The organism is Pseudomonas sp. microsymbiont 2 (assembly GCF_054788395.1).
This window is the reverse complement of the sequence record NZ_CM139112.1, coordinates 3509697-3564858: the sequence shown is the minus strand read 5'-3', so window position 1 is coordinate 3564858 and position 55162 is coordinate 3509697. Positions and strand designations below refer to the sequence as shown.

The 55162-nt window shown below is 64.8% G+C and carries 54 protein-coding genes (2 of these 54 only partly in view); 20 read left to right on the top strand and 34 right to left on the bottom strand.

All coding sequences use genetic code 11. From position 1 onward, the window contains the following. A protein-coding gene (locus tag ACYUME_RS15885; RefSeq protein WP_279881045.1) for an SPOR domain-containing protein crosses the window boundary here: on the top strand, window positions 1-532 show its 3' portion. 38 nt of this gene lie to the left of the window's left edge; only the last 532 of its 570 coding nucleotides appear in the window; its start codon lies beyond the left edge, outside the window; its stop codon occupies window positions 530-532. A gap of 92 nt (window positions 533-624) precedes the next feature. Further along, entirely contained in the window at window positions 625-1050 is a 426-nt protein-coding gene (locus tag ACYUME_RS15880) for a GTP pyrophosphokinase (RefSeq protein ID WP_460415685.1), read from the top strand. 6 nt (window positions 1051-1056) lie between these two features. Here ACYUME_RS15880 and ACYUME_RS15875 read toward each other — a convergent pair whose 3' ends face one another. The 5 genes from ACYUME_RS15875 to ACYUME_RS15855 form a co-directional block, all read right to left on the bottom strand. Continuing rightward, entirely contained in the window at window positions 1057-1749 is a 693-nt protein-coding gene (locus ACYUME_RS15875; RefSeq protein ID WP_279881041.1) for an endonuclease I family protein, read from the bottom strand. 6 nt (window positions 1750-1755) lie between these two features. Beyond that, a complete protein-coding gene (locus tag ACYUME_RS15870) occupies window positions 1756-1998 on the bottom strand; it encodes a DUF1654 domain-containing protein (RefSeq protein ID WP_279881039.1) in 243 nt (80 codons plus the stop codon). Between the two features lie 106 nt (window positions 1999-2104). Then, window positions 2105-2737 carry a LysE family translocator gene (locus ACYUME_RS15865; protein ID WP_460415683.1) on the bottom strand — a complete coding sequence of 211 codons (633 nt, stop codon included), beginning with the start codon at window positions 2735-2737 and terminating at the stop codon, window positions 2105-2107. A 120-nt stretch (window positions 2738-2857) separates the two neighbouring features. Then, the gene (locus ACYUME_RS15860; protein ID WP_460415682.1) at window positions 2858-4012 is read right to left on the bottom strand and encodes a cysteine desulfurase family protein; all 1155 of its coding nucleotides are present in this window, start codon (window positions 4010-4012) and stop codon (window positions 2858-2860) included. A 164-nt stretch (window positions 4013-4176) separates the two neighbouring features. After that, window positions 4177-5103: a LysR family transcriptional regulator gene (locus ACYUME_RS15855; protein WP_279881033.1), complete on the bottom strand. Its 927-nt coding sequence runs from the start codon at window positions 5101-5103 to the stop codon at window positions 4177-4179. Between the two features lie 140 nt (window positions 5104-5243). Between ACYUME_RS15855 and ACYUME_RS15850 the strand changes: the two genes are divergently transcribed. Together ACYUME_RS15850 and ACYUME_RS15845 are read left to right on the top strand one after the other, a co-directional pair. Continuing rightward, the gene (locus ACYUME_RS15850) at window positions 5244-6473 is read left to right on the top strand and encodes an acyl-CoA dehydrogenase (RefSeq protein ID WP_460415679.1); all 1230 of its coding nucleotides are present in this window, start codon (window positions 5244-5246) and stop codon (window positions 6471-6473) included. Between the two features lie 178 nt (window positions 6474-6651). After that, window positions 6652-8049 carry a PAAR domain-containing protein gene (locus ACYUME_RS15845; protein WP_460415677.1) on the top strand — a complete coding sequence of 466 codons (1398 nt, stop codon included), beginning with the start codon at window positions 6652-6654 and terminating at the stop codon, window positions 8047-8049. A gap of 796 nt (window positions 8050-8845) precedes the next feature. Here the strand turns inward: ACYUME_RS15845 and ACYUME_RS15840 are convergent. From ACYUME_RS15840 to ACYUME_RS15830, 3 genes are all read right to left on the bottom strand, one after another. After that, window positions 8846-10198 (bottom strand): SPFH domain-containing protein, encoded by a 1353-nt coding sequence (locus ACYUME_RS15840; RefSeq protein ID WP_279881024.1) that lies wholly within the window; start codon window positions 10196-10198, stop codon window positions 8846-8848. A gap of 154 nt (window positions 10199-10352) precedes the next feature. After that, window positions 10353-11765, bottom strand: coding sequence for a purine-cytosine permease family protein (locus ACYUME_RS15835; protein ID WP_279881022.1), 1413 nt, complete (start codon window positions 11763-11765; stop codon window positions 10353-10355). A gap of 578 nt (window positions 11766-12343) precedes the next feature. Beyond that, the gene (locus ACYUME_RS15830; RefSeq protein ID WP_279881020.1) at window positions 12344-12781 is read right to left on the bottom strand and encodes a carboxymuconolactone decarboxylase family protein; all 438 of its coding nucleotides are present in this window, start codon (window positions 12779-12781) and stop codon (window positions 12344-12346) included. 193 nt (window positions 12782-12974) lie between these two features. On the opposite strand from ACYUME_RS15830, the gene ACYUME_RS15825 reads away from it, so the two are divergent. Continuing rightward, the gene (locus ACYUME_RS15825; protein WP_279881016.1) at window positions 12975-13433 is read left to right on the top strand and encodes a nucleoside deaminase; all 459 of its coding nucleotides are present in this window, start codon (window positions 12975-12977) and stop codon (window positions 13431-13433) included. Continuing rightward, complete coding sequence (locus ACYUME_RS15820; RefSeq protein WP_460415674.1) at window positions 13430-14623, top strand: cyanate transporter; 1194 nt, start codon at window positions 13430-13432, stop codon at window positions 14621-14623. The genes ACYUME_RS15825 and ACYUME_RS15820 overlap by 4 nt, the downstream gene beginning before the upstream one ends. Here the strand turns inward: ACYUME_RS15820 and pdxR are convergent. After that, on the bottom strand, window positions 14616-16049 hold the full coding sequence (gene pdxR, locus ACYUME_RS15815) for a MocR-like pyridoxine biosynthesis transcription factor PdxR (protein WP_460415672.1): 1434 nt from the start codon (window positions 16047-16049) through the stop codon (window positions 14616-14618). The two genes, ACYUME_RS15820 and pdxR, sit on opposite strands and share 8 nt — an antisense overlap. A gap of 121 nt (window positions 16050-16170) precedes the next feature. After that, window positions 16171-16494, bottom strand: coding sequence for a hypothetical protein (locus ACYUME_RS15810; protein WP_279881009.1), 324 nt, complete (start codon window positions 16492-16494; stop codon window positions 16171-16173). Window positions 16495-16737: 243 nt separating this feature from the next. Between ACYUME_RS15810 and ACYUME_RS15805 the strand changes: the two genes are divergently transcribed. Beyond that, window positions 16738-17319 carry a flavin reductase family protein gene (locus ACYUME_RS15805; protein ID WP_460415670.1) on the top strand — a complete coding sequence of 194 codons (582 nt, stop codon included), beginning with the start codon at window positions 16738-16740 and terminating at the stop codon, window positions 17317-17319. On the opposite strand, the gene ACYUME_RS15800 is transcribed toward ACYUME_RS15805, so the two are convergent. Genes ACYUME_RS15800 through glcD form a run of 4 tightly spaced genes read right to left on the bottom strand, consistent with a single transcriptional unit; the run spans window position 17320 to window position 21501 of the window. Next, on the bottom strand, window positions 17320-17718 hold the full coding sequence (locus ACYUME_RS15800) for a heme-binding protein (protein ID WP_460415668.1): 399 nt from the start codon (window positions 17716-17718) through the stop codon (window positions 17320-17322). Continuing rightward, window positions 17711-18946, bottom strand: coding sequence for a glycolate oxidase subunit GlcF (glcF, locus tag ACYUME_RS15795; RefSeq protein ID WP_460415666.1), 1236 nt, complete (start codon window positions 18944-18946; stop codon window positions 17711-17713). Before glcF ends, ACYUME_RS15800 begins: the two co-directional genes overlap by 8 nt. 9 nt (window positions 18947-18955) lie before the next feature. Next, on the bottom strand, window positions 18956-20002 hold the full coding sequence (glcE, locus tag ACYUME_RS15790; protein ID WP_460415664.1) for a glycolate oxidase subunit GlcE: 1047 nt from the start codon (window positions 20000-20002) through the stop codon (window positions 18956-18958). Further along, window positions 20002-21501, bottom strand: coding sequence for a glycolate oxidase subunit GlcD (glcD, locus tag ACYUME_RS15785; RefSeq protein ID WP_460415662.1), 1500 nt, complete (start codon window positions 21499-21501; stop codon window positions 20002-20004). The genes glcE and glcD overlap by 1 nt, the downstream gene beginning before the upstream one ends. Before the next feature lie 177 nt (window positions 21502-21678). On the opposite strand from glcD, the gene glcC reads away from it, so the two are divergent. Further along, on the top strand, window positions 21679-22437 hold the full coding sequence (gene glcC, locus ACYUME_RS15780) for a transcriptional regulator GlcC (RefSeq protein WP_460415660.1): 759 nt from the start codon (window positions 21679-21681) through the stop codon (window positions 22435-22437). Between the two features lie 11 nt (window positions 22438-22448). On the opposite strand, the gene ACYUME_RS15775 is transcribed toward glcC, so the two are convergent. The 9 genes from ACYUME_RS15775 to ACYUME_RS15735 all read right to left on the bottom strand — a co-directional run bounded on the left by ACYUME_RS15775 (window position 22449) and on the right by ACYUME_RS15735 (window position 29809). Next, on the bottom strand, window positions 22449-23012 hold the full coding sequence (locus ACYUME_RS15775; protein WP_279880994.1) for an NUDIX hydrolase: 564 nt from the start codon (window positions 23010-23012) through the stop codon (window positions 22449-22451). Window positions 23013-23014: 2 nt separating this feature from the next. Continuing rightward, window positions 23015-23767: a GntR family transcriptional regulator gene (locus tag ACYUME_RS15770; protein ID WP_279880992.1), complete on the bottom strand. Its 753-nt coding sequence runs from the start codon at window positions 23765-23767 to the stop codon at window positions 23015-23017. A gap of 89 nt (window positions 23768-23856) precedes the next feature. Further along, window positions 23857-24246, bottom strand: a complete 390-nt coding sequence (locus tag ACYUME_RS15765) for a carboxymuconolactone decarboxylase family protein (RefSeq protein WP_460415657.1) — start codon at window positions 24244-24246, stop codon at window positions 23857-23859. Between the two features lie 159 nt (window positions 24247-24405). Continuing rightward, complete coding sequence (locus tag ACYUME_RS15760; RefSeq protein ID WP_460415655.1) at window positions 24406-24891, bottom strand: flavin reductase family protein; 486 nt, start codon at window positions 24889-24891, stop codon at window positions 24406-24408. 12 nt (window positions 24892-24903) lie between these two features. Further along, window positions 24904-26385 carry an aldehyde dehydrogenase gene (locus ACYUME_RS15755; RefSeq protein ID WP_460415653.1) on the bottom strand — a complete coding sequence of 494 codons (1482 nt, stop codon included), beginning with the start codon at window positions 26383-26385 and terminating at the stop codon, window positions 24904-24906. Continuing rightward, complete coding sequence (locus tag ACYUME_RS15750; RefSeq protein ID WP_460415651.1) at window positions 26382-27215, bottom strand: alpha/beta fold hydrolase; 834 nt, start codon at window positions 27213-27215, stop codon at window positions 26382-26384. Before ACYUME_RS15750 ends, ACYUME_RS15755 begins: the two co-directional genes overlap by 4 nt. 68 nt (window positions 27216-27283) lie before the next feature. Continuing rightward, complete coding sequence (locus ACYUME_RS15745) at window positions 27284-27880, bottom strand: amino acid synthesis family protein (protein ID WP_460415649.1); 597 nt, start codon at window positions 27878-27880, stop codon at window positions 27284-27286. A 311-nt stretch (window positions 27881-28191) separates the two neighbouring features. Further along, the gene (locus tag ACYUME_RS15740; RefSeq protein ID WP_460415648.1) at window positions 28192-29232 is read right to left on the bottom strand and encodes an LLM class flavin-dependent oxidoreductase; all 1041 of its coding nucleotides are present in this window, start codon (window positions 29230-29232) and stop codon (window positions 28192-28194) included. Between the two features lie 91 nt (window positions 29233-29323). Then, window positions 29324-29809, bottom strand: coding sequence for a flavin reductase family protein (locus tag ACYUME_RS15735; RefSeq protein WP_460415646.1), 486 nt, complete (start codon window positions 29807-29809; stop codon window positions 29324-29326). A 318-nt stretch (window positions 29810-30127) separates the two neighbouring features. On the opposite strand from ACYUME_RS15735, the gene ACYUME_RS15730 reads away from it, so the two are divergent. Further along, window positions 30128-31531, top strand: coding sequence for a purine-cytosine permease family protein (locus ACYUME_RS15730; protein WP_460415644.1), 1404 nt, complete (start codon window positions 30128-30130; stop codon window positions 31529-31531). A gap of 193 nt (window positions 31532-31724) precedes the next feature. Continuing rightward, a complete protein-coding gene (locus ACYUME_RS15725) occupies window positions 31725-31892 on the top strand; it encodes a hypothetical protein (protein WP_460415642.1) in 168 nt (55 codons plus the stop codon). A 137-nt stretch (window positions 31893-32029) separates the two neighbouring features. Here ACYUME_RS15725 and ACYUME_RS15720 read toward each other — a convergent pair whose 3' ends face one another. Further along, window positions 32030-33454, bottom strand: a complete 1425-nt coding sequence (locus ACYUME_RS15720) for an aminotransferase-like domain-containing protein (RefSeq protein ID WP_460415641.1) — start codon at window positions 33452-33454, stop codon at window positions 32030-32032. A gap of 438 nt (window positions 33455-33892) precedes the next feature. Between ACYUME_RS15720 and ACYUME_RS15715 the strand changes: the two genes are divergently transcribed. Next, window positions 33893-35302 (top strand): amino acid permease, encoded by a 1410-nt coding sequence (locus ACYUME_RS15715; protein ID WP_460415640.1) that lies wholly within the window; start codon window positions 33893-33895, stop codon window positions 35300-35302. A gap of 114 nt (window positions 35303-35416) precedes the next feature. On the opposite strand, the gene ACYUME_RS15710 is transcribed toward ACYUME_RS15715, so the two are convergent. Beyond that, a complete protein-coding gene (locus ACYUME_RS15710; protein WP_460415638.1) occupies window positions 35417-35869 on the bottom strand; it encodes a FecR domain-containing protein in 453 nt (150 codons plus the stop codon). A gap of 87 nt (window positions 35870-35956) precedes the next feature. On the opposite strand from ACYUME_RS15710, the gene tam reads away from it, so the two are divergent. Next, window positions 35957-36733 (top strand): trans-aconitate 2-methyltransferase, encoded by a 777-nt coding sequence (tam, locus tag ACYUME_RS15705; protein WP_460415636.1) that lies wholly within the window; start codon window positions 35957-35959, stop codon window positions 36731-36733. On the opposite strand, the gene ACYUME_RS15700 is transcribed toward tam, so the two are convergent. Continuing rightward, window positions 36710-37084 carry a DUF2784 domain-containing protein gene (locus tag ACYUME_RS15700; RefSeq protein ID WP_460415634.1) on the bottom strand — a complete coding sequence of 125 codons (375 nt, stop codon included), beginning with the start codon at window positions 37082-37084 and terminating at the stop codon, window positions 36710-36712. The genes tam and ACYUME_RS15700 overlap by 24 nt on opposite strands. A gap of 175 nt (window positions 37085-37259) precedes the next feature. On the opposite strand from ACYUME_RS15700, the gene ACYUME_RS15695 reads away from it, so the two are divergent. Genes ACYUME_RS15695 through ACYUME_RS15680 form a run of 4 tightly spaced genes read left to right on the top strand, consistent with a single transcriptional unit; the run spans window position 37260 to window position 41294 of the window. Continuing rightward, a complete protein-coding gene (locus ACYUME_RS15695) occupies window positions 37260-37733 on the top strand; it encodes a MarR family winged helix-turn-helix transcriptional regulator (protein ID WP_460415632.1) in 474 nt (157 codons plus the stop codon). 30 nt (window positions 37734-37763) lie between these two features. Next, window positions 37764-38957: an HlyD family secretion protein gene (locus tag ACYUME_RS15690; RefSeq protein WP_460415630.1), complete on the top strand. Its 1194-nt coding sequence runs from the start codon at window positions 37764-37766 to the stop codon at window positions 38955-38957. Beyond that, the gene (locus ACYUME_RS15685; protein ID WP_279880959.1) at window positions 38954-40489 is read left to right on the top strand and encodes a DHA2 family efflux MFS transporter permease subunit; all 1536 of its coding nucleotides are present in this window, start codon (window positions 38954-38956) and stop codon (window positions 40487-40489) included. The genes ACYUME_RS15690 and ACYUME_RS15685 overlap by 4 nt, the downstream gene beginning before the upstream one ends. Window positions 40490-40547: 58 nt before the next feature. Next, window positions 40548-41294 (top strand): SDR family oxidoreductase, encoded by a 747-nt coding sequence (locus ACYUME_RS15680; RefSeq protein WP_460415628.1) that lies wholly within the window; start codon window positions 40548-40550, stop codon window positions 41292-41294. Between the two features lie 91 nt (window positions 41295-41385). On the opposite strand, the gene ACYUME_RS15675 is transcribed toward ACYUME_RS15680, so the two are convergent. The 3 genes from ACYUME_RS15675 to ccoG all read right to left on the bottom strand — a co-directional run bounded on the left by ACYUME_RS15675 (window position 41386) and on the right by ccoG (window position 46364). Further along, entirely contained in the window at window positions 41386-42963 is a 1578-nt protein-coding gene (locus ACYUME_RS15675) for a PAS domain-containing protein (protein WP_460419374.1), read from the bottom strand. 542 nt (window positions 42964-43505) lie between these two features. After that, entirely contained in the window at window positions 43506-44915 is a 1410-nt protein-coding gene (mapR, locus tag ACYUME_RS15670) for a GntR family transcriptional regulator MpaR (protein WP_279880954.1), read from the bottom strand. Between the two features lie 39 nt (window positions 44916-44954). Continuing rightward, entirely contained in the window at window positions 44955-46364 is a 1410-nt protein-coding gene (gene ccoG, locus ACYUME_RS15665) for a cytochrome c oxidase accessory protein CcoG (RefSeq protein ID WP_460415626.1), read from the bottom strand. A 444-nt stretch (window positions 46365-46808) separates the two neighbouring features. Between ccoG and ACYUME_RS15660 the strand changes: the two genes are divergently transcribed. Beyond that, window positions 46809-47339: an MgtC/SapB family protein gene (locus tag ACYUME_RS15660; protein WP_279880951.1), complete on the top strand. Its 531-nt coding sequence runs from the start codon at window positions 46809-46811 to the stop codon at window positions 47337-47339. 535 nt (window positions 47340-47874) lie between these two features. Here the strand turns inward: ACYUME_RS15660 and ACYUME_RS15655 are convergent. From ACYUME_RS15655 to ACYUME_RS15645, 3 genes are all read right to left on the bottom strand, one after another. Next, a complete protein-coding gene (locus ACYUME_RS15655) occupies window positions 47875-48774 on the bottom strand; it encodes a hydroxymethylglutaryl-CoA lyase (RefSeq protein ID WP_460415624.1) in 900 nt (299 codons plus the stop codon). 20 nt (window positions 48775-48794) lie between these two features. Continuing rightward, window positions 48795-49196 (bottom strand): MerR family transcriptional regulator, encoded by a 402-nt coding sequence (locus ACYUME_RS15650; protein WP_279880945.1) that lies wholly within the window; start codon window positions 49194-49196, stop codon window positions 48795-48797. A 93-nt stretch (window positions 49197-49289) separates the two neighbouring features. Continuing rightward, window positions 49290-50165, bottom strand: coding sequence for a helix-turn-helix domain-containing protein (locus ACYUME_RS15645; protein WP_460415622.1), 876 nt, complete (start codon window positions 50163-50165; stop codon window positions 49290-49292). 169 nt (window positions 50166-50334) lie between these two features. On the opposite strand from ACYUME_RS15645, the gene pobA reads away from it, so the two are divergent. Continuing rightward, a complete protein-coding gene (pobA, locus tag ACYUME_RS15640) occupies window positions 50335-51519 on the top strand; it encodes a 4-hydroxybenzoate 3-monooxygenase (protein WP_460415620.1) in 1185 nt (394 codons plus the stop codon). A gap of 57 nt (window positions 51520-51576) precedes the next feature. Here pobA and ACYUME_RS15635 read toward each other — a convergent pair whose 3' ends face one another. Further along, a complete protein-coding gene (locus ACYUME_RS15635; RefSeq protein WP_460415618.1) occupies window positions 51577-52233 on the bottom strand; it encodes an ankyrin repeat domain-containing protein in 657 nt (218 codons plus the stop codon). Between the two features lie 158 nt (window positions 52234-52391). Here ACYUME_RS15635 and ACYUME_RS15630 point away from each other — a divergent pair, with 158 nt between their 5' ends. Further along, window positions 52392-53273, top strand: a complete 882-nt coding sequence (locus ACYUME_RS15630; protein ID WP_279880939.1) for a LysR substrate-binding domain-containing protein — start codon at window positions 52392-52394, stop codon at window positions 53271-53273. Window positions 53274-53282: 9 nt separating this feature from the next. On the opposite strand, the gene ACYUME_RS15625 is transcribed toward ACYUME_RS15630, so the two are convergent. Continuing rightward, window positions 53283-54011 (bottom strand): DUF899 domain-containing protein, encoded by a 729-nt coding sequence (locus tag ACYUME_RS15625; protein WP_460415616.1) that lies wholly within the window; start codon window positions 54009-54011, stop codon window positions 53283-53285. 473 nt (window positions 54012-54484) lie between these two features. On the opposite strand from ACYUME_RS15625, the gene ACYUME_RS15620 reads away from it, so the two are divergent. Beyond that, window positions 54485-55162 carry the 5' portion of a substrate-binding domain-containing protein gene (locus tag ACYUME_RS15620; RefSeq protein ID WP_460415614.1) on the top strand. 465 nt of this gene lie beyond the right edge of the window, so 678 of the gene's 1143 nt are visible here — the first part of the coding sequence; it begins with the start codon at window positions 54485-54487; the stop codon falls past the right edge of the window.

The window sequence follows — 55162 nt, the reverse complement described above, 5'->3', positions numbered from 1 at the left end:
GGCGGGCTGTGACAACGAGGTCGAAGGCGTGCACAAACAGGTGGCCGAACACCTGAACAACCCCAAGACGGCCAAGTTCGCCAACGTGCGGTTCGACACCCAGGGCTCCATCTGTGGCCAGGTACGTGGCAAGGACGATGCCGGGCAGTACGAGCCCTACCGCAGCTACGTGGCCATCAAGCATGACGGTCAGTACGAGATCCTCATCGATCAGACGGGCAACAACCTGCGTATCCGCGAACTCTGCGGCGGCGCCGACCTGCAGCGCCGCGCCGACGCGATCGCCGACCAGCCGGCACCCGAGGGCTGGGATGTGGAAGTGATCCAGGGCCCGAACATGGGGGCGCTGACCGACATGACCGCGCGTCTGATCGAAAAGGGCATTCCTTCCTGGGTCGAATACCGTGACAGCAAGCCAGTGGTCTTGATGGGGCCGTTCCCGACCAGGGACGAGGCCGATGCACGCAAGGCCGAAGTGATGGCCAAGCTGGGGACCGACTCGATCGTCATCCAGCACGGCGCCAAGCGCTGAGCCTGGGAGCAACGGATACCCCGGCGAAACTGTCACAGCCGCAAGGTCGCAGCTATGCTGCAAGTGGCAGGGTTTCAACGGGGGAGCGCCTCATGGCAACGCTGGAAAAGGCCATCGTCGTGGCCACCAGGGCACATGACGGACAGTTCGACAAGGGTGGGGCTGCCTACATACTCCACCCGTTGCGGGTGATGGCACGCATGGTCACGCCCGAGCAGCGGATTGTCGCGGTGCTTCACGATGTGCTCGAAGATACCCCCCTGACACTGTCCGACCTGGCTCGCGAAGGCTTCCCGCTCAAGATCCTCGCTGCGTTGCTGGCGCTCAGCCGGCGCGACGGGGAGAGCTATGAAACCTTCGTCGTGCGTCTGGGTGTCGACCCGCTGGCCCGCCAGGTCAAGCTGGCGGACCTGGCCGACAACAGCGATCTCTCGCGCATCCCCAGCCCTGGTCCCGCGGATCTCGCCCGGCTTTCTCGGTACCAGCAGGCCAGCGCCTACCTGCGCGCGCTGACCTGACCCGGCTCAGCCGCAGGCCTTCAGGTTGACCGGCCCGACGAAGTCGTTGCCACGTCCCATCACGCACGCCACCTGCTGGTTGCGCTGCAGCTCCCAGGCTTGCGGTGGGTAGGTCTTGTTCCAGGCTTCGAACAGCTGGCGGTCCTGTTTCGACAGGCGCAGGTCGTACTGCTTGCTCATGTAGAAATACGTGCGCGCGATCATGCCGCGGATCGAGGGGCGCGGCATCACCTTCTTGGCCTTGAAATCGACCTGGGTCAGGCAGGCACCGTACTGGCCCTGCTGCGCGGGCAGCCAGCCGAAGCTGTAGTTGCTGCGGTCGCCGTTGACCTCGCCGATGCTCGGCACCAGATTGTGCAGGTCGGCCTCGGCGCGCTGGTAGACCGTGTCGTGGCGCGAGCAGTTCTTGCGCCCGCCGCTCTGCCAGCACTGGCGTTGGTGGCCGATCTGCCAGGCCGGCACGATGTGTTCCCACTCGATGCGCGAGGCCCGTTGCAGGTTCTTGCGGGGTTCATAGCCACAGGAGGCCAGGTCGACCTTGTTGCCCTTGTACTTGCAGCCACAGTAGAACTCGGTGGACTGCGGCGCATACAGACGCCACGCGACCTTCTTGGCTTCCTGGAAGGTGCGTGGGGCGTCGGCATGGGCGAGGGTGGTGGTCAACAGCAGGCAGGCGGCAGCGAAAAGCGAAACTCTCATGTGCGGTCAGTCTTCCTTGGGCACGGTCCAGAAGATCTGCACGCCGCCGTCGTCGCGGTGGGCGAGGGTGACATTGTCGTTCTCGGCAATTTCCTCGAGCAGGTTGTGCCAGTCGTCGGGCGATTCGTGTTCCAGGCGGAAGATCAGCGCGGCGCGGCTGCGCTGGGCGGTGGGGCTGTTGATGATCTTCTGGATGCGCTGACCCAGTTGTTCGTAGCTGCTCGGTGTTGCGACGGCGGTACTGGCCACAGGGGGAGTCCTTGTTTTGCTGTATGCGCATACAGTATTTCACTGTAGGCCGTTTCGCAACAGCGAGTAGGCTAAAAGCCCGATCAAGGGACTCCCAACTGTAGCCTCACACCGCCTTGCTGTTCAGCAGGCGCAAGCCAAGGCCGATGAATAGCGCCCCGCAGGCACGCTTGAACCAGGCGGCGATGGGCGAAGCCTTCATGCGCTGGCCGAAGCGGTAGGCGGTGAAGCTGTAGAACGAATGCACCGCGCAGACGATCACCGCCATGCTCACGTACATCACCGTGAACTGAGCGAGGATCGGTCGACCGGGCTCGAGGAATTGGGGCAGGAACGCGACGAAGAACATCAGGCTCTTGGGATTGCTCGCCGAGACCAGGAACGCCTCCCCGGCAATGCGCCATCGCGACAGCGCGCTGACCGGCAGCGCAGCCGTGGCCGGTGGGCTGGCAGGGTTGCGCGAGAGCAATTGGCGTACCCCCAGGTAGATGAGGTAGCCGGCACCTGCCAGTTTTAGCGCCAGGAATGCCGTGGGCAGCGAGATCAGCAGCGCGCCTACGCCCATCGCCACGGCAGTAATCGCCAGCAGTTGCGCGGTGAGATTGCCCAGCATGCTCATGCCCATGCCCGAGGGACCATGGCGCAATGCGTTGCGCACGGTCAGCAGGACATTGGGGCCGGGAATGAGCGAGGTGAGCAGGTAGGCGAGGGAGAAGGTCAGCCAAAGGTGCAGGGCCATGGAGCGCGTCCTGTGCGCAGGGGGGAAACTGCACGATGCCAGCAATGCCGTCGGACCGCCATGGGAATTTGCCGGCTGACGCTGGCCATGGCGGCAGTCGTCAGCCCGGGCGACGCATGTTTACCAGAGCGCCACCGCAGCGGCCCCGACCACTCGCGTGAAAGTGGCGATCGCGCTGTCCACTTCGGCCTCGCTGGTGTAGCGCCCGATGCTCAGGCGCACGCTGTTGCGCGCCTGGCGCTCATCGAGCCCCAGCGCCAGCAGCACGTGGGAGGCGGCATTGCTCGCCGAGTTGCACGCCGACGTGCTGGACAGCGCCAGCTCGCCCGCCAGGGCCAGGCTGTTGAACCCTTTGGCATCGATGCACAGGTTGAGGGTATGGGGAATGCGCTGTTGCGCACAGCCATTGAGCGTGACCCCCGGCAACGCCAGCAAGCCATCGCGCAGGCGCTGGGCGAGTCGCTCGAGGTGCTGGTACTCTGCCTCGCCCGGCTGGCCGGCGAGGGCGAAGGCGCTGCCCATGCCGACGATCTGGTGGGTGGCCAGCGTGCCGGAGCGCAGTCCGCGTTCGTGGCCGCCGCCATGCATCTGCGCGCGCATCAGCGGGCGGGCGCGAGGGCCGACATAGAGGGCGCCGATGCCTTTCGGGCCGTAGACCTTGTGGGCCGAGAACGACATCAGATCGACTGCCTGGCATGCCAGGTCGATCACCACCTTGCCTACCGCCTGGGCCGCATCGACATGCAGCAGGGCCCCCTGCTGGCGAACCCGCGCGCCAATGCTGGCGAAGTCGGTGAGCGTGCCCAGTTCGTTGTTCACCGCCATCAGCGACACCAGGCGCGTGTCCGGGCGCAGCGCCGCCTGTACGGCGTCGGGCTGGATCAGGCCGTGGGCATCCGGCGCCAGGCGGGTCACTGCCCAGCCCTGGCGTTCCAGTTCCGCGGCGGTGTCGAGCACGGCCTTGTGCTCGAGCTGGCTGGTGATCAGGTGCCCCGGTTGGTCATAGCCCTGGGCGATGCCCTTGAGGGCGAGGTTGTTGGATTCGGTGGCGCCGGAGGTCCAGACCAGGTCGTCGACTTGCGCGCCGATCCGCCCTGCCACCTGGCGACGCGCCTGTTCGACCGCCTCGCGGGCCATCTGGCCGTGGAGGTGCCCAGTGGAGGCCGGGTTGCCGAAGTTGGCCGAACGGCCAAGGCAGCCAAGCATGGCTTCGATGACCCGGTCATCGACCGGGGTGGTGGCGGCATAGTCGAAGTAGAGCGGGGTACTGGACATGATCGTGTGCGGGTCCGTGCGGGGACGCCGCCTGCCGGCGTCCATGACCTGCATGTTAAGCAAGAATGGAGATGAAAATTTTTCCTTGATCTTGTGATTTAAAGACTTTGAAAATATTTTTTTCTACGAAATGACATGCATATGGAAAATTAATTTCCGAGGGCTCAGGCGCTTTCCAGTGCTTGCTGATCCTGCGCCACCACTCGCTCGCACAACTCGATGATCTGCTCACGCATCCAGCGGTTCGCCGGATCCTGGTCGGTGCTTTCGTGCCAGTAGAGGTGGGTTTCCAGCGCCGGCACCTCCACCGGCAGCGACTGATAGCGCAACTGGTGGCGGCGGGCGAAACGCTCGGGCACGGTCATGACCATGTCGGTCTGCTGCAGCACCTGCGAGGCCATCAGGTAGTGCTGCGAGCGCAGCGCGACACGCCGTTGCACGCCCATCTTGCCCAGGGCCAGATCGACATAGCCCAGGCCGTTGCGGCGGCTGGAGATATGGATATGGGTCATGCCCAGGTAGGTGTCGAGCGTGAGCTTGCTGTCGGCCAGCGGATGGCCGGGGCGCATGGCGCAGACATAGTGATCCTGCATCAGCTTGACGTGCCGCACCTGCGGATCGGTATTGAGTGGGGCATCGACGGCGAAATCCAGTCGCCCGGCCGCCAGTTCCTTGGTGGTTTCGCGGCGCTTGCACAGGAAACTCTCGATCACCAGCGCCGGAGCCAGGCGGCGCAGGCGCTGGAACAAGGGCGGCAGGATCACCGCCTCGGTCAGGTCGGTCATGCTGATGCGGAAGGTCTTGCTGGCCTGCAGCGGGTTGAAGATGCGGCTTTCCTGCACCGAGGTGCGCAGCAGCGTCAAAGCGTTGCGCACCGGGCCGATGATGTTCTGCGCCATGGGCGTGGGCACCATGCCCTGGGCGGTGCGCACGAACAGCGGGTCGTTGAAGGTCTCGCGCAGGCGCGACAGGGCGTTGGACACCGCCGGCTGGGTGATGCCGACGATCTGCCCGGCGCGGGTCAGGTTGGCTTCGGTGTAGATGGCGTCGAAGACGATGAACAGGTTGAGGTCGACCTTGCTGAGGTTCATGGGCGCCGCTCTTCGTTGGAGTTATCGGTCGATCATATATCGGTTATGAATGTTTATACACGTAGAAAATAGACTAGGTGGATGAAGGGTGGCTGTTCTAGGCTCAGGTCCATGTTCTTCATTGACTGAAGGTAGCCCCGATGGATTTCGCCTATTCGCCCAAGGTCCAGGCACTGCGCGAGCGCGTCGCCGCATTCATGGATGCATACGTCTATCCGGCCGAGCCGGTGTTCGAGCGCCAGGTCGCCGAGGGCGATCGCTGGCAGCCCACCGCGATCATGGAAGAGCTCAAGGCCAAGGCCCGTGCCGAAGGGCTGTGGAACCTGTTCCTGCCTGAGTCTGAGTATGGCGCGGGGCTGAGCAACCTCGAGTACGCGCCATTGGCCGAAATCATGGGTCGCTCGCTGCTGGGGCCCGAGCCGTTCAACTGCTCGGCGCCGGACACCGGCAACATGGAAGTGCTGGTGCGCTACGGCAGCGAGGCGCAGAAACAGCAGTGGCTGGAGCCGCTGCTGCGTGGCGAGATCCGTTCGGCTTTCGCCATGACCGAGCCGGACGTGGCCTCTTCGGACGCCACCAACATGGCGGCCAGCGCCGTGCGCGACGGTGACGAGTGGGTGATCAACGGTCGCAAGTGGTGGACCTCCGGCGCCTGCGACCCACGCTGCAAGGTGATGATCTTCATGGGTTTGTCCAATCCGGACGGCCCGCGCCACCAGCAGCACTCGATGATCCTGGTGCCGACCGACGCACCCGGGGTGAAGATCGTTCGCCCGCTGCCGGTGTTCGGCTACGACGACGCGCCCCACGGCCACGCCGAAGTGCTGTTCGAGAACGTGCGCGTGCCTTATGAAAACGTGCTTCTTGGCGAGGGCCGCGGCTTCGAGATCGCCCAGGGGCGCCTCGGCCCGGGCCGGATCCACCACTGCATGCGCTCGATCGGCATGGCCGAGCGCGCCCTGGAGCTGATGTGCAAGCGCTCGGTCGAGCGCACCGCTTTCGGCCGGCCCTTGGCGCGGCTGGGGGGCAACGTCGACAAGATCGCCGACTCGCGGATGGAGATCGACATGGCCCGCCTGCTGACCCTGAAGGCCGCCTACATGATGGACACCGTCGGCAACAAGGTGGCGCGCAGCGAGATCGCCCAGATCAAGGTGGTGGCGCCGAATGTCGCGCTGAAGGTGATCGACCGGGCCATCCAGATCCATGGCGGGGCGGGGGTGAGCGGTGATTTCCCGCTGGCGTACATGTATGCGATGCAGCGTACCCTGCGCCTGGCCGACGGGCCGGATGAAGTGCACCGGGCAGCGATCGGCAAGTATGAGATTGGCAAGTATGTGCCGAAGGAGATGTTGCGTAGCGGGCACTGAAGAGCATCGTGACCAGCCCGCTCAGGTTCGGCTGCACGCCTGAACAGGCTGGTTACAGGGTTGGTTTTAAGACTTTTCTCTAGGCAGAGTAGGAAAGGTCTCTTTCGCTTTTTCTCGGGTAACAGGGCGACCTTCACTTGTTAGGTTCTTGAGCTTTCAGCGCAAAAGGAACCTGCACATGTATCGCGTCAGTCTTGAAGGGAAAGGCCAGGCAGTAGATGGTGATGTGACCACCACGGGTGCAATCTGCATTGCCAGCGGTGAGGGTTACATCTGTGATGGGCGAAAGGTCCTGCGGGTCGGGGACTCGACTACCGAATGTCCGCTCTGCTGCCAACCTGGCGTCGTTGTAGAGGGCTACCTCGGGTGGATTTCCGACGGTCAGCCACTGGCGATGGATGGTTCCCTGGTTGCCTGTGGCTGCCCGAACGGCAGTAACAGGGTGGTTGCTCCTTTGGGTGGAATGGCGCCGTCCAGTCATCCCATGCATGGCCGGCTGACCAACGCAGCAACGGCCCCCAGCGCCCGCGCCCTCCATGCCCCAGCCAACGCACAGATGCCTGGTGCCATCGCCTCTGCGCAAGCCGGGTTGGAGCCCGGGTTTCATATCGTTCCCCGCAGCATGTCCGGCCCCCAGGTACTGGCGCAGTTGTTGGCGCAGGACAGCACACTGCCTATTGCACGCATCCAGCGCCTGAACCCTACCTTCGACCAAGGTTTCAAGGCCGGTGAAATCTTTGTCCTCGGTGACCCCGACAACCACCACGCCTGCACCCGCGAGGAGGCCGACCTGATGGCTGCGGCGCAGCGGGCTCGGGAGGCACTGGCTGTGCTCGACGAGCAGGAGGCCAACTTCATGATGCAGCACATTGGCGAGGTCGCCGGAGTGCTCAACGGCGCGAGTCAATCCATGGGCGTGGGCAAGGACATGCTGTCGCGCGGGCTGGGGCAAGTGGGAGATACGCTCAAGGGGCTAGAAAACCTGCATCAGCGCGAGTTCACCTTGCATGGTCATCTCAATAGCCCGCAATTCTTCGAATCACGTCGAGCGCTCTATCAGCAGCTGGATGCACAGCTGCGTAGTGCGTTTCTGGGTAAGTACCTGAACCTTGGTGGGCATGACAGCCTGCGCAAGAGCTTGAATATCTCTACTAAAAGCCTCGTGCATCACTGGTCAAAGGCAGGTGTACCGGGGGCGATACCGGGGTATGCGACGCATTTGGATGAAGTGGCGAAGATGTCGAAGTATTTGAAGTATGGGGGGCATGTGGCGGTGGGCTTGGGGGCGACGTCTTCTTACATGAAGATTTACGAGGCTTGCCGTGCAGGGGAGACCGAAGAGTGTAAAAAGGTCAGACTTACTGAAACTGGTAGCTTTACTGGAGCCCTTGGTGGAGGAGCCGCTGGAGCCTGGGGCGGACAAATGGCAAGTAAATACGTTTGTTTTTTCGGCCCGTTGGGGAGAGCAGCCTGTGGAGTCGCGATGGTCGGGGCCGGCTCTTTTGTGGGTAGTACTGTTTTGGGGGAAGTCGGAGAGAGGGTTGGAGAAGTAATTTACGAGGCTGCATATGATTGACTTGAGCCATTGGCCAGCTGGGCTGAGGATTGCGATATTATTAGTGCCATTCGTGAGTGTATTTGCCGGTATTGTACTAATTACGCATATGGCCTCCTCAAGGCAATTCGATGTTATTTGTGCGGCACTTCATCGGAGTCAGTGCCTGCGTGAGGAGCTGAAGAAGGGGGGAGGTTACACTTTGAAATTGCGATCTATGACGGTTAGTGCCATGGCGGGTGAACTATTGTGGCCGGCTTTGTCAATTCGGAGAGGTAGTCTGAATGCTGAAGACTATCGTGAGTTTCCGGTCTATCTCAAAAGGCGTATGAGGGTTGCAGCTTGTTGTATTTTTACTGGCTTGAGTGGATCGGCGTTTATTGTTTTTTTCGTTGATTTTACTCGGCCTTGAAACGCCGTGTGCACGCCTATGAAGCGAAAGTCTTCGCGAAGAACTGAAAAACGGTGGCGCGCTGACGCTAAAGTTTCGACTGATGACAGTGAATGCCATGACGGCCAGCATGTTCCGGCCTAAGTTAGGTATTCGTCAGGGGTGGCTGAGTCCGGAGGATAGTCGCGATTTTCCGGTCTACCTGAAAAGGCGCATGAAGCTAGGTATGCACTGCATTCTGATCGCTGTTGTCTGGATGGCTTTCGTTGCTCTCCTGGTGCAGTTCAAGCGTGTCTGATGTTTCCATTTGCATGGCCGGGTTGTGCGAACGATTGCCTATCGCAGCTGCTCATGTCGGTCCGACCAGCGCGCCTTGCATTGGTAGAGCTTCAGGTACCAATGCGGGGCGCGGTGGCAGGTGTTTACTCAGGGCGTCTTGAGGTCCAGCACCAGATCCTTCGCCGCCTTGGTCGCGAGCACGCTCATCAGTTTGGCCATTTCGTCCTGACGACCAAGCCCCGCGTCGGTACCTCCCATCATCACGCTGGGCACCGGTGCCTGGGCCGCCGCGTCGGCCCAGGCACGGTTGATCTGCACCAGGGCATCGAGCTTGGTCTGCAGGGCACCGTCGGCCTTGAGCGAGGCCTCTCGCGCATAGGCCTCCGCGTCGGCGGTGATCTTGGTGGCCTCGGCATTGACCTTGGCTTTGTCACGGAGCAGCTCGGCGGTTTGCTTGTCGATCTCGGCCTGGCGTTTTTCCCGTTCGGCATTGATCAGCGTGAGCTGCTTCTCGGTCTCGGCTTGCGTGGTGCGTTCGATCTGCTGGCGCAGACTTTCCTGGCGCTTGGCCTCGACGTCCTTGGCGCCGCGGGCCGAGACCAGCTCTTTCTCTTCCTCTTCCTTGAGCCGGTTCTGCCGGGCCACGGCCAGTTCGGCCAGGGCCTGCTGCACCCTTACCATGCGCTCCTGATACTGGGGGTTGGGGTCGATGTGCGTCACCCGGGCATCGACGACCTCGACGCCGAACAGGCGGAACTGCTGTTGCTTGCGCAGTTCCTGGCCGTCCTTGTCGAGCTTCTTCTCGATGACGAAGCGGGTCGCGGAGTTGTCGCCGAAGCTGCCCTGGTCGGTGCCCGACTGGAGTATGGCGGTCTGTGCCGGCAGGTTGTCGCGCTGCACGCGGATCTCCTTGCGACTGGTCAGGTACAGGCCGTTGCGCAGCTGGTTCTCGAACTCGGCGCCGAAATGACTGCGGTTGCCGGCGTAGTAGTCATCGGCGCTCATCAAGGAAGCCGTGGCCTGCAGGGTTTCCTTGACCGCGGGCAGCAGGGCGCGTTGCAGGAAGTTGTCGGGGGTGCGGTATTCCTGGGCAATCTTCAGGAAAGCATCGCCCGAGGGCAGGCGGAACTGGGTGCTGAATTCCGCCTTGGCGTCTACGTTGCCGAGGAACACGATCGGCAGGTTTTCCAGGACTACCGAGGGATGTCCGCTGCGGTTGTCTTCCTGATTGTCCACCCGCAGGGCCGACTGGACGCCAATGGTGCGTCGCCAGACCGTGCTGCGGCCGAACCATTGGGTCGCGTAGCCGACGTCCTCGACCACCTTCTCCTCGCCGAAGATCGTGCGCACGTGGGTCATCTGGCCCGCTTCGTTGTAGAAGAACACATGATTGAACAGCGTTGCGACGCCGCCCAGGACGACGACCGGGATAGCGATGCTGGCGATGAGCCTGCGACTGATGTGGGGGAGGGTGAAGCCAGGGATTGGCAGTTTTTGCATGGAAGCACTCCTTGTGCGAGAGCAGGCATGCTGGCGATGCAGAGGGCACATTCCAATCAGATCGGGTGGGTGTGGTCGTAGGATGAATCTCGATAGCCTGACAGCAGAAAACCCGCCGTAGCGGGTCTTCCGGGTTCGAGTCACTTGCTTGGCGTCAGATCCCGGCCGCCAGCTTCGCACCTGTCTGCCGACGACGATAGGCGCTGTCCCGGCTGGCCAGCCACCAGTACAGCGGCGAGGTGATCGCCAGCCCCACCAGCCACGACAGGTCGGCGCCGTTGATGTGCGCCGACACCGGCCCGACATACAACGGCGTGTTCATGAACGGAATCTGCACCGCGATGCCCACCGCGTAGGCGATCAGCGCCTGCGGGTTGTAGCGCCCGTAGATGCCGCCGTCGACCTTGAAGATCGACTCGATGTCGTAGTCGCCCTTGTGGATCACGTAGAAGTCGATCAGGTTGATCGCCGTCCACGGCACCAGCACCACCAGCAGCACCAGGACCATGTCGACGAAGTGGCCGATGAAGTCGGCCGAGGCGAACACCGCCACCACGCAGCAGGCGGCCAGCACGATCAGCGACAGCACGGCGCGGCTCTTGGCGGTGGGGATCCAGCGGTAGGCGAAGGTCTGCACCAGGGTGATGATCGACAGCACCGCGCCGTACAGGTTGAGCGCGTTGTGGCTGATCACGCTGAGCAGGAACAGCACCAGCATCAATGGGCCGAGGGTGCCGGTGGCGAGCTTGACCGCGTCCATGGTGTCCATGCCGGCCGGGATCGCCAGCACCGCGACCGCGCCGAAGATGAACGACAGGCTCGAGCCCAGGGCCGAGCCCAGGTAGGTGGTCCAGAAGGTCGAGCTTACCTTGACGTCGGCCGGCAGGTAGCGCGAGTAGTCCGACACATAAGGGGCGAAGGCGATCTGCCACAGCGCCGCCAGCGACACGGTGGCCAGCCAGCCGGCCAGGTTGAAGCCGCCGCGGGTGAGGAAGTCGTCGCTCTGCACGTGGCTGAAGATGTAGCCGAAGCCGACCACGATACCGATGCCCAGCACCCAGGTGCCGATGCGGTTGAGCACATGGATGAAGCGGTAGCCGATGATGCCGATGATGCCCGAGCCCAGCGCGCCGATGACGATGCCCACCGGTACCGGCACGGCCTCGACCACGCCATGCAGCGACTTGCCCGCCAGGACGATGTTGGAGGCGAAGAAGCCGATGTACATCACCCCGGCGATCACCACCACCAGCAATGCGCCGAGCGAGCCGAACTGGGCGCGGCTCTGGATCATCTGCGGGATGCCCATCTGCGGGCCCTGGGCCGAATGCAGCGCCATGAGCACGCCGCCGACCAGGTGGCCGACCAGGATGGCGACGATGCCCCACACCAGGTTGAGATGGAATAGCTGCACGCCCAGCGCGCCGGTGACGATGGGCAAGGGCGCGATGTTGCCGCCGAACCACAGTGTGAACAGATCCCTTACCTTTCCATGGCGGTCTTGCGGCGGCACGTAGCCGATCGTGTGTTTCTCGATGAGGGGGGCCGAATTGGCTGCGCTGGTCATGACTGACTCCAAGGCAAGGTGGGGCATCGGGTGTTGCCCGGGTGCGTGCCGGCAAGGGGCGACGCGTTCTTGTTGGAGCGATGATGCGGGGCGGGCCGGGATCGAGAAATTAGTAAATATGTGCTCATGAACCTTAAAAAAGCTAAGGCTGGCAACAGGCCGCATGGGGGCTGGCAGGTGCCGCTGACGGGCTTTGGGCGCGGACCTTTCAAGGTCTTGGGGGCGATTGACCGAGTGAGGGCCGCGAGGTGTTCGCCGTTAGCATTGCAGCGCCTATCAGATCGAGCGCCGCCCGCGCGGCGCATCGCGACGCAAGGCCGCTCCTACATTTGTTGCAACGTGCCGAACCTGTGAGGCCATGGTTGCCCGCCTTGGTGCATGCCTCAAGTCAGGCGAGGCGCCAGCAGTGCCCGCCTTGATACCGTGTCGTACCAACAAGGCGGACCAGGTAATGGCACAGGAGAGACTGGCCCGAAACAGATGTAGGAGCGGCCTTGCGTCGCGATGCGCCGCGCGGGCGGCGCTCGATCTGATAGGCGCTGCAAGGCCAACGGCGAACACCTTGAAAGGGATGGGCTTTAAGCGGGCACCATCGCAAAGCCGACGCCGAAGCGGTTCCAGGCATTGATGGTGGCGATGGCCAGGGTCAGGTTGGCGACCTCTGAGCTGGAGAAGTGCTCAAGCAGCGCCTGATATTCATCCTGCGGCGCGCCACGCTCGGGCAGGCGCGTCAGGCTTTCGACCCAGGCCAGGGCGGCGCGCTCGCGTGGGCTGAAATAACGCGTTTCGCGCCACACACTCAAAGTCTGCAGGCGGGCTTCGGTTTCCCCGGCCTTGCGCGCATCGTTGGCGTGCATGTTGACGCAATAGGCGCAGCCATTGATCTGCGAGGCGCGCAGGCGGATCAGCTCCAGCAGCGAGTGCTCCAGGCCCGAGGCGATCAGGGCCTGTTCGAGACCGACCATGGCTTTGTAGGCTTGCGGCGAGTGTTTGGCCCATTCGATACGGTCATGCATGGTGTGGCTCCAGATGGATAGGGAAGTGACGTCACCTTAGCGCCAGCCAAGCTCAGGTCGAATAGCCAATCGCGCGCTTTGCCAGGAGGCCAATCGCTCATTCAGCTGGCCACTGATGGGCATGCAATCTCTTCATTTCAGCCGTGGCCGCCGAGCCGGGATAATGGGCCGGTCTTTAGCGGAGAACCGATTCATGTCCGACGAACGCTACATGCGCGAAGCCCTCGACCTGGCCCGTGCCAACATCCACGCCGGCGGTCGCCCGTTCGGTGCCGTGCTGGTGTACCAGGGACAGGTCGTGGCCCGTGCCGTCAACGAGATCCACAGCACCCAGGATCCAACCAGCCATGCCGAGATGCAGGCGATTCGCCAAGCGGCCCGGACCTTGGGGCGGGCGCGTCTGGAAGGGGCGGAAATCTACGCCAGCGGCCATCCCTGCCCGATGTGCCTGGCAGCCATGCACCTGTGTGGCATCGAGCGGGCCTGGTTCGCCTATGACAATGACGAGGGCGAGCCCTACGGGCTGTCCACCGCCGCGGTCTATGCGCAGATGGCGCGTGCGCCGCAGCAGCAGAGCTTGCCGCTGCGTCCGCTCAAGCCGGCTGGCGAGGATGGCCTGTACCGCGAGTGGCAGCAGGCCGGCCAGGCATGAGGGCGACACTGAACCTGTTGCTGGTGGTGTTGCTGGCACTGAACCTGCGGCCGATCCTCACCAGCATCGGCCCGTTGCTCGAACCCATGCGCCAGAGCACCGGGCTGGGCTACCAGCAGGCCGCGTTGCTGACTGCGTTGCCGGTGCTTTGCATGGGCCTTGTGCCGCTGCTGCAGCCTTGGCTGCGGCGCTGGTTGAGCGAGCACGGTGGCATGCTCGCCGGTCTTGCGGCCATCGCCCTGGCTTGCGTGTGGCGTCTGCAACTGGACAGCGCCTGGGCGCTGATCGCCAGTGCGGTGGTCGCCGGCCTGGGCGTGGCAGTGGTGCAAGGCATGATGCCGGGGCTGGTCAACCGTTGGTTCCCCAGCCGTCTGGCGGCGACCATGGGGCTGTATTCGGCGGCGCTGATGAGCGGTGGCGGCTTGGCGGCTGTGCTCGGTCCGTCGCTTACCGCGCACTTCGGCCACTGGCAGGCCGGCCTCGGCCTGTGGGCGGTGCCTGCGCTGCTGGCGCTGCTGGCCTGGCTTGTCCTGCGCCCACGGCAGGACGTCCCCAGCCTGGCGGGAGGCGGCGGCGGGCACTGGTTCGGCAACCGTCGCGCCTGGCTGCTGGCCCTGTATTTCGGACTGATCAATGGCGGCTACACCAGCATGGTGGCCTGGCTTCCGGCGTACCACCTGGAGCATGGCGGCACGGCCCAGGGTGGCGGTGAGTTGGTCGGCCTGATGACGATCTTCCAGGTTACCGGTGCCCTGGGCCTGCCCTTGCTGCTGCGCCGCCTGGTCGACCGCCGTCCCGGCCTGTGGCTGGCCCTGCTGATACAACTGGCCGGTTTCCTCGGCCTGTTGCTGGCGCCGGCCAGCGCGATGGGCCTGTGGGTGGCGATGATCGGCCTGGGCCTGGGGGCCTGCTTCAGCCTGAGTCTCACCTTGACCCTCGAGCACCTGCGCGCACCGGGTGAGGCCGGAAGCCTGGCCGCATTCGTTCAGGGCGTGGGCTTCATCGTCACCGGGATCGTGCCGTACATCACCGGTTGGCTGCGTGATGTCAGCGGCGACTTCCAGGCCTCCTGGACCTTGCTGGCCTGCACGGTGCTGGCGATGCTGCTGGTGACCGCGCGTTTCGCCCCGCGCGGTTACGCCCAGGCGATCGCCCGTGCCGAGCCCCCATCGGTGACGTCACTCAGCTGAGCTGCTGCAGGGTGTCGCGCACGCGATCCAGGGCCGGGTCGATGTCCAGCAGCTCGATGGCGCCGAAGCCCAGCGCCAACCCCGGGCGTACCGGGGCCTCGCTGAAGAACGGTGCCAGTGAGTAAAGGCCCACCTCGACCTTGCGCGCCAGGCGGATCAGCAGTTCGACATCGACGCCGGGCGTGGCCAGCGCGCTCAGGTGAAAGCCGGCGCTGGCGGGCACGGCGTTGAACCAGGGCGCGAGATCGCCGCCGAGCCGGTTCAGGATCCGCTCGCGGCGTGCGCTGTACACCTCGTGGCAGCGACGGATGTGCTTGTTCAGGTAACCCTCGCTGATGAACCGCGCCAAGGCCCACTGATGCAGGCTCGGACTATGCCAGTCGCTCAGGTGCTTGGCCACGCAGGCGGCTTGCAGCACTGCCGGGGGGAGTACCGCATAGCCCAGGCGCAGCTCCGACAGCAGGGTCTTGGAGAAGGTCCCGACATAGGCCACCAGCCCGTGTCGGTCCAGGCGCTGCAGGGCCTCGGCGGCCGGGCCCTGGTAGCGGAACTCGCAGTCGTAGTCGTCCTCGATGATCAGCGCGCCGAGCTCGGCTGCCCGCGCGAGCAGCGCCTGGCGTCGCGGCTCGGCCATGGGCATGCCCAGTGGAAATTGATGCGACGGCGTCACGTAGATCAATCGCGTGCCGTCCTCGATGGGCTCCACGCACATGCCCTGGTCGTCCACCGGTACCGACTGCAGTCGTGCGCCCAAGGCCAGGAACAGTTGGCGCGCGGGTGGGTAGCCGGGGTCCTCCATGGCCACCTTGCAACCGGGCTCGACCAGCACCCGGGCGATCAGGTCCAGGGCCTGCTGGGCGCCGTTGCACACCAGCACATCGCCAGCCCCACACTGCACGCCTCGGGTGTAGGCGATGTGGTGGGCGATGGCTTCGCGCAGCTCCGGCAGGCCCTGGGCCGCGAACTGCCGTTCGCTGTGCCGCTGGCTGCGGCGCAGGGCGTAATTCATGCAACTGCGCCACTGGTCATAGGGGAACTGCGCCTTGCTCGAGGCGCCGCCGATGAAGTCGTAGCGCGAGGGCGCGTCCAGCGCGCCCCGGCCCAGCACCGTGGTGCGCTGGCGCCAGCGTTCGAGGGTATCGGCGGCGGCCAGCGGGACGGCCTCGCTGGCGTCGCAACGGATGGGTTGGCGCGGGGCGATGAAGGTCCCGCGGCCGACCACGCCATTGAGCAGGTTGTCGTAGGTCAGGCGTGAATAGGCCTCGGCCACCGTCTTGCGCGACACACCGAGCTGTTCGGCCAGCAGGCGGGTGGGGGGCAGTTGGGTGCCGGCGGCCAGGTGACCGCTGTCGATGCCGGCGCGTAGTTGCTGGTAGAGCTGGTCGGCGAGGCCTTTGCGGCCTTCGAGGCGGATGTGCAGTTCCATCGGGAGGACAGTCCGAAGCGCAGGGGATGTCAAAGCTTCGGGGTTTGCCGGCAAACCTGCAAGGGACGGCGTCACAAGCCCACACTCGCGCAACAGGGTCTCTCGCACGGGCGAGTGGGTTTCAGAGGCGGGCGGTGCTGATGGTGATGTAGCCCTTTTCCGGCAGGGCGATGCGGATCACCGTTTCGTCGTCGCAGTCCTTGCGCTTCTGCTTGATGCGCACGCCATCGATGGCGGCATCGCGCATGCGGGCGGGAATGGCATGCCCCTTGGCGTCGAAGAGCGCCTCGCTGGCGAGCAGTTCGACACGTTCGATCAGTTGGCGGGTGTGCTCATCGGTGGCGCAGAAGAAGCGTACGCCGGACAGGTGCGGGTTGTCGTCGGGGTTGCTGACCTCATGGGCCAGCAGTTGGCGTAGGGTGTGGCGCAATTCTCGGGTGGGCATGGCTTGGCCTCGTCTGGAAGGCGTTGACCGCGCAGGGCGGCCTTGAGGTTTCCAGGTCGGATGATGTTTTTGCCTTGAGTAGGCAGCAATCAGGAAGCGTCCGTGCTTTTGGTAGGAGGGTTCCGAAGTTACAGCCAGGGCCTGATCATCGCCTTGATCCGTATCAGCCTTGCTGCCGATGGTGCGATTCACGAGGCTGTTGCACAATCTGGCATCTATCCACTCGCATTGCCGAGGTCAGCCATGCACAGCCACTTCCAGCCCGTCGCCCTGGCCAAAGCCTATCGTCTGCTCAATCACGGACCGACCGTGCTGGTCTCGGCCAGTCACGACGGGGTCGACAACGTGATGGCCGCTGCCTGGGCCTGCGCGCTGGATTTCGACCCGCCCAAGGTGACGGTGGTGCTCGACAAGACGGCCCGCACCCGCCAACTGGTGGAGGGCAGTGGCTGGTTCGTGCTGCAGGTGCCCAATGCGGCGCAGGCCAGGTTGACCTACCAGGTCGGTAGCCAAAGTCTGTTCGACCAGCCCGACAAGCTGGCCAGCATCGGTGTCGCCCTGGCCAGGGTCGAGGGCTATCCGGCGCCGTTGGTCAACGGCTGCTCGGCCTGGCTGATGTGTCGGGTGATCGACGAGCCACACAATCAGCAGACCTACGACCTGTTCATCGGCGAAGTGGTCGCGGCCTGGGCCGACGACCGGGTGTTCCGTGACGGGCACTGGGCGTACGAGCACGCCGATCCGGCCTGGCGCAGCCTGCACTACGTGGCCGGTGGGCATTTCTATGCGATCGGCGAGCCGTTGGTGATCGAGCAGAACGGCTGATCACAGGCCCGTGGCCCCGGCCTTGGCCACCTGGGCATCCTGCTCAGGCCTGACCCCGGACACGCCGATCGCCCCGATCACCTGGCCGTCGACCCGCAATGGCACCCCCCCTTCGAGGCTGGTCAGCAGCGGCGCGGTGACGAACGCCGTGCGCCCACCGTTGACCATCTGCTCGTAGTCCCGCGTTTCGCGCCGGCCCAGGGCGGCGCTGCGGGCTTTCTCCAGGGCGATGTAGGCGCTGGCCGGCGCACAGCCGTCCATGCGCTCCAGGGCCAGCGGATGGCCGCCATCGTCGACCACCGCGATGGTCACCGCCCACTGTTCGGCCAGGGCTCGCTGGCGGGCGGCGTCGAGCAGCCGCGTGATGTCCTGCTGATCCAGCACGGATTTGCTATGCATGCGAGGCCTCCGTTTCGAGTGCCGTTTCGATGATTTCGACCCAGTGCCGCACGGGGGTGCGTCCGGCGCCGCCGAGGTGCAGTTGGCAGCCGATGTTGGCGGTGGCGATGACGTGCGGCTGATCGCTCTCCAGCGCCGCCAGGCGGTTGTCGCGCAACTGGCGCGACAGCACCGGTTGGGTCAGCGAGTAGGTGCCTGCCGAGCCGCAGCACAAGTGGCCATCGGGCACGGCGGTCAGGTGAAAGCCCAGCCGGGTCAGCAGCGCTTCGACCGCGCCGCCGAGCCCGAGCGCGTGCTGCAGCGTGCAAGGGCAGTGGAAGGCCAGGCGTTGTTCGGCGCACACCCCGAGCCGCTCGAGGGGTTCGGCCTGCAGCACCTGGACCAGGTCGCGGGACAGCGCACTGACGCGCGCGGCCTTGGCGGCATAGCGCGGGTCGTTTTCCAGCAGGTGGCCATAGTCGCGCACGAACGCGCCGCAGCCGCTGGCCGTCTGCACGATGGCCTCGGCGCCGGCCTCGATCGCTGGCCACCAGGCATCGATGTTGCGCCGGGCACGTTGCAGGCCTTGCTGCTGGGCGTCCAGGTGATAGTCGACGGCGCCACAGCAACCGGCTTCGCGGATTGGCTCGACGCTGATGCCCAGGCGGTCGAGCAGGCGCGTGGCGGCGGCATTGGTGTTTGGCGACAGTGCTTGCTGCACGCAGCCTTCGAGCAGCAGCACACGGCGGGCATGGCGCGGGATGGGGTGGTGGCCCGGCGCTGGCACCTGGGCAGGCAGCTTGTCCTTGAGGCCGGCCGGCAGCAGTGGGCGCAACGCCAGCCCGGCGTGGACCAGGGCCTTGAGTACGGCAGGGCGTGGTACCAAGGCGCGCAAGCCATTACGTAGCAACCGCTGGTTCAGCGGACGTCGCACTTGCTGGTCGACCACGGCGCGGCCAATGTCGAGCAGGTCGTGGTACTTGACCCCCGACGGACAGGTGGTTTCGCAGTTGCGGCAGCTCAGGCAGCGATCCAGATGCTGTTGCGTGCTGGCCGTGACCGGCTCGCCTTCGAGTACCTGCTTGATCAGGTAGATGCGCCCGCGTGGCCCGTCCAGCTCGTCGCCGAGCAACTGGTAGGTGGGGCAGGTGGCGGTACAGAAGCCGCAATGCACGCAGCTGCGCAGGATGCGCTCGGCTTCTTCACCGCGGGCAAGCCGGCGGGCGGATTCGCTGAGGTGGGTTTGCATGGACGAGCCTCACAGGTCGGCGTACAGGCGGCCAGGGTTGAAGATGCCCTGGGGATCGAGTTGGTGTTTCAGCGCCAGGTGATAGCGCAGCATGGCCGGGGCCAGTGGCGCCCAACTGTCGTCGCCGGGCGCGTAGGCGGTGGCATGGCCGCCGTAGCGGGCGATCTGCTCGCGAAGGGCCTGCGCTGGCACGTCGGATTTCAGCCAGCGTTGGGCGCCGCCCCAGTCGAGCAACTGCCGGCCCGGCAGGTCCAACACGTCTGTGGCATTGGGTAGCGACAGACGCCACAACGTCGCAGGGTCGCTGAAGAACACCAGGCGCTGCTCGCGCAGATCGCTCCAGAACCGACTGTCCAGCACGTCGCCTCCCAGCCGATCGGCGGCCGAGCGCACCGACCCTTCGCCGCCTTCGAGGCGCAGGTACAGGGCTTCGCCGTCGTGGCAGGCGGCGCTGATCGGCAGGGGTTGCTGGCCCCATTCGGCCAGTGTGGCCAAGGCTCGGTGGTGGTTCATCTCCAGGCGCAGGCTCTGACATTGACGTGGCCGTGGCAGCACTTTCAGCGATACCTCGGTCAGCAGGCCCAGGCAGCCGAAGCTGCCGGCCATCAACCGTGACACATCGTAGCCGGCGACGTTCTTCATCACCTCGCCGCCAAAGCGCAGCAGCTTGCCGTGGCCGGTGATCAGCCGGGTACCGAGCACATAGTCGCGCACCGCGCCGGCCCAGGGCCGGCGCGGCCCGGACAGGCCGGCGGCGACCATGCCGCCGAGCGTCGCCCCGGTCCCCAGGTGCGGAGGCTCGCAGGGCAGCATCTGGCCGGCCTGGTGCAGGGTCGCCTCGATGTCTGCCAGCGGTGTGCCGGCGCGCGCCGTCAGCACCAGTTCACTCGGTTCGTAGCTGACGATGCCGCGATGGCCTCGGGTGTCGACGATTTCGCCGGCCACCGGGCGCCCGAGCATGGCCTTGCTGTTGCCGCCCTGGATGCGCAGCGGCGTGCCCAGGTTCAGCGCCTGGTTGACCTGCTCGAGCAGGTCCTGACTGAGGTCGGCGTTCATCAGAAGCGCTCCAGGTCGGGGAACGGTAGTTGCCCGTGATGCACGTGCATCGCGCCGAATTCGGCGCAGCGCTGCAGGGTGGGAATGTTCTTGCCGGGGTTGAGCAGGCCCAGTGGGTCGAAGGCGGCCTTGATGGCGTGGAACAGGGTGATCTCGTCGCTGTTGAACTGGGCGCACATCTGATTGATCTTCTCCCGGCCCACGCCATGTTCGCCGGTGATGCTGCCGCCCACCGCCACGCACAGCTCGAGGATCTTGCCGCCGATGGCCTCGGCCCGCTCCAGTTCGCCGGGCAGGTTGGCGTCGAACAGGATCAGCGGATGCATGTTGCCGTCGCCGGCGTGAAACACGTTGGCCACGCGCAGGCCGTACTGCTCGGAAAGCGCGCCGATGCGCTTGAGCACCCGTGACAGTTCGCGACGCGGGATGGTGCCGTCCATGCAGTAGTAGTCCGGCGAGAGGCGCCCCACCGCCGGAAAGGCATTCTTGCGCCCGGCCCAGAAGCGCGCCCGCTCGGCCTCGTCGCAGGCCAGGCGCACGTCGCGCGCGCCGGCCTGGCGCAGCAGGGTGTCGACGCGCTGGCAGTCGTCCTCGACGTCGGCCTCGACGCCATCGAGTTCGCACAACAGGATCGCCGCTGCATCCACCGGGTAGCCGGCGTGGACGAAGTCCTCGGCGGCGCGGATCGCCAGGTTGTCCATCATCTCCAGCCCAGCGGGGATGATGCCGGCGGCGATGATCTCGGCCACCGCTCGTCCAGCGTGCTCGACGCTGTCGAAGCTGGCCAGCAGCACCCGCGCCACCTGCGGCCTGGGCAGCAGCTTGACGGTCACCTCGGTGACGATTCCGAGCATGCCTTCGGAGCCGGTGAACAGTGCCAGCAGGTCGAAGCCCGGGGTGTCCAGGGCGTCACTGCCAAGCACCAGGTGCTCGCCCTCGATGGTGAGGATGTCCACCTTGAGCAGGTTGTGCACGGTCAAGCCGTACTTGAGGCAATGCACGCCGCCGGCGTTCTCGGCGACATTGCCGCCGATCGAGCAGGCGATCTGCGAGGACGGGTCCGGCGCGTAGTACAAACCGTGGGGCGCCGCTGCCTGGGAGATCGCCAGGTTGCGCACGCCGGGCTGTACACGGGCGTAGCGACCTTGTGGGTTGATTTCGAGGATGCGCTTGAAGCGTGCCATCACCAGCAGGATGCCCTGGCTCAGCGGCAGGGCACCACCGGACAGGCCGGTGCCGGCCCCTCGCGCCACCACGGGCACGCCACGCTGGTGGCAGAGCCTGAGCAGCGCCTGCACCTGCTCCAGGCGCTCGGGCAGCACCACCAGCAGAGGCACCGTGCGGTAGGCCGAGAGGCCGTCGCATTCATAGGGCTTGAGGTCTTCGTCGCGGTGCAGGATGTCGAGGTCGGGGAGGGTGGCGCGCAGGGTCTTCAGCAGTTCGGTCTTGTCGACGGCAGGCAACGGGCCATCGATGCGTTCGTCGTGGAGGATGTTCATCGGGCTCACTCGGTGGATTCTTGTTGTTCCCGGCAGGCTGGGCGGCAATGGGCTGTTCGTCGAGCGCTTTGGCGGCTGGTCCTACCAGTTTGCTCGCGACGTACTACGCTAGCTGTGGTCTTGGCGTGTGGCGCGAGCGGAGCCACGCGCAGTGGTCCTACCAGTTGGAGGCAGTGGATGAGCGCAAGGGTCAAGGTGGCCGATCAGGTGGCCGGGCGGGTCGAGAGGCTGATCGTCGATGGCGTGCTCAAGGTCGGGCAGGCACTGCCTTCGGAGCGACGCCTGGTGGACAAGCTCGGTTGCTCGCGCTCGGCTTTGCGTGAGGGCCTGCGCATCCTGCGCGGGCGCGGCATCATCGATACCGAGCAGGGCCGTGGCTCGTTCGTCGCCGACCTCAGCGGCCAGGCCGATGCCAGCCCGCTGATGCACCTGTTCCGCTCGCAGCCACGCACCTTGTTCGACCTGCTGGAAGTGCGGGCGATGCTCGAGGGCGAGTCCGCGCGCCTGGCCGCGGTGCGCGCCACCGAAGTGGACCGTCTGCTGATCCGGCGGCGCTACGAGGACATGCTGGCCGCCCATGATGGTCGCGTGCCGGTGGATGCGCGCGAGCATGCCCGGCGGGATCACGCCTTCCACCGGGCGATCAGCGAGGCGTCGCACAATCCGGTACTGGTGCATACCCTGCAATCGCTCAGCGACCTGACCCTGAGCAGTGTGTTCGCCTCGGTCAACAACCTTTACTGCCGACCTGTGCAGAAGCGCCAGATCGACCGCCAGCACGCGCGCTTGTATCAGGCGGTCATGGAGCAGCTACCCGAGCAGGCCCAGCGGGCGGCGCGCGATCACATCCATGGTGTGCGCGACAGCCTGCGCGAGATCGAACAGGAACAACAGCGCCTGGTGCGGGCGACCATGCGCATGGACGGCTGGCAATAGCGCGATGCGGGTCAGCGGATGAAGTGCACCGTGCCGGTGTCGTCGTTGCCCATGTAGAGGCCATAGACGCCGGCCTGGCGCTCGAGGATATAGCGCTCGAGAATCTGCCTGATCGCCGGGTAGTAGATCTGCTCCCAGGGAATCTCATCCGCCGCGAAGAATCGGTAGGCCAGGGTTTCCGGGCCATGCTGCCCGGTCTCCTCGGTGGCGATGGCGCGAAAGACGATGTACACCTCGCTGATCGTCGGCACGCTGAAGATCGAATAGGGCGAGACGATCTGCGCGCGCACGCCGCTCTCTTCCCATACTTCGCGCAACGCCGCCTGCTCGGTGGTCTCGCCGGCCTCCATGAACCCGGCGGGCAGGGTCCAGGTGCCGGGGCGCGGCGGGATGGCGCGCTGGCACAAGAGGTACTTGCCGTCGCGCTCGATGATGCAGCCGGCGATGATCTTGGGATTGACGTAATGCACATAGCCACAGGCGGTGCAGTGCAGACGCTCGTGGGTATCGCCATCGGGCACGCCCCGGGCCAGTTGCGTGGTGCAGTATGGGCAGTAGCGCGGGGCGGTGGGCATGGTCAGCGGCCTACGCGAGGGTCCTTGAGGGGCAGGGGGGCGACGATTTCGCGGACCTTGGCGTTGTCGTCCTGTTTCTGGCGCAGGTAGTCCAGGGCGACCTTGGCGGCGGCGCGCACATGGTCGACCGAGGCCTGGTGGGCGGCCTGGGGATCACCACTCCTGATCGCCTCGACGATCTTTTCCATCTCGCGATTGCTGGCGCCGCGGCGGTTCTCCTGGGACACCGAGGTGGCGCGCAGGTAGCTGATGCGCGCCTGCAACTGGCGCAGCTGCTGGGCCGCGACCTGGTTGCCCGAGCCCTCGAGCAGCACGTCGTAGAAGCCTTGCACCGAGTCGAGCACCTGGGCCAGTTCGCCTTCCTCCAGCGCCTCGCGGTTGACCTCCAGGGCGCGCTCCAGGGCGCGGATGTCCTTGGCCTTGGCGTTGAGGGTGAACAGCTGCACGATCAGGCCTTCGAGCACGCAACGCAGCTCGTAGATGTCGCGGGCGTCTTCCAGGGTGATGATGGCCACGCGCGGGCCCTTGGCGTCGGCAAACTCCACCAGGCCTTCGGATTCAAGATGGCGCAGGGCCTCGCGCACCGAGGTGCGGCTCACGCCCAGGCGGTCGCACAGGTCGCGCTCGACCAGGCGATCGCCGGGCAGCAGGTGGAAGTTCATGATCGCGCCGCGCAGCTTGTCGAGCACGATTTCACGGAGCGTGACGGGGTTGCGGTTGACCTTGAAGCTGTCGTCGAGGGGCTGGCGTTTCATCAGGGGCGCTCTTCTATGAGGCTGTTGCGCCAACATCGCGGAGCGCCACGAACCCAGGCACTCCTTGCAGTGGTTCACACAGCCCGCTGTTAACGGGGTGATTCGGCATCGGCTTCGGCGAACGCCTCGCGGGCCAGGCGGAAGCTGTCCACCGCCGCGGGCACGCCGCAGTAAATGCCGACTTGTAGCAGGATCTCGCGAATCTGTTCGCGGCTCAGGCCATTACGCAGGGCGCCGCGGATGTGCAGCTTGAGCTCGTGGGGCCGGTTGAGCGCGGAAATCATTGCCAAGTTTATCATGCTGCGCTCTTTGAGCGACAAGCCGTCGCGGCCCCAGACGTGGCCCCAGCAGTATTCGGTGACCAGCTCCTGGAGCGGCTGGGTGAAGTCGTCGGCGTTCCGGATCGCGCGGGTGACGTAGTCCTCGCCGAGTACCTGGGTGCGGATCTGCAGGCCTTTTTCGTATTTGTCGTTACTCATGGTGCGGGTTCCTGCATGGTCAAGAAAAAGGGGGGTCGGTGTCGTGTTCTTCGCGGGTAAACCCGCTCCCACAGGATCTTCACTGTCCTTGAGCCATGTGCAGTCCCTGTGGGAGCGGGTTTACCCGCGAACAGGCCAGCGCCGATTTCCGGCTGGGCATCAGCCCAGTGGCGGCAGCCCGCCGAGCTTGCCCTTGTGGTACAGCATCGGCGTTACCGGCTGCGCGGGCAGCACCAGGTTCTTCACCTGGCCGACGATGATCGCGTGGTCGCCGCCGTCATACTCGCGCCACAGCTCGCACTCGATGATCGCCGTGGCCTTGGCCAGCAACGGGTTGCCCAGCTCGCTCAGGTGCCAGTCGATGCCGTTGGCCTTGTCCTTGCCCTTGCCAGCGAAGGCATAGGCTTCGGCGGTCTGGTCGGCGGACAGCAGGTGGATGGCGAACTGCTTGCTGTCGCGCAGCACCGGGTAGGTGTCGGAGGCGTAATTGGGGCAGAACAGCACCAGCGCCGGCTCGATCGACAGCGCGCTGAACGCGCTGGCGGTGATGCCGACGATGGCGCCGTCGGCGTCCAGGGTGGTGACCACGGTGACGCCGGATGGGAAGGAGCCCATCACGTCTTTGTAGATGCCGGGTTCGATCATGGCTCGGGTCTCCTAGCGCATCACAAAGGGGTCGGGCATGGGCGCGGTGGACAGGTTGATCCACACCGTCTTCAGCTCGGTATAGGCCAGCACCGAGTCGATGCCGCTCTCGCGGCCGTAGCCGCTGTTCTTGAAGCCGCCGATCGGGGCCATGGCCGACACGGCGCGGTAGGTGTTGACCCAGATGATTCCCGAACGCACATCGCGGGCCAGGCGATGGGCGCGGCCCAGGTCGCGGGTCCAGATACCGGCGGCCAGGCCGAACTGCGAGTCGTTGGCCATCGCCAGCGCCTGCTCCTCGGTCTTGAAGCGGATCACCGCCGCGACCGGGCCGAACACCTCTTCCTGCATGATGCTCATTGCATTGCTGTCGCATTCGAACAGGGTCGGCTCGTAGAACCAGCCGCCGCCCTCGACCTCGGCACGTTTGCCGCCCAGGCGCAGCCTGGCGCCTTCGGCCACGGCGGCGGCCACCATGCTCTCGACCACGGCCAGTTGCTGGGCGGTGGCGATCGGACCCATCTCGCTGCTCTCTTGCTGCGGGTTGCCGATACGGATGCGTTTGGCGCGGGCGATCAGGCGCTCGACGAAGTCATCGAAGATCTCGTCCTGCACCAGCAGGCGCGAGCCGGCCACGCAGCTTTGCCCGGAGGCCGCGTAGATGCCGGCGACCGCGCCGTTGACGGCACTGTCCAGGTCGGCGTCGGCGAAGATGATGTTCGGCGACTTGCCGCCCAGCTCCAGCGACAACCTGGCGAAGTTCTCGGCGCTGCTGCGCACCACATGGCGGGCGGTGGCGGCACCGCCGGTGAAGGCGATCTTGCGCACCAGCGGGTGGCGGGTCAGCGCCGCGCCGGTACTTGGGCCGTACCCGGTCACCACGTTGACCACGCCGGCCGGGAAGCCGGCCTCCAGGGCCAGGCGGGCCAGCTCGAGGATGGTCGCCGAGGCGTGCTCGGAGGGCTTGAGCACGATGGTGTTGCCGGCCGCCAGGGCCGGAGCGAGCTTGATCGCGGTCAGATACAGCGGGCTGTTCCACGGGATGATCCCGGCCACCACGCCGATCGGCTCGTGCACGGTGTAGGCGAACAGGTCGGGCTTTTCCAGCGGCAGGGTGCCGCCTTCGAGCTTGTCGGCCAGGCCCGCGGTGTAGTGGAAGAACTCCGGCAGGTAGCCGACCTGGCCGCGGGTCTCGCGGATCAGCTTGCCGTTGTCGCGGCTTTCCAACTGGGCCAGGTGCTCCTTGTGCTCGGCGATCAGGTCGCCGAGACGACGCAGCAGCTTGCCCCGGGCGGTGGCGCTGAGGCCGCGCCAGGCTGGGTTTTCGAAGGCGCGCTGGGCGGCCTGCACGGCCAGTTCCACGTCGCTTTCGTCTGCGTCGGGCAGTTGCGCCCAGGCCGTGGCGGTGGCCGGGTCGAGGCTGTCGAAGGTCTTGCCGCGCTGGGCATCGCGCCACTGGCCGTCGATGCACATCTGGAAACGAACGAGGGTCATGCAACTATCCCCTTGGCGGATTCGGTGAAGGTGTGGGCTTGCCTGAGGAAGTCCAGCAGCATCTTGTTGACTTCGCGCGGCGCTTCCACCGGCATCATGTGTCGCTGCTCGGCGAGCACCACGCTGTGGGCGCCGGGAATGCGCGCGGCGAGCTGGCGGGCCATGGTCGGGGTGGAGCCGCTGTCGAGTTCGCCGGTGGCGATCAGCGTCGGTACCTGGATGCTGCCCAGCTCATCGGCACGGTACATGTCCTGGGTGGCGAACAGCGAATAGGTGGTGTGGTAGCCCTGCGGGTCGTTGCTCGCCAGGATCTGCCGGATGGCGGCGACCTGGGCCGGGTTGGCGGCCTTGTATTCGCGGCTGAACCAGCGCTCCAGCGCGGCGTCGACGTTGGCGTCGGGGCCTTGCTCGTAGGCTTGCGCGGCGCGGGCGATGACCCCTGCGCTCTGTTCGGGCGTGCGGTTGAATACACTGTTGAGCACCACCAGCGCGGTCAGGCGCTGCGGATAGTGCAGGGCGAAGGCCCGCGCCACCAGGCCGCCCATGGAGAAGCCGATGACAGTGGCTTGCTGGAGCTGCAGGTGGTCGAGCAGTTCGGCCAGCTGCGCGGCGTAGCCTTCCAGGCCGATGTCGGCGGCGGGCAGGGTGCTCTGGCCGTGGCCGAGCATGTCGTAGGCGATGACGCGGTAGTCGTTGGCCAGGCCGACGAACTGTCCGCCCCACATTTCCTTGTTCAGGCCCACGCCGTGGATCAGCACCACGGCTTGGCCCTGGCCCAGGGCCAGGTAGCTGGTCCCGGCCGGTGTACGTTCAGCGACAGGCTGAATCATGGAGGGCGCTCCTTGAAGGTCGGGCACGGCGGGTATGCTCGCCACGCCCCGGCCCGTCTGGGTTGTCGTTATCGAGCGTCGGCCTTTTCGGCAGCCAGTTCTTCCAGGTCGATGTAGCGGTTGCCGATGCGCGGGTGCAGGCGACCGCCGTCGGCGGCGCCCAGCACCACGACGATCTCGTCGGCGCGCGGGGCGTCCTCGATCTGCATTTCCAGGGTGATGTAGTGCGAGCGCAGGCCTTCGTCGTCCTTGTGCATCATCGGGATCTGAATCGAGGTGCCTGGGCCACCGCGCTTGTTGGTGAAGCTCAGGTAGCTCTTGGCCTGTACGGCTTCGCGGTAGTGGTTGCCGAAGCGCAGGGTGTGGATCACCGCAGAGGCGTGCTCGATCTCGCCGTCGGCGCCGACCACGGCGGCCTTGCCATAGGCTTCGATCTTGTCAGCGCCGCCGATGGCAGCAGTCAGGCGCTCGACCATCAGCGCGCCGAGGTCGGAGCAGTTGGCGCGGATCTCGGGCTTGAGGTCCTCGACAAAGCCACGACCGGCCCACGGGTTCTTGATCACCACGGCCAGGCCGACCATGGTCACCGGCTGGTCGGTGGCCTTGCCGCCTTCTATGCGGGTCTCTTCGGAGTAGGTGACGATCTTGCGGATTTCGAAACTCATGGGGACTCCTGGTGAGGGTTATCAGTTTTTATTGTCTGATGGTATACCATAATACCTTGTGCGCAAGAGGTGGTTTGAAATTTCTCTTGCGAGGGGACGAAAGGTGGCCTGATGCCTTGAACTTTCTGATCTCTGTACTGGCCTCTTCGCGGGCAAGCCCGCTCCCACAGGTACCGCGTCCCTTGTGAGAGCGGGCTTGCCCGCGGAGAGGCCAGACCTGCTCGAGCCCCGCTCAAAAAAATGCCCACTCTCAGTGGCCGCGAAGACGCCGAGAGCGGGCGGGTTCCCGCAATCAATCAGGCAAAGGGAATTCAGGCGAACGCCGGCACCACTTGCTTGATGAACAGCTCCAGCGACTTCTTCTTTTCGCTGTGGGGCAGGCTGTTGTCGCACCAGAAACTGAACTCGTCGACGCCCAGCTCCTGGTAGTACCTGATGCGCGCGATGATCTCCTCGGGCGTGCCGATCATGGTGTTCCGGCGAATGTTCTCCAGCTCGAACGCCGGTACCTCGGCGAACTTCGATTCCGGACTGGGTTCGAGGAAACCATTGACCGGCGTGGTCTTGTTGCCGAACCAGGCATCGAAGGTGCGGTAGAAGCGCGAGATGGCCTGGGCGCCGACCTTCCAGCCGTCCGGCTCGGCCGGGCTGTGTACATGGGTGTGGCGCAGCACCATCAGTTGTGGGCGGGGTATGTCCGGGTTGTTGTCCAGGGCGGCCTGGAACTTGTTTCTCAGGTCCAGCACCTCTTCGTCGCCCTTCATCAGCGGGGTGACCATGACGTTGCAGCCGTTGGCCACGGCGAAGTTGTGCGAGTCCGGGTCGCGGGCGGCGATCCACATCGGCGGTGCGGCGTTGAACGGCTTCGGCACACTGGTGGAGGTGGGGAACTTGTAGACCTCGCCGTCGTGGGCGTAGTCGCCCTCCCATAACTTGCGCACCACCGGGACCATCTCGCGCAGGGCCTTGCCGCCGTCGGTGGCCGGCATACCATTGGCCATGCGATCGAACTCGAACTGGTAGGCGCCGCGGGCCAGGCCCACCTCCATGCGACCGTTGCTGATCACGTCGAGCAGGGCGCATTCGCCGGCCACGCGGATCGGGTTCCAGAACGGCGCGATGAGGGTGCCGGCGCCCAGGCGGATCTTCTCGGTGCGGGCGGCCAGGTAGGCCAGCAGCGGCATGGGGCTTGGCGAGATGGTGTATTCCATGGCGTGGTGTTCGCCGATCCACACGGTGCTGAAACCGCCGTTTTCTGCCATCAGGGTCAGTTCGGTCAGGTCTTCGAACAGCTGTCGGTGGCTGACCTGCTCATCCCAACGTTCCATGTGCACGAACAGCGAAAATTTCATGGGGCTTTCCTCGGAGCTTGTTGTTGTCTTGTTGCCGCCTGCCGGGGCAGGTTTCAGTGTGGCAGTGGCCAATTGATCGACAGGCCTTCTCTCAGGCGAAGGCGGGCAGGCTGGCCATCTTGCCGCGGCAGTAGACCATCGGGCGGGGCGCCTCCTCGGGCACGATCAGGTTGTGTACCTTGCCCACCATGATGGCGTGGTCGCCGCCTTCGTATTCGCGCCACAGCTCGCATTCGATAACGGCGGTGGCGCCGGCCAGGAGTGGATTGCCCAGCGCGCTCAAGGTCCAGTCGATGCCGGCGGCCTTGTCCTTGCCTTTCTTGGCGAAGGCGTAGGCCTCGGCCTGCTGCCCGCCGGAGAGCAGGTGAATGGCGAAGCGCTTGCTCTTCATCAGTACAGGGTAGGAATCGGAGCTGTAGTTGGGGCAGAACAGCACCAGTGGTGGGTCCATCGACAAGGATGAAAAGGCGCTGGCGGTGAGGCCGACGATCGAACCGTCGTCGTCCAGGGTGGTGATGACCGTGACGCCGGACGGGAAAGAGCCCAGGGCGTGCTTGTAGACGGTTGCGTCGATCATGGTGTGATCCTCGGAGGGGCAGCGGTGGTCCGCGGTTTTTATCCTTTGTGTGTCTGATGGTATACCGTAATACTTTACTTGCAAGCGAAATTTCCCAGAGCGCGCAGAACGCGATGAACGGCACAGCCCCCGGATTCATTGGTGTGGATGCTGAAAGTAGGGCGCAAAGGGAGGGCATGAGGCAGATCAGGTGCAGCGAAAATACCCGGATCAGTGTTGTTAAAAGTTTGGAATACCATAATATGGTGCGCAGCTGAGAGGCCGCCGAGAGCGGTTTCCGTACAACGATAAAAAAACGACCTTTCGAGCTGAAAACCTATGTCCCAACAGTCGTCGCAACACACGTTTGTCGAGAATCGCACGGTCGATCATGTTCCTTGCGCAGAGCGCCACGGCAAGGCGCGTGACCTGTTCACCCTCTGGTTCAGCACCAACATTGCGCCACTGCCTATCGTCACCGGCGCCATGGTCGTGCAGGTGTTCCACCTGGACCTGTTGTGGGGCCTGGTCGCGATCGTGCTCGGGCATCTGCTGGGTGGCGTGGTACTCGCCCTGGCCTCGGCACAGGGGCCGCGGCTGGGCATTGCGCAGATGGTGCAGAGCCGTGGCCAGTTCGGCCGTTACGGCGCATTGCTGATCGTGTTTTTCACCGCACTGATCTACGTCGGCTTCTTCATTTCCAACATCGTCCTGGCGGGCAAGACCATCCATGGCATCACCCCGAGCTTACCGATGCCGGGTGCGATCGTGATCGGTGCGTTGAGCGCGACGGCCATCGGTGTGATTGGCTACCGCTTCATCCACATGCTCAACCGCATCGGTACCTGGGTGATGGGCTCGGCGCTGCTGGCTGGCTTCTGCATGATGTTCGCCCAGGCGCTACCGGACGACTTCCTCAGCCGGGGTGCGTTCAACCTGTCGGGCTTTGTCGCCACGGTATCGCTCGGGGTCATCTGGCAGATCAGCTTCTCGCCGTACACCTCTGACTACTCGCGCTACCTGCCCCGTGAAATCGGTATCGCCAGGCCGTTCTGGGCCACCTATCTCGGCGCCACCCTGGGCACTGTCCTGTGCTTCAGCTTCGGTGCCGTGGCGGTACTGTGCGTACCCGAAGGCACCGACGCGATGGTCGCGGTCAAGCAGGCCACCGGTTGGCTGGGACCGATCCTGATGCTGCTGTTCCTGCTCAACATCATCAGCCACAACGCCCTCAACCTGTACGGCGCGGTGCTGTCGATCGTCACCGCGATCCAGACCTTCGCCGCCCAGTGGACACCGAGCGTCAAGGTACGTGTGGTGCTGGCCTCGGTGATCCTGGCAGCGTGCGTGCTGGTGGCGCTGAATGCCTCGGCGGACTTCATCGCCGAGTTCATCGGCCTGATCCTGGCGCTGTTGCTGGTGCTGGTGCCGTGGGCATCGATCAACCTGGTGGACTTCTACCTGATCAAGAAGGGCGAGTACGACATCGCCTCGATCTTCCGCGCCGATGGCGGCATCTATGGGCGCTTCAACCCGCACGCGATCATTGCCTATGCCTGCGGCATCCTGGTGCAGCTGCCGTTCGCCAACACCTCGCTGTATGTCGGGCCGTACTCGAACCTGATCGAGGGCGCGGACTTGTCGTGGCTGTTCGGCTTGCTGGTGACCGTGCCGCTTTACTACTGCCTGGCGACTCGCGGCCAGACGGTCAAGGGAGGGCGCATGCTGGGTGCGAACGACTGACCTGCGGAGCTAATGCACTCCAGCGATCCTGGCAGGCATGCGGGGCCTTGTCCGCCCGTACACCTCGCCGGTCGACTGGAGCAGCGGCGTGAAGCCACGACCTGGCAATTATGTCAGTTGCGGACTTGCTGGCTCCGTACAAGGATGTGCTTACGCCCCGAAACCCGGGGCGCCTATCGCCGGAGGAACGCAAATGAGCACGGAAGATGAAGAGCTGAGCAATGAGAATACTGGGGCGTGGCAGGAGAAACATCCGCGCGAAGTGTTCAACAAACCTGCTGAGGGCGGCACTGTAGCTGAGGTCGTCCAGAAACATGTAGAGGTGCTACATAAAGTCAAGTCTGACGATGAGGATGACTGAAGCTCTGCAGGACACAGGCGTCGGCACCTTGCGCTGGGCTCATCGAAGTGGGCACGCTGGCAAGGCAGGCGCCTGAACTATTGGACCGAGGTACCTCCATCTTGCAATAGAGGGCCGTTTCTGGTTCTGCGCAGGTCCTACACGCCGCCGCGTCGCACATGCTTGACCAGCACCTTCTCCAGCAACTCCCACATCGCCGGATCGGTGCTGAACGCCACATTGAAGCGCATCCACCCGGTGGCCTTGGCGTCGACCATGAACAACTGTCCGGGGCCAAGCATGATGCCTTTCTCCAATGCATCGTCCAGCAGCGCCGCGCTGTCGGGAATCGCCGGGTGCCGGGTCCAGATGTACATGCCTTCGTCCGACTCGATGAACAGCTCGAACCCCAGCCGATGCAGGTGTCGGCCGACTTCCTGGTGCGCCTCGGCCAGGCGTTGGCGCAGGCGCTTCAAATGCTTGCGCCAGCGACCGTCGATGATCGCGGCATACACCACCCGCTCCATCACCTGCGAGGTGGTCAGGCCCGAGCGCATCTTCAGGTGCAGCAGCTGTTGGGTGAGTTCCGGGTTGGCCAGCAGGTAGCCGACCCGCACGTTGGGCGAGATGCTCTTCGAGTAGCTGCCCACGTACACCACCTGCTGCAGGTGGTCGAGGCTGGCCAGGCAGGGTAGTGGGTCGGCGATCATGTCGGCGTAGAGATTGTTCTCCACCAGGCGGAAACCATGCTGGCTGGCCAGTTGCAGCAGACGGTGCAGCTGAGCCAGCGGCGTGCGCGAGCAGGTCGGGCTGTGCAGGTGCGGCTGGGTGAAAAATGCCGTGGGTCGATGGTGTGCCAGCAGGCGTTCGAGCTGGTCGAGGTCGTAGCCCGCAGGCGTACGCGGCACGCCCACCAGGGTGGCGCCCTGGGTGCGCAGAATGCTCATCAGGTTGGGATAGCCGGGGTCGTCCACCAGTACCACGTCACCGGGGCGCACCAGGGTGCGCACGGCCAGGTCGAGGGCCTGGCTGGCGCCGTGGGTGAGCATCAGTTGCGCCGGGTTGGCGACGATCGACAACTCCTGCTGCAGGTTCTGCGCGGTCAGCGCGCGCAGCTCCGGCAGGCCCAGGGGGTCGCCGTAGCCGGACAGCTCCAGCGGGCTGCCGGCCACCTGGCGCAGCCCGCGGCGCAGGCCTTCCTCATACATCCAGTCGTTGGGCAGCCAGCCGCAGCCGGGCTTGAACGGCAGTTGGCGGATCTCGAAGATCTGCTGCAGGTACCACTCGGAGTTGAACGTCGGGCGGTGGCTTTCTGTTTCGACGCTGTGCGTTTCCAGCAACTCGTTGGCCGCACGATTGACGAAGAACCCCGCATTGCCCTTGCTCACCAGCAGCCCCTGGGCCACCAGCCGGTCATAAGCCTCGACCACGGTGAAGGTGCTCACCGAATAGGTGGCGGCGAAGGCCCGGATCGACGGAACCTTCGCGCCGGGCTTGAGTGTCTGGTTGTCGATCAATGCGCGCAGCCCGTCGATGATCTGGTTGACCAGCGGGGTGGAGGAGTCCGGATGTAGCTGGAGCATTCGGGGACCTTCAGGTGTGCGGGAAGCCAGGCGCCTGCGAGGGATCACGGGTGTACTGCATCGGCGGCCTGTACAGTGCAGTGCGGATTTCATGCCACTGTGCATGGCTCAAAGTGTTCGACATTTTTACATTACGTGTCAGATATAGCCAACACAGCACGTACCAGCGCCATGAATAATCACAACATCGCTGCTTTGCCGTCGGGGTTCGCCCCGTACCTTCCTTCCGCCTGGCCGGGCGCTTCTCGTCCGTCCCCAGCATGGTTCAGTTCGTCCAGAGGATTGCCTCTGGCCGCGTAAGCAGGCCGCCACGGATGGCCTGCGTGTGCTCGCGCACACCTCCCTGCCCGCAGTAGCACTGATGTACAGGTGAGACCGATAACCATCGGGGTTTCACAGTTTTTCCTTGGATAAAAAGAAGCACGGGGTAAATAACTGATGGACGCAACATCCACATCCACCACCGCGAAGGACGGGCACGAGAGCAAGCTGAGTGCCTCGCTCAAGTCGCGCCACCTGACGATGATGTCCATCGCCGGGGTCATCGGCGGCGCACTGTTCGTCGGCTCCGGTAGCGTCATCCACAGCGCCGGTCCCGCCGCCGTGCTGGCCTATCTGGCCGGCGGCATCCTGGTGGTGCTGATCATGCGCATGCTTGGCGAGATGGCGACCTCCTCGCCGGACACCGGCTCGTTCTCCACCTACGCCGACCGCGCCATCGGGCGCTGGGCCGGTTTCACCATCGGCTGGCTGTACTGGTGGTACTGGGTGATCCTGATGGCCTGGGAGGCCTACGTGGCGGGCAAGATCCTGCACGGCTTCTTCCCGGACGTGAGCGTCAACGTGTTCGTGCTGGCCACGACCTTGGTGCTGATCACCGTCAACTTCTTCAACGTCAAGCACTACGGCGAATTCGAGTTCTGGTTCGCGCTGATCAAGGTGGTGGCGATCGTCTGCTTCCTGGTGGTGTGCACCGCCGCGGTGATGAATATCTGGCAGTTCGGTGAAGTGCGCGGCATCACCCACCTCACCGCCGAAGGCTTCATGCCCAATGGCATCACCACGGTGATTGGCGCGTTGCTGGGGGTGATGTTCGCCTTCCTTGGCGCGGAGATCGTCACCATCGCCGCCTCCGAGGCGAAGGATCCAGCGACCCAGATCGTCAAGGCGACCAACTCGGTGGTCTGGCGGGTGTGCCTGTTCTACGTCGGCTCGATCTTCCTGATCGTCTGCCTGGTGCCGTGGAACGACCCGCAACTGGGCGTTTCCGGCTATGGCGCCTATCGCCGTACCCTGGAGCTGCTGGGCGTGCCGTATGCCGAGCTGCTGATGAACTTCGTGGTGTTGACCTCGGTGAGCAGTTGCCTGATCTCGGGCCACTACACCGCCTCGCGCATGCTGTTCTCCCTGGCCCAGCGTGGCGACGCGCCGCGCCTGTTCAAGTTCACCCGTACCGGTACTGGCGTGCCTGTGAACGCCATCGTCGGTTCCTGCCTGGTGGCGGTGTTCTGCGCGCTGATCAACTTCAGCGAGACCCTGCGACCCAAGGACGTGCTGGAAACCCTGATGAACACCACCGGCATGATCGCCTTGCTGGTGTACCTGGTGATCGCCTTCTCGCAGCTGCGCATGCGCCGCAAGCTGATCGCCGAGGGCAGGGAAGTGCGCCTGAAGATGTGGTTGTTCCCCTGGCTGACCTACCTGGTGATCGTGTTCATCGTGGCGGCGCTGGTGACCATGGCGTTCATGCCTGACTACCAGATCCTGGTGATCTCCACAGGCATCGCCGCGGCCATCGTGGTGGCGATGGGCGTGGTGCATCAACTGCGTAGCGCCAAGCGTCACTGAGGGCGCTGGCGCGGTCTGAAGCGGCTGGGCTGCCTTGCAGCCCTTCGCGGGTAAACCCGCTCCCACAGGTACGAGGCAAACGCCAAGCGTTGCGCGGTCCTGTGGGACACCGGCTCATGGTGTCAGCGGCCCTGCGACGCCGAAGCGAATCGATTGCCCGCCCTGCAAGTGCATGCGTTGCCCGGCGCTGTCGAGTTCAGCATTGCCCGACAGCAGCCGGGCCTGGGTCTGCCCGGCGAGCCGCAGCAGTGACAGGCGTGCATCATGGGTGGCCAGGGTACCGTGCTCGGTAACCAGCAGGAACGGGCGCGGATCGTCCTGCGCCACGTCGACCGAAAGGCCGCCTTCGAGCAGGGTCACCCTGCGTTGTTGCGCATCGTATTCCACGTCCACCGCCGTGCTGGCCTGCAACACCAGCAGGCTGCCATCGTTCAGCTGACGTGACAGTTCCTGCTGGGCACTGGTGCGCAGGTCTGCCAGTTCGAAGCGTTGGTTCATCCATGGGAAGCCGAGCAGGGCAGAAGCGGCGATCAAAGCGAGCAATATCAGGGCGAGCGTTGTCTTCATGGCGGTCGTCGGTATTCGGGTCGATCTTCAGCATAGATGTTCACTTGGCTTATGCTGGGCGCACCTGTCCCACAAGGAGCCCGCGCCATGGCCTGGTCCGCCACCCAGTATTCACTCTTCGAAGACGAACGCACCCGCGCCGTGCGCGATCTGCTCGCCGCCGTGCCGCCACGGCCCGTGCGGCATGCCACCGATCTTGGATGCGGCCCGGGTAACTCCACCGAGGTGTTGCTGCAGCGCCATCCCGATGCCCAGGTCACGGCGCTGGACAGCGACCCGGACATGGTCGACAAGGCCCGTCAGCGTCCACGCCTGAGCATTCCCAGGGTGCGCTGCGAGACCGGCGATATCGCCAGCTGGGCCGCCCAGGAGCCCCAGGACCTGATCCTCGCCAACGCCTCGCTGCAGTGGGTGCCGGACCATGGCACCCTCTACCCACACCTGGTGCGGCAACTGAGCGAGGGGGCGAGCCTGGCCGTGCAGACCCCGGACAACCTCGATGAGCCGGCTCACCGCCAGCTGCGCGAGATCGCCAGTCGCGGCCCGTGGGCGACCAAGTTCGCCGACTTCAGCCTGCCGCCCCGGCACAACGCGGCTTTCTACTACGACCTGCTCAGCCCGTTGTGTGCTCGGGTGGACGTGTGGCGCACCACCTATCACCACCCGTTGCCAGGTGGGGCCGAGGCGGTGGTGGAGTGGTTCAAGGGCTCGGCGCTGCGTCCCTACTTGGCACGGCTGGAAGCGCAGGAACAGGCGGATTTCCTGCAGCTGTACCTGCAGGCCATGCAACGTGACTATCCACCGGCCAGCGACGGCAAGGTACTGCTGCCGTTTCCAAGGCTATTCGTGGTGGCGACGCGCTAGGCGCCGGATCACATAGCCATAGACACCGAGGTTGAGCAGCAGCACGAACGTGGCGAGCCACAGCTGAATCTGCGGTGTCAGCCCGGCAGGGTAGATCAGCGGCCAGATGTAGTGCTCGACGAAGCCGCCCTGGTAGCCGGCATCGCCAGCGGCGCTGCGCATCCGGTTTTCCCAGGCGGTCAGCGGACACTCCAGGTGCAATCCTTCCACGGCCAGGCCCCAGGCCAGTGCAGGCAGGTGAATGAACAGCGCGCGGGGCCATCTGAGCACCAGCAGACCGCCGAACAGCACCAGCAGAATGAAGGACAGATGCAAGAGCACCAGGGAGTCGGCAGCCAGGCGGTAGAGCATGGTCGAGGCCTTGGTAGGGAATGTCGTCTGTGACAGATCGATTCTGCTGCCTCGGGCCGCCGCAGGCCAGATGTTCCTTCAGAATCATGAAATTTTGGTTAGCCAGCTAATCAGCGCTTTGATATTCACTGCCTAGGCAGTAATATTTGCACACAATTACTCGAGCAGGTCGCCGATGTCCCATTTCACGCCGGAAAACTTCCAGACCTGCACCATCGGCATGCTGCTCGGTCGCGCCGCGCTGCTGAAGGACCGCATCCTCGATTGGCACCTGGAGGCCGACGGTGTCACCGCCGCCCAGTTCAAGGTGCTGATCATCGTCACCCAGTACCAGGTCGACACGCCGGCCGAGCTGTGCCGTTACCTCGGCCTGGACAGCGGTTCGATGACGCGCATGCTCGATCGCCTCGAGCAGAAGGGCCTGCTTCTGCGCACCCGTTGCCCCGAGGACCGCCGCCAGGTGCGTCTGGCGCTTACCGTCGACGGCCAGCGCCTGGCCGACCGGTTGCCCGAGGTCGGGGCCGCGGCGATGAACGAGCTGGTCGGGGTGCTGCAGCCGGAAGAGCTCAAGGTGCTCGAAAGCCTGCTCGCCAAGGTCCTGCTCAGCGCTGGCGACCCTCTGACGATCCGCCGCTTCGGCGATCGTTGATCCCTGTCACGTATTCTCCAAGGTATTGTCATGGCCACTTCCGCTGACACCTCCACCCCGGCGCCCGCACCGGACAACGCGCGTAAGCGCAAGGTCTGGCTGCTCGCCCTGTTGCTGATCCTGCTGCTCGCGGGGGCCGGCGCCTGGGCCTGGTACAGCCTGGTCGGGCGCTGGCACGAAAGCACCGACGACGCCTACGTCAACGGCAACGTGGTGGCGATCACCCCACTGGTGACCGGCACCGTCACCAGCATCGGTGCCGACGACGGTGACCTGGTGCATGCCGGCCAGGTTCTGCTGCGCTTCGATCCGGCCGACAGCGAGGTAGCCCTGCAGGCGGCCGAGGCCAAGCTGGCGCGCACCGTGCGCCAGGTACGCGGCTTGTACAGCAATGTCGACTCGCTCAAGGCGCAACTGCAGACCCGCCAGGCCGAGTTGCAGAAGGCCCAGCAGGACTACAACCGACGCAAGGTACTGGCCGACAGCGGCGCCATCGCCGCCGAGGAAGTCTCCCACTCCCGCGATGACCTGAGCGTGGCCCAGGCCGCTGTCAACAGCGCGCGCCAGCAGCTCAACACCAGCACCGCGCTGGTCGACGACACCGTGGTCTCGTCCCACCCCGAGGTGATGGCCGCCGCAGCCGAACTGCGCCAGGCGTATCTGGATCATGCCCGCACCACACTGGTGGCGCCCGTCACCGGCTATGTGGCCAAGCGCACCGTGCAACTGGGCCAGCGCCTGCAACCGGGCTCTTCGACCATGGCAGTGATCCCGCTGGACGAGGTGTGGATCGACGCCAACTTCAAGGAAACCCAGCTGCGCGACATGCGCATCGGCCAGCCGGTGGAAATCACTGCCGATCTGTACGGCGGCGAAGTGAAGTACAACGGCACCGTCGACAGCCTTGGCGCCGGTACCGGCAGCGCCTTCGCCCTGTTGCCGGCACAGAACGCCACTGGCAACTGGATCAAGATCGTCCAGCGCGTCCCGGTGCGCATCCACCTCGATCCCGAGCAGTTGAAGGACCACCCGCTGCGCATCGGCCTGTCCACCGTCGCCGAGGTCGACCTGCACGACCAGAGTGGCCCCGCCCTGGCCCAGCAACCGCCGCAGCAGGCCAGCTACACCACCCAGGTGTATGACCGCCAGCTGGTCGAGGCCGACGACTTGATCGCCCGGCTGATCCACGAGAACAGCGCCAGCGGCAAGACGGCCCAGCGATGAGCCAGCAGGCCCCCGCGCAGTTCACCCCGCCGAGCCTGCTGCTGACCACCATCGGCCTGTCGCTGGCGACCTTCATGCAGGTGCTCGACACCACCATCGCCAACGTGGCGTTGCCGACCATTTCCGGCAACCTGGGCGTGAGTTCGGAGCAGGGCACCTGGGTGATCACCTCGTTCGCGGTGAGCAATGCCATCGCGCTGCCGTTGACCGGTTGGCTGAGCCGGCGCTTCGGCGAGGTGAAACTGTTCATCTGGGCCACGCTGCTGTTCGTGCTGGCCTCGTTCCTGTGCGGTGTCGCCCAGTCGATGCCGGAGCTGGTGCTGTTCCGCGTGCTCCAGGGCGTGGTGGCCGGTCCGTTGTACCCGATGACCCAGACCCTGCTGATCGCCGTGTATCCACCGGCCAAGCGAGGGATGGCCCTGGCGCTGCTGGCGATGGTCACGGTGGTGGCGCCGATCGCAGGGCCGATCCTCGGTGGCTGGATCACCGACAGCTACAGCTGGCCGTGGATCTTCTTCATCAACGTGCCGATCGGCTTGTTCGCCGCCGCCGTGGTGCGTCAGCAGATGCGTACGCGGCCGGTGGTCACCAGCCGCCAGCCGATGGACTACATCGGCCTGCTGACCCTGATCGTCGGCGTCGGCGCCTTGCAGGTGGTGCTGGACAAGGGCAACGACCTGGACTGGTTCGAGTCGTCGTTCATCGTGGTTGGCACGTTGATCTCGGTGGTGTTCCTGGCGATCTTCGTCATCTGGGAGCTGACCGATCGTCATCCGGTGGTCAACCTGCGCCTGTTCGTGCACCGCAACTTCCGCATCGGCACCCTGGTGCTGGTGGGCGGGTACGCAGGGTTCTTCGGCATCAACCTGATCCTGCCGCAATGGCTGCAGACCCAGATGGGCTATACCGCGACCTGGGCCGGGCTGGCGGTGGCGCCGATCGGCCTGTTGCCGGTGCTGATGTCGCCCTTCGTCGGCAAGTACGCGCACCGCTTCGACCTGCGTCTGCTGGCCGGTATCGCCTTCCTGGCGATCGGCGCCAGTTGCTACATGCGCGCCGGCTTCACCAACGAGGTGGATTTCCTGCACATCGCCCTGGTGCAGCTGTTCATGGGTATCGGCGTGGCGTTGTTCTTCATGCCGACCCTGAGCATCCTGCTGTCGGACCTGCCGCCCAGCCAGATCGCCGACGGCTCGGGGCTGGCGACTTTCCTGCGCACCTTGGGGGGCAGTTTCGCCGCTTCGCTGACCACCTGGATCTGGATTCGGCGCGCCGACCAGCATCATGCCTACCTGAGCGAACACATCAGTGCTTTCGACCCGGCGACCCAGCAGACCCTCGAGCAGCTCGGCGGGGCCAGCCAGCAGAACTACGCCAAGCTGGAGCAGGTCCTCAACAGCCAGGCCTACATGATGTCGACGGTGGACTATTTCACCCTGCTGACCTGGGTGTTCGCCGGGCTGATCCTGCTGGTCTGGCTGGCCAAACCGCCGTTCACGGCCAAGGCCGGGCCGGCTTCGGCGGGGCATTGATCAGGCTGATGCTTTTCCCCTAACCTTGTAGGTCTTTTCCTGGCTACTTGGCAGACATATGGACAAGGTCATCCTCATCACCGGCGCCAGTCGTGGCATTGGCGCCGCCACCGCCTTGCTGGCGGCACAACAGGGTTATCGCATCTGCATCAACTACCACGCCGACGACCAGGCCGCCGAGGCGGTGCTGGCCCAGGTGCGCGCATTGGGTGCCGAGGCCATCGCCGTGCGCGCCGATGCCAGCGTCGAGGACGAGGTGGTGCAGCTGTTCCAGCGCGTCGACCAGGAGCTTGGGCCGCTTACCGCACTGGTCAACAACGCCGGCACCATCGGCCAGCAGAGCCGGGTCGAGGCGATGTCCGAATTCCGTCTGCTGAAGGTGATGAAGACCAATGTGGTCGGTCCGATGCTGTGCGCCAAGCACGCGCTGTTGCGCATGGCGCGCAGCCACGGCGGGCAGGGCGGGGCGATCGTCAACGTCTCGTCGATTGCCGCGCGGTTGGGCTCGCCCAACGAATATGTCGACTACGCCGCTTCCAAGGGCGCGCTGGATACGTTCACTGTTGGCCTGGCCAAGGAAGTGGCGGGTGAAGGGGTACGGGTCAACGGCGTGCGTCCTGGCTACATCCACACCGGCTTCCACGCCCTGAGCGGCGACCCTGACCGCGTCAGCAAGCTCGAACCGGGTCTGCCGATGGGGCGCGGTGGTCGGCCGGAGGAAGTGGCCGAGGCAATCCTGTGGCTGCTTTCGGACAAGGCGTCCTATTCGACCGGCAGTTTCATCGACTTGGGTGGTGGGCGCTAGGGCAGGGAAGGTGAACCGGTCCTGAGTGGTGCTGTGTCACGGGATTGGGGAGGCCACCAGCGGCGCCGGGACAGACTTGAATTGGCATGGGCTAGTCGACCGAGTTGGCGAGGGTCAACAACTGCTCGACCTGGGCAGACAACAGTGCCAGCTCGAAGGGTTTGTGAAGCAAGGCGGTATGTCGTGAAGAGCGCAAAGTGCTGCTGTCGATGGCACCGTCGTAACCGGTGATGAACAGGATCGGCAGGTATTCATCATAGGCCCGGTAGGCTTGCGCTACCCGATAGCCGTTCACGTTGCCCGGCAGACCGATGTCGACGATCAGCAGTGCAGGCTGCAGGCCCTCGCCAAGTGCGCGCAATGCGGCATGGCCGTTCTCGAATGTTTGCACCTCGTAGCCTTGCTCCTCGAGCACATCGCGGATCACCAGGCGCAGCGTCGGTTGGTCTTCCACGAGCAGCAGAGGCCGCCTGGTGCGATGGCGGGCCGGATTGGCAGGCTGGGCTGCGGCAATGGGCGGCAATGCAGCGCTTTGCTGGTCTCGGGGCAGGTAGAGATGGATCCGGGTGCCCAGCTCAGGCGTACTGTCGATGAGCAACTGCCCCGCCGACTGGCGTACGAAACCATAGGCCATGGACAGGCCCAGGCCGGTGCCTTGCCCCAGGGGCTTGGTGGTGAAGAACGGCTCGATGGCGCGTGCGCTGACCTCTGTGGTCATGCCGCAGCCGGTGTCGTCGACCTGGATGTGCAGGTATTGTCCGGGCGCAAGCTGAAGCTCGTCGGCTTGAGCGTCGTCGAGGGTGCAATTGTCGCAGCCGATGCGCAAGGTGCCGCCACGTCTCATGGCGTCTCGGGCATTGATGCACAGGTTGAGCAGGGTGCTTTCCAGTTGCGGCGGGTCCACCCGAACGAGCCATCTGCCCGCGAGGGTCGCATCGACGAAGGCGATGTGCGAATCGATCGAGCTCAGGATCAGCTCATGCATGCCGGCAACCAGGTGATGCACGTCCACAGGCTGGGGCAGCAATGTCTGCTGACGGGCGAAGGCCAACAGGCGCTGGATCAGCGCCGCCGCGCGCGATGCATTTTGCCGGACGATGCCGAGCATGTGCCGGCTGTCTTGCTGACGCCCCTGGATCAGCCGCTTCTCCGCCAGCTCCAGCGCCCCCAGAATGCCGCCCAGCAGGTTGTTGAAGTCGTGGGCGATGCCGCCGGTCAGTTGCCCGATGGCTTCCATCTTCTGTGACTGGCGCAGGGCCTCTTCGGTCTGGCGCAGGCGCTCCTGCTCCTTGACCCGCTCGGTGATGTCGTAGGCGAACAGGTAACCGCCCTGGAGCTTGCCATCGCCATCGCGCAGCGGGTTGTAGCGCATGTCGTAATGGCGTGGCGCGTGGTCCGGGCCCACGCTGACCGTTTCGATGAACGCCTCGCCTGCCAGCAGCCGTGGCCACACCGGTTGCAGCTTGTCCATGATATCCGGCTTGCGGGCAAGGATATGCGGGACGTAGTCGCCGATCTGGGGGGTGAAATTGTGCAGGCGCTCGAAGGTTTCGCGGGCCGTGCGGTTGATGGCGATCAGGCGCATGTTGCGGTCGGCGGCGAACACATTGGCCAGGCTGTGATCGACCAGCTCGCCGAGCAGCTTGTTGTTCAGCTCGGCTTCGCCCATGCGTTTTTGCGCGCGCTCGAGCAGCAGGTTGCGTGCCTGCTCGCTGGCCGGCACGCCGGTGAACAGCACGGCCACGCGGTTGTCGCCAGCGGGGCCGAGGCGGTGGGCCGACAAGGTGAGCTGGCGGTCGGTGACATTCAGCCGCTGTTCGAAATGGGCCGGTTGCCCTGTGCGCAGGACTTCGGCAAAGCGGCTCACCCACGCGTCGGCTTCGTTGGGGATGAGCTCCCGAACGGTCTGGCCCATCTGTTTGTCGTGCGCGGTGTGGCGCAGGCAGGCGTCGTTGCTCAGGAGGTAGCGATAATCACTCAAGGGGCCGTGGGGCCCATCGAACAGTTCCACCACACAGAAGCCTTCCACCATGTGCGTGCGCAACAGTTGGAAGCAGCTCAGTTCCAGCTCGCGCTTGGCCAGCCGGGCTTCGAGTTCGGCAATGCGGGCCTGCAACTGCTCGGGCGAAGGTGTGCTGGGCATCGGCTGGATCCAATCGGGCTGGTCGCGCAACTATAACCGCGCCATGCATTGGCCGCCACGCCGCTCTTTTAGAACGAGCGCACGATGCGCCCCAACGTTTCCATGGCCTGTTCCGCGCCATCGCCCCAAGGGCTGCCGTAGTTCAGGCGGATGCAGTTGCCAAAGCGCCGGGTCGGCGAAAAGATCGGCCCTGGCGCGATGCTGATGCCCTGGGCCAGGGCCATGTGGAACAACTTCAGGGCGTCCATCTGCTCGGGCAGCTCCAGCCACAGGAAGTAGCCTCCGGACGGCTGGCTGACCCGGGTCTGCGCCGGAAAGTGGCGGGCGATAGCGGCCAGCATGTTGGCCTGCTGGCCTTCCAGGGCGTAGCGCAGCTTGCGCAGGTGGCGATCATAGCCGCCGTGCTGCAGGTAGTCGGCGATTGCCGCCTGGGCTGGCATCGAGGCGCACAGCGAGGTCATCAACTTGAGCCGCTCGATCTTCTGCGCGAAGCGTCCAGCCGCCACCCAGCCAATCCGGTAGCCTGGGGCCAGGCTCTTGGCGAACGAGCCGCAGTGCATCACCAGGCCTTCGGTGTCGAACGCCTTGGCCGGCTTCGGCGCCTGCTGCGAGTAGTACAGCTCGGCGTAGACGTCATCCTCGATCAGTGGCACCTGGTGGCGACGCAGCAGTTCGACCAGTTCCTGCTTCTTGGCCTCTGGCATGCTGGCGCCCACCGGGTTCTGGAAGTTGGTCATGCACCACACGGCCTTGACCGGGTGTTTCTCCAGGGTCTGGGCCAGTACGCCGAGGTCCATGCCCTCGCGCGGGTGCACAGGGATCTCCACTGCCTTGAGCTTGAGGCGCTCGAGCACCTGCAGGCAGGCGTAAAAGGCGGGTGCCTCGATGGCCACCAGGTCGCCGGGCTGGGTAACGGCCTGCAGGCACAGGTTGAGTGCCTCCAGGGCGCCGTTGGTGATCAGCAGTTCCTCCATCGGCAGCATCAGCCCGGCGACCATGTAGCGCAGGGCGATCTGCCGGCGCAACTGCGGGTTGCCCGGCGACAGGTCGGTGACCACCATGCGCGGGTCCATGGCCCGGCTGGCGCTGGCCAGCGAGCGCGACAGGCGCTGCAGGGGGAACAGGGTCGGGCTGGGGAAGGCCGAGCCGAACGGCACGGTGTGCGGATCCTTGATCGAGTCGAGGATCGAGAACACCAGGCCGCTGACATCGACATCGGTGGACTCGCTGGCCGGCGCCTGGGTTTGCGGCTCGCTGAACGGGCGCGGCGCATGGGCGTTGACGAAGTAGCCCGAGCGCGGCCGGGCGCGGATCAGGCCGCGACGCTCCAGCAGGTAGTAGGCCTGGAACACGGTGGACGGGCTGACCCCGTGGGTCTGGCTGGCGTAGCGTACCGAAGGTACCCGCTGGCCGGGGCCGAGCACCCCGGAGCGGATCAGTTCGGCAATGTCGTCGGCAAATCGTTCGTAGCGTTTCATTTTGGTCTGGGCAGGCAAGGTGGTGGTCAGTGTAGGGGATCAGCGATTCATCGGCGCGACGAAACGGCTGTGCGCGGTGCTGCGGATGCCGGGCTGGTCGCTGTCCTGGATCTCGAACGTCAGCTCCTGGGAGCTGCTGCTCGGGCGGTCGGCGAGCATCGCCACCGACACCGGCAGCTCGCTCATCTCGCCGGCGGCGATGGTGAACTCGCTGCGCCCGTGCAGCTCGAAGCCGTCGGCGTCCACCAGGCGCAGGCGATAGTGCTGTGGCTCCTGGGTCTTGTTGATGATCTTGAGCAGGTAGATGTTCTCGATCTGGCCCAGGGCGTTCTCGCGGAACAGGCCACGGTCCTTGATCACGTCCATCGATACCATCGGGCGCATCTGCAGGGCGACCACCAGGGCGCCGATCATCACCGTCAGCGCGGCGGCGTAGCCCAGCAGGCGCGGACGCAACCAGTGGGTCCTGCCGCCTTGCAGGTTGTGTTCGGACTTGTAACCGATCAGGCCGCGGGCGTAGTTCATCTTGTCCATCACCCCGTCGCAGGCGTCGATGCAGGCGGCGCAGCCGATGCAGGCCATCTGCAGGCCGTCGCGAATATCGATGCCGGTGGGGCAGACCTGCACGCACAGGGTGCAGTCGATGCAGTCGCCCAGGCCCTGACTGCGCGGATCGCTGCCTTTCTTGCGCGGGCCGCGCGCTTCGCCGCGACTGGGGTCGTAGGCCACCGCCAGGGTGTCCTTGTCGAACATCACGCTCTGGAACCGCGCGTAGGGGCACATGTGCATGCACACCGCCTCGCGCAGCCAGCCGGCGTTGAGGTAGGTGGCGGCGGTAAAGAAGAGGATCCAGAACAAGGCCACGCCACCCAGTTCGAAGGTGAACAGCTCGGCGGCCAGCGGACGGATCGGGGTGAAGTAGCCGACGAAGGTCAGCCCGGTGAGCAGGCCGATGGCCAGCCACAGGCCATGCTTGAGGCCGCGCCGAGCGATTTTCTCCACGCTCCAGGGGGCGCCGGCCAGCTTGATGCGCTGGTTGCGATCGCCTTCGGCGACCTTCTCGCACCACATGAACAGCCAGGTCCAGGTGCTTTGCGGGCAGCTATAGCCGCACCAGACGCGCCCGGCGAACACGGTGATGGCGAACAGGCCGAAGGCGCAGATGATCAGCAGCGCCGACAGCAGGATGAAGTCCTGGGGCCAGAAGGTCGCGCCGAAGATGTGGAACTTGCTGTCGGCCAGATCCCAGAGTACCGCCTGGCGACCGTTCCACTGCAGCCAGGCGGTGCCGAAGAACAGCACGAACAGCAGGCCGGCGAAGAGGATCCGCAGGTTGCGGTAGAAACCGGTGAAGCTGCGGGTGTGGATGCCGTTATCCGCATGGCTTTTGCTCTTTTGCGTGGCGGCGGGGGCAATCTCGATGACTCGGAAGGGGATTCTATCGCTCATGGTTCATCGCTCATCAGGCCTCTATCAGGCCAGGGCACTATGGCCCTGGATCTGTTTTCAGCACAGGCCCAGTTACGTAGATAAAAACCATATCAGATGCTTGGGTTTATTGCTCAGGCCCTATATTTCGCTGCCTTGAGAAGTTGGTTGCAGATTCCTGCGGCTATCCACCGCACCTTTGTCACGGTGTGCGCAGTTCCGTTTGGCGGGGCGCAAGGCACGAGGTGCGCGTGCCGCGGTCATCTGTAGGAGATCGCCCAGCCCTTCGGGCTGCGCTGTCGCGCAGGGAGCGGGCTTGTCGGAACGCCGCACCGCCCGGATCACGGGTTATGCCGGTGCCATACACCGTATCGCGGGGCAAGCCCGCTCCCACGCTGTTCCAGTTGAATCAGCAAGTTACGTTTTGTTCCAAGAGAACCGTTGGAGGACACCAGGAGGCAACCGATGGAAGCATTCTGGCAATCGATGCTCGAGGCCTTGCACAGCGAGTTCGCCGATGTCACCGACGAGCGCGAGGTCGCCCGTATCTTGATTCGCCTGCTGATGGCGGCCCTGCTGGGGGCTGTGCTGGGCTTCGAGCGCGAGAGCAAGGGCAAGGCGGCTGGGGTGCGCACGCACATGCTGGTGTCGATGGGCGCCGCGTTGTTCGTGCTGGCGCCGAGCATGGCCGGTGCCGACGAACAGGCGCTGAGCCGGGTGATCCAGGGCATCGTCGCCGGCATCGGCTTTCTTGGCGCAGGCACGATTCTCAAGGGTAACGGCCAGGACACCAGCCACGTCAAGGGCCTGACCACCGCCGCAGGCCTGTGGATGACTGCCGCGATCGGCACCGCCGCAGGCATGGGGCGCGAGGCGACGGCACTGGTGAGCACCGTACTGGCGCTGCTGGTGCTGGCGAGCATGCCGCTGCTGGCGGACAAGGGCGAGGTACGGGAGAAGAAGGGATGCGAGGACGAGGAGGGGAGGAAGCACTGAGGGGAGCCGAAGCTCCCCTCATAAGCGTTGTTGCCTGCTCTTTTCTTATTATTGGAGACGGGTCTGTTGTTGTTTTTGTCGACCGGTGTCTCTGCCTTGCAGGGCCCCCAACCGGGGCCAAGAGCAAACGTATTTTTTTGAGCGCTGACCTGCGTTCATCCAACGTGATCCAACCGTGACCGTCGCTACCTTGCAGGTAGTTTTATTGTTCTGTGTCAGGCTGCGGGTTACCCCTGAAAAGCACGTCGACTCCAAAAAAATCTGCTTGCTACGCCTCTGCCGTGTTGTTCTTGTTGTGTCAGAGCCGTTCTCTATTGTTTTTATTGGGTGTCGCATTTTTTTGTTCTTGTTATGCCAGAGATAAAGCAGGTGGCGTGCCAACTTTTTAAATTACTTTAAAATCAACTACTTGATTGTTTTGGAGGGAAGGCTGGCACGTGAAATTCTGTCGAATTGTTTCCCTGTTACCCGATTTTTTGCTGGAAAGCGTGTAGGCGGTAACACTCCGCCCACACCTGTGTGACAACCGTATGACTCAGCGCGCACTGCGTGCCCGCGCCACCCGTGAACCCGTGACGCGCCCCAGCACCTCGCTGATGCGCAGACCGGCGCCGATCAGCCGGTCCAGGTCGATGCCGGTCTCGATCCCGAGGCCTTGCATCAGGTACACCACATCCTCGGTGGCGACATTGCCGGTGGCACCCTTGGCATAGGGGCAGCCACCGAGGCCTGCCACCGAGCTGTCGAACACCGCGATGCCCTCCAGCAGGCTGGCATAGACGTTGGCCAGGGCCTGGCCATAGGTGTCGTGGAAATGTCCGGCCAGCTGTTCGCGTGGTACCTGGGTCGAGACCACCTCGAACAGGCGGCGGGTATCACCGGCTGTGCCGGTGCCGATGGTGTCCCCCAGCGATACCTCGTAGCAGCCCATTTCGTGCAGGGCGCGGGCCACCGGGGCGACCTGCTCGGCGCTGATCCGTCCCTCATAGGGGCAGCCGAGCACACAGGACACATAACCGCGCACCCGTACGCCATGGTTGCGAGCGGCCTCCATGATCGGTTCGAAGCGCTTGAGGCTGTCGCTGATCGAACAGTTGATGTTGCGCTGGGAGAAGGCCTCCGAGGCCGCCGCGAACACCGCCACCTCTTTCACTCCGGCGGCCAGGGCATCCTCGAAACCACGCAGGTTGGGCGCCAGTGCCGCGTAGGTGACACCCTCGCTCTGGTGGATACCGGCAAACACCTCGCCGGAGCCGGCCATTTGCGGCACCCACTTGGGCGAGACGAAACTACCGACTTCTATGTAGTCGAGCCCCGCGTCGGTGAGGTCGTCCACCAGCCGTATCTTGTCGGCGACGCTGATGGGCTGAGCTTCGTTCTGCAGGCCGTCGCGCGGGCCGACTTCGACCAGGCGGACATTCTTGGGCAATGACATGGCGGGTTTCCTGTGGCGAATCAGCGGTGGGGGTGCGACGGGTTCAGGGTGGCGGCCAGCGCCTGTTCGCAGCGCTCCTGGGCGGTGTCCAGCTCCAGGTGCATCTGCTGGATGTCGAGCATCTGCTGTTCTAGCTGGGCGCGGCGTTCGGCGATCTTGTCCAGCATGCTGGTGAGCTGTTTCTGATTGCCGCCGGCAGGGTCGTAGAGTTCGATCAGCTCGCGGCACTCGGCCAGCGAAAAACCGATGCGCTTGCCTCGCAGGATCAGCTTGAGGGTGACCTTGTCGCGCGCCGAATAGATACGCTCAAGGCCTCGGCGTTCGGGGCTGAGCAGGCCCTGCTCCTCATAGAAGCGGATGGCCCGGGTGGTGATGTCCAGCTCGCGGGACAGGTCGGAGATGCTGTAGGTCTGGCTGCTCATGCTCGGGCTCGGGGGACGTGATGCTGCTAACCTAATGCCGGGTTGACGTATACGTCAAGCAAGGCGTGCGCACGACTGCGCATGGGGGCTTGTTCAACCGGCCTGCAGCGATTTGCGGTACTCGTTCGGTGTCTGTCCGGTGAGCCTCTTGAAGAACCGCGCAAAGTAGGTCGGATCACTGAACCCCAGGTTGTCGGACAATTGCCCGATGCTCATGCGCGTGTACGCCAGGTTGCGCCGCGCCTCCAGCAGCAGCCGTTGATGGATGATCTGCAGCGCCGTCTGCCCGGTGAGCGCGCGGCACAGTTGGTTGAGCTGCAGGCTGGTGGTGGCCAGGCGGCTGGCGAAAACGTCCACGCCCAGGTGCTCTCGATAGTGCGCTTCGACCAGGCGCAGGAAGCGTCCGAGTGATTGCTGGTCGCGCTCGTCCCGGCTGCGTGGCGGCAGGGCTTGCTGCTGGCGGCTGAGCCAGACCATCAGCGCGGTGAACAGCGCCTGCAGCATGGCACCGCGGGCCGGGGCATTGCCCTGGTATTCCTGCTGGAGGGTATTGATCAGCCCGTGCAGGCGCGATCGGTCCTTGCCCAGCGGATAGCAGCGTGGCGCCGCCAGCATGTGCAACGGCCCACCCAGGCGCAGTTCCTGCTCGGCCAGCAGGGCGGTGCCGAACGTCAGCACATGCCCCTGGATATCGGCGCTGAAACGAAAGCCATGCACGGTCAGCGGTGGCACCACCAGAATCGCCGCCTCGCGGATGATGCTGTGTCGGCCCTCGATCTCCACCCGTGCTTCGCCACGCTGCACGCAGAGCAGCTGGAACAGTTCGGCGTGCTGATGCGGTTTGATTTCCCAATGATGCAGGCGGCTACGCGCAGGTATCGATTCGCAGTGCAGCAGGTCGGTGTCCGGCCAGGCGTGGCTCTCGCCGTAAAGCTGGAAAAGCGGGATGCCGGGTAGGGTGCTGTGCATGGAGTATGACCTGTCCGCTAATCGAACATTTTTTCAAAAAGTGCAGCTTTTCTATCGGATATCGCACTTTTTGGCGCAATGGTGCGATTAAAAATGCAGGTGCAAACCCTAACAGCAGATACCTGCCAGTGCCAGTCGGGGCAGGCATCCTCATCGCGAGACAACAACAATGAAAACTCAGGTTGCAATCATCGGCGCCGGCCCTTCCGGGCTGCTGCTGGGCCAGCTGCTGCACCAGGCAGGCATCGACACGCTGATCGTCGAGCGCCAGAGTGCCGAATACGTACTCGGGCGGATTCGCGCCGGGGTGCTCGAACAGGGCACGGTGGATTTGCTGCGCGAAGCTGGCGTGGCCGAGCGCATGGACCGCGAAGGGCTGGTGCACGAGGGGGTCGAGTTGCTGGTCGACGGCCGCTTGCAGCGCCTGGACCTCAAGGCGCTGACCGGCGGCAAGACGGTGATGGTCTACGGCCAGACCGAAGTCACCCGCGACCTGATGCAGGCGCGCGAGCGCAGCGGGGCGCCGATCATCTATTCGGCGGACAATGTGCAGCCCCACGACATCGATGGCGAGCGGCCCTACCTGACCTTCGACAAGGATGGCCGCCAGCAGCGCGTCGACTGCGACTACATCGCCGGTTGCGACGGCTTCCACGGGGTGGCCCGCCAGAGCATCCCGGCCGGGGTGCTGAACGTCTACGAGCGAACCTATCCGTTCGGCTGGCTGGGCCTGCTGGCCGACACCCCGCCGGTCAATCACGAGCTGATCTATGCCCAGCACGAACGCGGCTTCGTTCTGTGCAGCCAGCGCTCGCCGACGCGCAGCCGCTACTACCTGCAAGTGCCCCTGGACGAGCGGGTGGAGGACTGGCCCGATGCGCGCTTCTGGAGCGAGCTCAAGGCCCGCTTGCCCGAGGAAGTGGCCGCGCGGCTGGTGACTGGCCCCGCGCTGGAGAAGAGCATTGCGCCGCTGCGCAGCCAGGTGGTCGAACCGATGCAGCACGGCCGGCTGTTCCTGGTCGGAGACGCCGCGCATATCGTCCCGCCCACCGGGGCCAAGGGGTTGAACCTGGCGGCCTCGGACGTCAACTACCTGTACCGGATACTGGTCAAGGTGTACCGCGAAGGGCGCACCGATCTGCTGGCCCGCTACTCGCCGCTGGCCCTGCGCCGGGTCTGGAAGGGCGAGCGCTTCAGCTGGTTCATGACCCGCTTGCTGCATGACTTCGGCGAGCACCAGGACGGTTGGGACCGCAAGATGCAGGAGGCCGACCGCGAGTACTACCTCGGGTCGCCCGTGGGGCTGGCCAGTATCGCCGAAAACTATGTCGGGCTGCCGTTCGAGGCTGTTTAGCGCTCCAGCGCAATGCAATAGTCCCTGTGGGAGCGGGCTTGCGCCATCCTGAGACACCTACGGATTCTGTGACAGCAGGCGTTCCATCTCCCGGTACCCGCGCTGGCGCGCATGCTCCAGTGCGGTCACACCGTCCTTGTCGGCAATCGACCGATCCGCCCCCGCAGCCAGCAGCCGGCGCACGATTTCCACATGCCGGGGGCCGCCGTCGCCGAGGATCACCGCCTCGAGCAGCGCGGTCCAGTGCAGACGATTGAGGTGGTCGACATCCACGCCGGCGTCGATGAGCAGCTGCACGGTCTGCACATGCCCACGCTCGGCGGCGGGGATCAGTGCGGTGCCACCGTAGCGATTGGTGCTCTCGAGGTCGGCGCCATGGGCCAGGGTCAGGCGCAGGATATCGTTCAGGCCCCGGGCCCCGGCATACAGGTAGGGACTGTCGTGGATGTTGTCGCGGGCGTTGACGTCGGCGCCGGCATCGATCAGCACCCTGGCCGCCTCCAGTTGATTGCCATGGGTCGCCACCAGCAATGCGCTTTGGCCCTGGTCGTTGCGCGTATCCACCTGGGCGCCCTGGCCGAGCAGTTGACGGATGGCGGCTGCGTCGCCGCGGCGGGCTGCATCGAGCAAATGAACGTTCATGGCGGGAGTCTCGGCGTTGGCGGCAAGGCAGGTGAACAGGGTCAGCAGCAAGGCGGCGAAGGACAGGCGCATGGGCATGGATTCCTGGAAGGGCGTGGTTCGATGCTAGGCAAGCTGTGCTTGTAGCAGAAGTGAATTATCTGGATGAAACCCAGTGCGTTTGCGAATGTTGCTGGGTGTTCCGGCCCGTGGTAGAAATCAGGGCTGTCATTCACAAGTTGAATACCAAGATGTCTACCAGCGTGAAATCGAATAGGGCTCTGTTCGACCTCGACCTGTTGCGGGCCATCGTCGTGGTGGCCGATTGCGGCAGCTTCACCACCGCCGCCGCGCGCCTGCACTCCACCCAGTCGACCATCAGCCAGAAGGTCCGGCGCCTCGAAGAGATGGTCGGCCATCGCCTGCTGGCAAGGGGCAATCGCGATGTGCTGCCTACCGATGCCGGGCAGACGTTGCTGGGCTATGCCCGGCACATGCTGGCGCTCAACGACCAGATGCTCGAGGCCCTGGCGGGCGCCATGGTCGGTGTCACCGTGCGCCTGGGCGTGCCGGAGGACTTCGTCGGAGGCCGTACCACCAATGCCTTGTCCGCATTCAGCCGGCGTCATCCACAGGTCAAGCTGGAGGTCACCAGTGGCTTGTGTCGCGACCTCAGCCAGGCCTACGACAATGGTGAGCTCGACCTGGTGCTGCTCAAGCAGCGACGCAACAGCCGTGAAGGGGTGGCCTGCTGGCCGGAGCGGCTACAGTGGATCGACAGTGCGCGGATGCCGGCCTTCGACCTCGACCCCGTGCCGCTGGTGACTTTTCCGCCCCGGGGGCTGTACCGCGACGACATGATCGGTGCGCTCGAAGGCATGGGCCGGCGCTGGCGCATCAGCTTCACCAGTTCGAGCCTGAGCGGCATCCAGGCGGCGGTTGCCGATGGCATGGGTATCAGCCTGCTGCCCCCCCGGGCGGCGACCGATGAACATCGGGTGCTAGGCGCCGGACAGGGGCTGCCGGAGGTGGACAGCTACGAGATCGTCATCGTGCATCGCCCCACGGCGGATGCGATGGTCAAGACCCTGGCCGAGGTGTTGACCGAACTGCTGGCGCAGCAGGCGATTTGAAGCGCGACCTTACTCTGCGCAGCAGTGCGGCTTGCCGCCGCTGCCTTCATATCGATCGTGGTGACGCACCCAGTCCATCGTGCCTGCCTCATTGCGCCCCAGTGGTGCGAGGTCGAGGAAGTTGTAGGTGTTGACCAGGATGTCCAGGCCCCGGGCATAAGTGGAGTAGGTGTGGTAGACCGTGCCGTCGGCATCGCGGTAGAAGGCGCTCAAGCCGGGCAGTTCGCTCTCGTTTCCGGCATAGGGTTCGTAGTTGTACTGGGCGCTGCCATCGGTAGCGACGCTGACAGCGAAGTCCTGGTTGAAGGGGCTGCCGTGCGACGAAAACCAGGGGAAGCGCCAGCCCATGCGCTGGCGAAACGCCTGGAATTCGGCGTAGGGGGCCCGCGAGACCGCGACCAGGGTCACGTCATGGTGGGCCAGGTGCAGGTTGGCGCCGTCGAAGTGATCGGCAAGGAACGAGCAGCCCGGGCAGCCCTCGTTCCAGCCCTCGGCGAACATGAAGTGATAGACCAGCAGCTGGCTGCGCCCAGCGAACAGCTCGGCCAGGGTCAGCTCGCCGTCGGGGCCGTGGAAGCGATAGTCCTGTTCGATGCGCACCCAGGGCAGGGCGCGGCGAGCGGCGGCCAGTTCGTCGCGCTGGTGGGTGAAGGCTTTTTCGTGCAGCCACAATTGCTGGCGGGCGGCGAGCCACTGGCTGCGAGAAACCACGGCGTGCTTGTGTGCGGCATTGCTCATGGCGGCGACTCCAGGGGGGATTCACCAACTGGTCGAATGACGCCCTGGCGCTTCGACAGCATGTTTCGCCTGACCGACGGACGGTCCCGCCGTCTCAGCGCGTACCCTGCTTCGCGGGTAAAGCGCATCGTCGATATGACCCACCAGGGACTTTGAACCGTTCGACACCGACGGATTCTTTTTTCTTCGCCGGCCAAGCTCCCGAGTGCTTCGTCCGCGATCCTCCGGAGCGATCGCTCCCGCACTGCCTGTCCTGGCGCTTGGCAGCCCTGCGGCAAACGCGAAAACCACCCCGTGACACCCGATCTTTTCCCCGCCGAACTCCCGATGTTTTTTCCTCTGGCTGTCACCACAAGCTGCGAATGTTGCCTCCGTGGACAGGTCGCCAACCCCTCTGGAACAGGGGTTCGGCCTGTAATCACGGCAATGCGCGACCCACTCAACGTATGAACACGACGATAGGAGATTGCTTCATGTTTAAGCGTACTGTGATCGCCGCCTCCCTGGTGGCTGCTACCCTGGCTTCGGCCCAATCCATGGCTGCTGTTGTCGGTGGCGGCGCCACCTTGCCTGAGCCGCTGTACAACGGCAACGCCACCTGGGAAGGCATCCTGCCCAGCGGCTTCAGCTATACCGGCGTGGGCAGCGGCGGTGGCAAGACCGCTTTCCTGACCAATGCGCCTGCGTCGATCAACCAGCCTGCCGGCACCAACGTCGACTTCGCCGGTTCCGACTCGGTGCTCAGCGCCAGCGAACTGTCGGCCTACCAGGCCAAAATCGCCGCGTGGGGCAACCTGATCCAGATCCCGGCCGTCGGCACCACCGTCACCATCCCTTACCATCGCAACGGCGTCGGCAACCTGCAGGTCAACGCTTCGCAGCTGTGCGGCGTGTTCTCCGGCAGCATCTCCACCTGGGGCCAACTGCTCGGCAGCGCCGACTCCACCCCGATCAAGGTGATCTACCGTAACGGCAGCAGCGGCACCACCGAGCTGCTGGCGCGCTTCCTGAACGACACCTGCCCGACCGTCTTCTCGGTCAGCAGCACCTTCACCAGCGCCAATGTCGGTACCGAGCCGAGCACCTGGCAGGGCGTGGCGGGCAGCGCCGACGTGATCACCGCCGTCAACGCCACCGATGGCGCCATCGGC

Bases quoted from the DNA above. Each gene is read 5' to 3' on its own strand.
- ACYUME_RS15880 (WP_460415685.1), top strand. From the start codon at position 625: ATGGCAACGCTGGAAAAGGCCATCGTCGTGGCCACCAGGGCACATGAC.
- ACYUME_RS15875 (WP_279881041.1), bottom strand. From the start codon at position 1,749: ATGAGAGTTTCGCTTTTCGCTGCCGCCTGCCTGCTGTTGACCACCACC.
- ACYUME_RS15865 (WP_460415683.1), bottom strand. From the start codon at position 2,737: ATGGCCCTGCACCTTTGGCTGACCTTCTCCCTCGCCTACCTGCTCACC.
- ACYUME_RS15860 (WP_460415682.1), bottom strand. From the start codon at position 4,012: ATGTCCAGTACCCCGCTCTACTTCGACTATGCCGCCACCACCCCGGTC.
- ACYUME_RS15855 (WP_279881033.1), bottom strand. From the start codon at position 5,103: ATGAACCTCAGCAAGGTCGACCTCAACCTGTTCATCGTCTTCGACGCC.
- ACYUME_RS15850 (WP_460415679.1), top strand. From the start codon at position 5,244: ATGGATTTCGCCTATTCGCCCAAGGTCCAGGCACTGCGCGAGCGCGTC.
- ACYUME_RS15845 (WP_460415677.1), top strand. From the start codon at position 6,652: ATGTATCGCGTCAGTCTTGAAGGGAAAGGCCAGGCAGTAGATGGTGAT.
- ACYUME_RS15840 (WP_279881024.1), bottom strand. From the start codon at position 10,198: ATGCAAAAACTGCCAATCCCTGGCTTCACCCTCCCCCACATCAGTCGC.
- ACYUME_RS15835 (WP_279881022.1), bottom strand. From the start codon at position 11,765: ATGACCAGCGCAGCCAATTCGGCCCCCCTCATCGAGAAACACACGATC.
- ACYUME_RS15830 (WP_279881020.1), bottom strand. From the start codon at position 12,781: ATGCATGACCGTATCGAATGGGCCAAACACTCGCCGCAAGCCTACAAA.
- ACYUME_RS15825 (WP_279881016.1), top strand. From the start codon at position 12,975: ATGTCCGACGAACGCTACATGCGCGAAGCCCTCGACCTGGCCCGTGCC.
- ACYUME_RS15820 (WP_460415674.1), top strand. From the start codon at position 13,430: ATGAGGGCGACACTGAACCTGTTGCTGGTGGTGTTGCTGGCACTGAAC.
- pdxR (WP_460415672.1), bottom strand. From the start codon at position 16,049: ATGGAACTGCACATCCGCCTCGAAGGCCGCAAAGGCCTCGCCGACCAG.
- ACYUME_RS15810 (WP_279881009.1), bottom strand. From the start codon at position 16,494: ATGCCCACCCGAGAATTGCGCCACACCCTACGCCAACTGCTGGCCCAT.
- ACYUME_RS15805 (WP_460415670.1), top strand. From the start codon at position 16,738: ATGCACAGCCACTTCCAGCCCGTCGCCCTGGCCAAAGCCTATCGTCTG.
- ACYUME_RS15800 (WP_460415668.1), bottom strand. From the start codon at position 17,718: ATGCATAGCAAATCCGTGCTGGATCAGCAGGACATCACGCGGCTGCTC.
- glcF (WP_460415666.1), bottom strand. From the start codon at position 18,946: ATGCAAACCCACCTCAGCGAATCCGCCCGCCGGCTTGCCCGCGGTGAA.
- glcE (WP_460415664.1), bottom strand. From the start codon at position 20,002: ATGAACGCCGACCTCAGTCAGGACCTGCTCGAGCAGGTCAACCAGGCG.
- glcD (WP_460415662.1), bottom strand. From the start codon at position 21,501: ATGAACATCCTCCACGACGAACGCATCGATGGCCCGTTGCCTGCCGTC.
- glcC (WP_460415660.1), top strand. From the start codon at position 21,679: ATGAGCGCAAGGGTCAAGGTGGCCGATCAGGTGGCCGGGCGGGTCGAG.
- ACYUME_RS15775 (WP_279880994.1), bottom strand. From the start codon at position 23,012: ATGCCCACCGCCCCGCGCTACTGCCCATACTGCACCACGCAACTGGCC.
- ACYUME_RS15770 (WP_279880992.1), bottom strand. From the start codon at position 23,767: ATGAAACGCCAGCCCCTCGACGACAGCTTCAAGGTCAACCGCAACCCC.
- ACYUME_RS15765 (WP_460415657.1), bottom strand. From the start codon at position 24,246: ATGAGTAACGACAAATACGAAAAAGGCCTGCAGATCCGCACCCAGGTA.
- ACYUME_RS15760 (WP_460415655.1), bottom strand. From the start codon at position 24,891: ATGATCGAACCCGGCATCTACAAAGACGTGATGGGCTCCTTCCCATCC.
- ACYUME_RS15755 (WP_460415653.1), bottom strand. From the start codon at position 26,385: ATGACCCTCGTTCGTTTCCAGATGTGCATCGACGGCCAGTGGCGCGAT.
- ACYUME_RS15750 (WP_460415651.1), bottom strand. From the start codon at position 27,215: ATGATTCAGCCTGTCGCTGAACGTACACCGGCCGGGACCAGCTACCTG.
- ACYUME_RS15745 (WP_460415649.1), bottom strand. From the start codon at position 27,880: ATGAGTTTCGAAATCCGCAAGATCGTCACCTACTCCGAAGAGACCCGC.
- ACYUME_RS15740 (WP_460415648.1), bottom strand. From the start codon at position 29,232: ATGAAATTTTCGCTGTTCGTGCACATGGAACGTTGGGATGAGCAGGTC.
- ACYUME_RS15735 (WP_460415646.1), bottom strand. From the start codon at position 29,809: ATGATCGACGCAACCGTCTACAAGCACGCCCTGGGCTCTTTCCCGTCC.
- ACYUME_RS15730 (WP_460415644.1), top strand. From the start codon at position 30,128: ATGTCCCAACAGTCGTCGCAACACACGTTTGTCGAGAATCGCACGGTC.
- ACYUME_RS15725 (WP_460415642.1), top strand. From the start codon at position 31,725: ATGAGCACGGAAGATGAAGAGCTGAGCAATGAGAATACTGGGGCGTGG.
- ACYUME_RS15720 (WP_460415641.1), bottom strand. From the start codon at position 33,454: ATGCTCCAGCTACATCCGGACTCCTCCACCCCGCTGGTCAACCAGATC.
- ACYUME_RS15715 (WP_460415640.1), top strand. From the start codon at position 33,893: ATGGACGCAACATCCACATCCACCACCGCGAAGGACGGGCACGAGAGC.
- ACYUME_RS15710 (WP_460415638.1), bottom strand. From the start codon at position 35,869: ATGAAGACAACGCTCGCCCTGATATTGCTCGCTTTGATCGCCGCTTCT.
- tam (WP_460415636.1), top strand. From the start codon at position 35,957: ATGGCCTGGTCCGCCACCCAGTATTCACTCTTCGAAGACGAACGCACC.
- ACYUME_RS15700 (WP_460415634.1), bottom strand. From the start codon at position 37,084: ATGCTCTACCGCCTGGCTGCCGACTCCCTGGTGCTCTTGCATCTGTCC.
- ACYUME_RS15695 (WP_460415632.1), top strand. From the start codon at position 37,260: ATGTCCCATTTCACGCCGGAAAACTTCCAGACCTGCACCATCGGCATG.
- ACYUME_RS15690 (WP_460415630.1), top strand. From the start codon at position 37,764: ATGGCCACTTCCGCTGACACCTCCACCCCGGCGCCCGCACCGGACAAC.
- ACYUME_RS15685 (WP_279880959.1), top strand. From the start codon at position 38,954: ATGAGCCAGCAGGCCCCCGCGCAGTTCACCCCGCCGAGCCTGCTGCTG.
- ACYUME_RS15680 (WP_460415628.1), top strand. From the start codon at position 40,548: ATGGACAAGGTCATCCTCATCACCGGCGCCAGTCGTGGCATTGGCGCC.
- ACYUME_RS15675 (WP_460419374.1), bottom strand. From the start codon at position 42,963: ATGGGCGAAGCCGAGCTGAACAACAAGCTGCTCGGCGAGCTGGTCGAT.
- mapR (WP_279880954.1), bottom strand. From the start codon at position 44,915: ATGAAACGCTACGAACGATTTGCCGACGACATTGCCGAACTGATCCGC.
- ccoG (WP_460415626.1), bottom strand. From the start codon at position 46,364: ATGAGCGATAGAATCCCCTTCCGAGTCATCGAGATTGCCCCCGCCGCC.
- ACYUME_RS15660 (WP_279880951.1), top strand. From the start codon at position 46,809: ATGGAAGCATTCTGGCAATCGATGCTCGAGGCCTTGCACAGCGAGTTC.
- ACYUME_RS15655 (WP_460415624.1), bottom strand. From the start codon at position 48,774: ATGTCATTGCCCAAGAATGTCCGCCTGGTCGAAGTCGGCCCGCGCGAC.
- ACYUME_RS15650 (WP_279880945.1), bottom strand. From the start codon at position 49,196: ATGAGCAGCCAGACCTACAGCATCTCCGACCTGTCCCGCGAGCTGGAC.
- ACYUME_RS15645 (WP_460415622.1), bottom strand. From the start codon at position 50,165: ATGCACAGCACCCTACCCGGCATCCCGCTTTTCCAGCTTTACGGCGAG.
- pobA (WP_460415620.1), top strand. From the start codon at position 50,335: ATGAAAACTCAGGTTGCAATCATCGGCGCCGGCCCTTCCGGGCTGCTG.
- ACYUME_RS15635 (WP_460415618.1), bottom strand. From the start codon at position 52,233: ATGCGCCTGTCCTTCGCCGCCTTGCTGCTGACCCTGTTCACCTGCCTT.
- ACYUME_RS15630 (WP_279880939.1), top strand. From the start codon at position 52,392: ATGTCTACCAGCGTGAAATCGAATAGGGCTCTGTTCGACCTCGACCTG.
- ACYUME_RS15625 (WP_460415616.1), bottom strand. From the start codon at position 54,011: ATGAGCAATGCCGCACACAAGCACGCCGTGGTTTCTCGCAGCCAGTGG.